We start from the raw sequence: 56701 nt of genomic DNA, 5'->3' as shown, positions 1-56701 counted from the left end.
GGGCTGTCGGACGAGCTGACCGCCGACGAGGTACGCGTGCGGCGGATCGCCGTGGACTACGCCTCGCCGGCGTCCGAGGACACGCCCGAAGGGCGTCCGCGGCCGTCAGCCCGCGGTGACGCTGCCCCGCAGCGCCCCGTCCGGCCCCGCCACCAGCACCGGCGTCCCGGGGCCGCCCAGGTCCCGCACCGCCGCCCGGTCCTCCTCCGAGGCCGCGTCCGCTTCGGTCACGACCGCCGCCGCCTCCAGAGACTTCGCGCCGCTCGCGACGGCCATCGCGACCGCGGTACGCAGCGCGCTGAGCTTGAGGGAGTCCAGCTCGACGGTCCCGGCCACGTACGTACGCCCCGTCTCGTCCCGTACGGCCGCCCCCTCCGGCACTCCGTTGCGGGCACGCGCGCTCCGCGCCAGCGTGATGATCTTGCGGTCCTCGGCGTCGAGCTCGGCGCTCGGAGTGGTCTCAGTCATGCCCAGAGCATAGGGAGCGGACCCCGGTCATCCCGCGACCGGGTACATCGACCCGCGCCGCCCCTCCGGCGAGGCCAGCCACTCCAGTTTCGCCGCCGTGTCCGCCTCCGGGAGCGGTGTGTGCAGCACGATCGCCAGGTCGGGGCGGGCCGGGACCCGCAGCTGGGTCGCCTCCATGACCAGCGTGCCGACGACGGGGTGCTCCATCTCCTTGCGGACCTGGCCGCCGGGCGCGATGTCGCGCCGCTGCCACAGTTCGGCGAACTCCGGGGAGAGCTCCTTCACCTCCTCGACGACCGCGCGGAACCCCTCGTCGTCGGGGCGGTCCGAGCAGGCCGCCCGGTACTGGGCGACGACATGGGCCGCGTTCTGCTGCCAGCTCTTCGCCCTCGCGCGGTAGAGGGGGTCGGTGAAGAAGGCGACCAGGCAGTTCTGGGTGATCCCGGGCCGCATGCCGAGCACCGCCCCGGCCGCGTCGTTGTACATGACCGCGTTCCAGTACGCGTCCATGATGTGCGCGGGGTACGGCAGCCACGTGTCGATCAGCCGGTGCAGCCCCTCGCACATGTCGGCGTAGCGCGGATCGACCTCCGGCGCGGGCGGGTTGAGCCCGGCCAGGACGTACAGATGACGGCGCTCCACACTGCTCAGCCGCAGCACCCGCCCCACCGAGTCGAGCACCTGCGGCGAGACGGTGATGTCCCTGCCCTGCTCCAGCCACTGGTACCAGGAGACGCCGACGCCCGCGAGCACCGCGACCTCCTCACGGCGCAGTCCGGGCGTGCGCCGCCGCGCTCCGCCGCCCGGAAGTCCCGCCTCCGCGGGGCTGATCCGGGCGCGCCTGCTCATGAGGAACTCGCGCAGTTCGCCGAGGCGGTGGGTTTTGAGATCGGCCGGTGCGCTCACGTACTCCCCCTGCTCCGCTGCCTGGTGGTGGCACCAACAGGATAAGTTCCCGCTCCCCACGGCCATTCCGGCCACCGCAGGGTGTGGACCATGGCAATCGACACCTCCACCCCCGCCCCGGCCACCACCGGTGCGACGGCGCCTCCCCGGCTCTCCGGACGCGCCAAGCTGATCCTCTTCGTGCTGTGCGCCGCCCAGTTCATGGTGGCCCTCGACTTCTCCGTGCTCAACGTGGCGCTGCCCGTCCTCGGCGAGGACCTCGGCATGAGCCGGTCCGCGCTCCAGTGGGCGGTCACCGCCTTCGCCCTGCCCTCCGGCGGGTTCCTGCTGCTCTTCGGCCGGATCGCCGACCTGTTCGGGCGCCGGAAGCTGTTCCTGACCGGTCTGGCCGTCTTCGGCGCCGCCTCGTTGCTCGCGACCTTCGCCTGGGACCCGGCGTCCTTCCTCGCCGGGCGGGCGCTCCAGGGGCTCGGCGCGGCCGCGATCGTGCCGACCGGCATGTCGCTGCTGACCACGACCTTCCCCGAGGGCCCGCAGCGCGACCGGGCGCTGGGCATCAGCGGCACGCTGCTCTCGCTCGGCTTCACCGTCGGCATGGTGCTCGGCGGCGTCATGACCGACACCCTGGGCTGGCGCTCCACGATGGGCCTGCTGGCCGCGGCCGCCGTGCTCGTGCTCGTACTCGCGCCCGGTCTGCTGCCGGAGTCCCGCCACCCCGAGCGCCCGCGTCTCGACGTCCCCGGCGCCGTCACCGTCACCGGCGGTCTGCTCGCCCTGATCTACGCCCTGTCGACGGCGGCCGAGCGCGGCTTCGGCGGCGCCGACGTCCTCGTCGCGCTGGCCGCGGGCGTCGCCCTGCTCGCCGCCTTCGTGTACGTCGAGTCCCGCGCCGCGGCGCCGCTGGTCTCGCTGCCGATGCTGCGGCGCCGGACCGTCGCCTGGGGCAACCTGGGCGGCCTGGTCACCTTCTCGATGATGAGCACGGTCGTCTTCGTGCTGACCCTCTACCTCCAGGAAGTACTGGAGCTCTCCGCCTTCCTGACCGGTCTGGTCTTCGGCGTCCAGGGCGTGCTGTCCGCCGTCGCCGGTACGTTCGCCCCCCGGCTCATCGGCCGGATCGGGGCCCGCCGCACCCTGGTCGGCTCGCTGCTCGGCCAGGGCCTGCTCACCGGCGCGCTGCTGGGCGTCGGCGCCGGGTCCGGCGCGCTGCTGGCGACCGCCGCCGTCTCGCTGGCCTCCATGTGCCACCTGGGCGCGATCATCTCGTACGGGCTGATCGTGACGTCCGGGGTGCCGGACGAGGAGCAGGGCCTGGCGACCGGTCTGGTCACCACGACCCAGCAGGTCGGCCTCACGGTCGGCATTCCGCTGCTCGGGGTGCTGGCCACGACGCAGGGCGCGCTCTTCGGCGGTGTCCGCACCGTGCTCGCCGTGGACGCGGCGGTCGTGCTGGTGGCGGCGGTGGCGGTGGGCGCGGGGCTGCGGAGGCGGAAGTAGGGGCTCAGGCCCGGTCGAGCCGCAGGCGCTCCGCCTTCGGGAGGCCGGCCACCACCAGGTCGTACGAGTCCTCGATCAGCTCCCGGACCATGCGGTCCGGGAGCTTCCCGTCGACGGTGACCGTGTTCCAGTGGCGCTTGTTCATGTGCCACCCGGGGACGATCTCCTCGTGCTCCTCGCGGAGCCTCGGGGCGATCTCCGGGTCGCACTTGAGGTTGACCGTGAGCGGTTCGGCGTCCAGCGCGCCGAGCGCGAAGAGCTTCCCGAGGACCTTGAAGACGGAGATCTCGGGGCCGAAGGGGAATTCCTCGGCCGCCCCGTTGAAGTCCAGACAGAACGCCCTGAGCTCCTGCGGCGTCATGCCGCCTCCTTCTTCTCCTCCGGCTCCACCAGCACCGTGACGATCTTGTTGCGGCGGCCGGCCGGGGACTCGGCGGTCAGGCGCAGCGCGCGCCCGTCGGGCAGGTCCACCGTCACGGACGCGCCCGCGATCGGCACCCGGCCGAGCGCCTTGGCGAGCAGCCCGCCGACCGTCTCCACGTCCTCGTCGTCGAACTCGTCGAAGCCGAAGAGCTCGCCGAGGTCGCCGATGTCGAGCCGGGCGGTCACCCGGTAGCAGCCGTCGTCCAGCTCCTCGACGGGCGGCAGTTCGCGGTCGTACTCGTCGGTGATCTCGCCGACGATCTCCTCGAGGATGTCCTCGATGGTGACGATGCCGGCCGTGCCGCCGTACTCGTCGATGACGACGGCGACGTGGTTGCGCTCCTGCTGCATCTCGCGCAGCAGGTCGCCCGCGTTCTTCGTGTCGGGGACGAAGACGGCGGGGCGCATCGCGGTGGAGACCAGCTCGGACTCGGAGTCGCGGTTGATGTGGGTCTTCCTGACCAGGTCCTTGAGGTAGACGATGCCGACGATGTCGTCCTCGTTCTCGCCGGTCACCGGTATGCGGGAGAAACCGGAGCGCAGGGCGAGGGTGAGGGCCTGGCGGATCGTCTTGAAGCGCTCGATGGAGACCAGGTCGGTCCTGGGGACCATGACCTCGCGCACGAGCGTGTCGCCGAGCTCGAAGACGGAGTGCACCATGCGGCGCTCGTCGTCCTCGATCAGGGACTCCTGCTCGGCCAGGTCGACCATCGCACGCAGCTCGGCCTCGCTGGCGAAGGGGCCCTTGCGGAAGCCCTTGCCGGGGGTGAGCGCGTTGCCGATGAGGATCAGCAGCTGCGGGACCGGCCCCATGATCCGGGCCAGCGGGAGCAGGACGTACGCGGAGGCGGTCGCCGTGTTCATGGGGTGCTGGCGGCCGATGGTGCGCGGGGAGACGCCCACGGCGACGTACGAGACGAGGACCATCACCACGATGGCGACGGTCAGCGCCTCCCAGGTCTCGTCGAACTCCCGCAGGCAGGCGTACGTGACGAGGACCCCGGCGGCCATCTCGCAGGCCACCCGCATCAGCAGGGCCACGTTCAGGTAGCGGGTCGGGTCGGAGGCGACCTGCGCCAGCCGGGCGCCGCCGCGCCGGCCCGACCGTACGGCCTCGGCGGCCCGGAAGGTGGAGACACGGGCGATGCCGGCCTCGGCGCAGGCCGCCAGCCAGGCGACCACGACGAGGAGGACCGCGCCCGTGATCAGCTGCGCGGTCATGAAACGGTCGGCGCGGGGGACGGACCGGTCAGGCCCTTCTCCGACCGCCAGCCGTCCACGATCGCCGCCTGGAGGCCGAACATCTCGGCCTTCTCGTCCGGCTCCTCGTGGTCGTAGCCGAGCAGGTGCAGCACGCCGTGGACGGTGAGGAGCTGGAGCTCCTCGTCCATGGAGTGCTGCGTCTCGGCGTCCTCGCCCTGCTTCTTGGCGACCTCGGGACAGAGCACGATGTCACCGAGGAGCCCCTGCGGGGGCTCCTCGTCGTCCTTGGACGGCGGACGCAGTTCGTCCATCGGGAAGGACATGACATCGGTCGGGCCCGGCAGGTCCATCCACTGGATGTGGAGCTGCTCCATGGCGGCCGTGTCCACGACGATCACCGAGAGCTCGGAGAGCGGGTGGATCCGCATCCGGGCGAGTGCGTAGCGGGCGATGTCGAGGATCGCCTGCTCGTCGACCTCGGTTCCGGACTCGTTGTTGACGTCGATCGACATGGTGCTGGTTCTACCCCTGCTCGTCCGTCACAGCCCTTTTTGGCTGTCGTCGTACTTCTCGTACGCGTCGACGATACGGCCGACCAGCTTGTGCCGGACCACGTCCTGCGACGTGAGGCGGGAGAAGTGCACGTCGTCGAGGCCCTCCAGGATGCCCTGCACCTGACGCAGACCGCTCTTGGTCCCGCCGGGCAGGTCGACCTGGGTGACGTCGCCCGTGATGACGATCTTCGAATCGAAGCCGAGCCTCGTCAGGAACATCTTCATCTGCTCGGCGCTGGTGTTCTGCGCCTCGTCGAGGATGATGAACGCGTCGTTGAGGGTCCGGCCCCGCATGTACGCCAGCGGGGCGACCTCGATCGTGCCCGCCGCCATCAGGCGCGGGATCGAGTCGGGGTCGATCATGTCGTGCAGGGCGTCGTAGAGCGGGCGCAGGTAGGGGTCGATCTTCTCGTAGAGCGTGCCGGGCAGGAAGCCGAGCCGCTCGCCCGCCTCGACGGCGGGCCTGGTCAGGATGATCCGGTTGACCTGCTTGGACTGCAGGGCCTGGACCGCCTTGGCCATGGCGAGGTAGGTCTTGCCCGTACCGGCGGGGCCGATGCCGAAGACGATCGTGTGCTTGTCGATGGCGTCGACGTACCGCTTCTGGTTGAGCGTCTTGGGGCGGATGGTGCGGCCGCGGCTGGAGAGGATGTTCTGGGTGAGCACCTCGGCCGGGGTCTCGGTGACCGCCCCCCCGACGCCGTCCGCCGCTCTGAGCATGGCGATCGATCGTTCCACTGAGTCCTCCGTCATCGGCTGTCCGGTGCGGAGCACCAGCATCATCTCGGCCAGCAGGCGCTGGACCAGCGCGACCTCCGTCGCGTCACCGGTCGTGCTGACCTCGTTCCCCCTGACGTGGATGTCCACGCCGGGGAACGCTTTCTCGATCACGCGCAACAGGGAATCGCTGGAACCCAGAACCATCACCATGGGGTGCCTGTCCGGGACGGTGAACTGGGCGCGGGCCTGTGGCTGTGTGGGTGTCTGAGTCATGGGCCGGCACTATGGCCTGCGCATACCTCCTGTTGCAGGGTTCTCGCCGATCGACAACCTCTGGAACATCAAGCGTACGTCGGTGCACCGACAAGGCCGAGAGCTTTTCGGCGTGGCAGCTCACGCCGTCCTGCGGAAGCCGATCGTCGGGACCGCCCTGCGCAGGGGCCACACGCGGGCCGCCGCGGCCGGCAGCAGCTCGTCCAGGAAGGCGTAGCGGCGCAGCGCCTGGGGGTTCTGCCCGTCGAGCGCCTGCACCCGCTCCCACCAGCCCGCGACCTCCGACCAGCCGGGCGCCGACAGCGACCCGCCGAACTCCTGCACCGACAGGGCGGCGGTCAGTCCGGCGAAGGCCAGGCGGTCGGCGAGCGGCCAGCCCGCGAGCGTACCGGTGACGAATCCGGCGACGAAGACGTCACCGGCTCCGGTCGGGTCGAGTGCCTCGACGTCGATGGCGGGGACCTCGGCGGTCTCCCCGGTCGAGCCGTCCACGGCGTACGCGCCCTCCGCGCCCAGCGTGACCACCGCGACCGGCACCTTGTCGGCCAGGGCGCGGGCGGCGGCGCGCGGGCAGTCGGTGCGGGTGTAGCGCATCGCCTCCTCGGCGTTGGGCAGGAACGCCTCGCAGTGCTCCAGGTCGGTGAGGCCCGCCAGGTCCCAGCGGCCCGTCTCGTCCCAGCCCACGTCGGCGAAGATCTTGGCGCCGCGGCGGGCGGCCGAGGCGATCCACTCCTCGGTGCGGCCGGGGGCGAGGGCGGCGACGGCGGCCCGCGCACGGGGCGGGCAGTCGGGGAAGGGGCCGGGTTCGGCGGGCGGCGGGGCCTCGTGGCCGTGGGACACCATGGTCCGCTCGCCCTCGTACGCCATGGAGACGGTGACCGGTGAGTGCCAGCCGGGCACGGTCCGGGACATGTCCAGGTCGATGCCCTCGCCGTCGGCGAGCGCGTCCCAGCAGTACTCCCCGTAGTGGTCGTCGCCGAAGGCGGCGGCCAGCGACGTGTGCAGGCCGAGCCGGGCCAGCGCGGTGGCCATGTTGGCGACGCCGCCGGGGCTGGATCCCATGCCGCGCGCCCAGGACTCGGTGCCGCGCACGGGGGCGCTGTCGAGGCCGGTGAAGATGATGTCGAGGAAGACCGTGCCGGTGAGGAACACGTCGCAGCGGGGGCCGTCGGGGGCACGGAGTCCGTCCAGCGGATCGAGGTGCGTGGACCCGTCCTGCTGCCCGGTGCGGTCGGTCGTCGCTGCGTGCTTTCTCACCGTGCTCACCCTGTGCTCCCGTGGTGTGGTGCGGATTCAGGCCAGTGTGCCCGATACGCGCCCACGGGGGCTCGCGGTCGTGCGACAGCGCTTCCCCACGCCCCCGGAGCGGTACGGACGCCGCCCGTTCCCCGTGGCCTCTCGGTCCCGCGCGAGGCGGCCTGCCGGGCGCGGTTCGACTTCCCGTCCCCGCTCGGAAAGTATGGGGCCGCTGATCAACTCTCTGCCGGCTGCGGACCGTGTCGTTTGTCCGTATCGCCCGGCTCTTGGAACACCCCGGAGGTATCTCGCCGTGAGCTTTGGCGACCCCAACAACCCCTACGCACAGCAGCCGCCGCAGGGCCAGCCCGCCGGCTACGGCTACCCGCAGCAGGGCCAGCCCGCCGGCGGCTACGGCCACCCGCAGCAGGCCCCGCAGGGCGTACCGCCGCAGGGCATGCCGCCGCAGGGCATGCCTCCGCAGTACGGGTACCCGCAGCAGTCTCCCTACGGGGCCTACCCGCCGGCCGGCATGCCGGGCATGCCCGGGGCCGGCATGCCTCCGCTGGCCAACTGGGGACAGCGGGTCGGCGCCTACCTGCTCGACATGCTGATCATCGTCGGTCCGATGTACGCGCTGGGCTTCATCGACCTCGCCGGCAGCCAGGACCCGTCCAGCCCGGGCGTCTTCGGCCTCATCGGCATGCTGTACGCCTTCGCGATGGGCTTCTTCCAGCTCTACAAGGAGGGCAAGACCGGCCAGACCATCGGCAAGAAGGCCCTCGGGATCAGCCTCCGCCGGGAGAGGGACGGCGTCCCCCTCGGCTTCGGCATGGCCTTCGTCCGCAAGCTGGCCCACTTCCTGGACAGCATCGCGTGCTACCTGGGCTGGCTGTGGCCGCTGTGGGACGACAAGAAGCAGACCTTCGCCGACAAGGTGTGCAGCACCGTCGTCATCCAGGTGGGCAGGGGCTGAGCGCACCGCGCCCGCCGCTCCCGCGCCGCTCCACGTCCGGAGGGCGTGACCCCCGCCGAGGCGGGGGTCACGCCCTCCGGGCATCCGGCCCCGCGGGCCCCGCCCCCTACGGGAAGACGTACGCGTCGACCTCGGCGAGGTACGCCGCCCTGCGCTCCTCGTCGTGGTCGAGGAAGGCCGCCAGGAAGGAGTTGCGGGCGATCTCGCGCAACTGCTCCCGGCCGAGACCGAGCGCCTCGTGCACCGCGTGGAAGGTGTCGCCGACGTAGCCCCCGAAGTAGGCGGGGTCGTCGGAGTTCACGGTGACCAGCAGCCCGGCCGCCATCATCTCCTTCAGCGGGTGCTCCTCCAGGATGTCGACGGCCCGCAGCCGTACGTTCGACAGCGGGCACAGCGTCAGCGGCACCCGGTCCCGCACCAGCCGCTCGACGAGCTCCGGGTCCTCCATGGAGCGCAGTCCGTGGTCGACGCGCTCGACACCGAGGACGTCCAGGGCCTCCCAGATGTACGCCGGCGGGCCCTCCTCCCCCGCGTGCGCGACCTTGCGCAGCCCCAGCGCGGCGGCTGCCTCGTACACCTCACGGAACTTCGACGGCGGGTTGCCGGCCTCCGCCGAGTCCAGGCCGACGGCCGTGATCCGGTGCAGGTACGGCTTGGCGGCGTCCAGGGTCTCCAGCGCCGACTCGGCGGACTGGTCGCGCAGGAAGCACATGATCAGCTGTGTGGAGATCCCGTGCCGTTCCTCGCTCCTGTCCAGGGCGCGGGCCAGGCCCTCGACGACCGTGCCGATCTCCACCCCGCGCGCGGTGTGCGCCTGCGGGTCGAAGAAGATCTCCGCGTGCCGTACGCCCTGCCCGGCCGCCCGCGCCAGGTAGGCGTCGGCGAGCCGGTCGAAGTCGTCCTCGGTGCGCAGGACGGCCATGAGCGCGTAGTACAGGTCGAGGAAGGACTGGAGGTCGTCGAAGAGGTAGGCGCGGCGGAGCTCCTCGGTGGTGGCGTAGGGCAGTTCCACGCCGTTGCGCGCGGCGAGTTCGAAGGCCAGCTCGGGTTCGAGGGTGCCTTCGATGTGGAGGTGGAGTTCGGCCTTGGGGAGGTGCATGGGGGGTCTTCTCGTTCAGGGGTTCACGGGTGGCGCTTGGGGAGGGGGACCCGCAGCAGGTCGGCGGCGACGGTCAGTTCGCCGTCGAAACCGGCCGCGCGGGCCTGGCGTTCGAAGACTTCGGGGTCGCTGTAGCGCTGCGAGAAGTGGGTGAGGACGAGGTGGCGCACGCCGGCGTCGCGCGCCGCCCGGGCCGCCTGGCCCACCGTCAGGTGGCCGTGTTCGACGGCCATGTGCTCGTCCTCGTCGAGGAAGGTCGACTCGATGACGAGCATGTCGCAGCCCTCGGCGAGGGCGTACACCCCGTCGCAGAGCCGGGTGTCCATGACGAACGCGAAACGCTGCCCGCGCCGCACCTCGCTGACCTGGTCGAGCGTGACACCGCCGAGCTCCCCCTCGCGCTGGATGCGGCCGACGTCGGGGCCCTTGATGCCGTGCTCGGCGAGCAGCGCGGGCAGCATGCGGCGTCCGTCGGGCTCGGTGAGCCGGTAGCCGTACGACTCCACGGGGTGCGAGAGCCTGCACGCGTCGAGGACGTACGACGGACCGGTGGCCACCGCGCCGTCGGCGGCGACCGGCGCCTCGGTCAGCCGTACCGTCTCGCGGTAGGCCGTGGCGTACCGCAGGCGGTCGAAGAAGCGCTGCCCGCTCGCCGGGTAGTGCGCGGTGACGGGGTGCGGGACGCGGTCGAGGTTGATGCGCTGGATCACCCCGGCGAGGCCGAGCGAGTGGTCGCCGTGGAAGTGGGTGACACAGATCCGGTTGATGTCGTGCGCGGCCACGCCGGCCCGCAGCATCTGGCGCTGGGTGCCCTCGCCGGGATCGAAGAGGATGCCCTCGCCGTCCCAGCGCAGGAGGTAGCCGTTGTGGTTGCGGTGCCGGGTGGGGACCTGGCTGGCGGTGCCGAGGACCACGAGTTCTCGTACGGACACAGGAACTGCCTTATCCGGGGGGCCAGTTGAGGCCGCGTCCGCCGAGGACATGGGCGTGCGCGTGGAAGACGGTCTGGCCCGCGCCCGAGCCGGTGTTGAAGACGACGCGGTAGCCGGTCCGGTCGACCTTCTCCTCCTCGGCGACCCTGCCGGCCTCGGCCAGCACGTCCGCGAGGACCTGCGGCTCGGCGGCGGCCAGCGAGGCGGCGTCCGGGTGGTGCGCCTTGGGGATGACCAGGACGTGCGTCGGGGCCTGGGGGTTGATGTCGCGGAACGCGACGGTCGTGTCCGTCTCACGGACGACCGTCGCGGGCACCTCACCTGTGGCGATCTTGCAGAACAGGCAGTCCGCCTGCGGTTGTCCCGTCATGGTCCCGGCCTCCTCGGATACGGCTGGATCAGCATGTACCGGTGTGCTGATGTAGTGATCGAGTATGGCCGCATGCTATCCGCCCGCGCCGCGGCCCCGGGCCGGGAAATGCCCCGTCAGGACCAGCGGCCGGTGCGCCCCAGCAGCAGCGCGGCGGCCGCCGTGCCGGCCGTCGACGTACGCAGCACACTGCGCCCCAGCCGGTACGGCTCGGCCCCGGCCCCGGCGAAGACCGCCAACTCCTCCGGGGACACGCCCCCTTCGGGCCCCACGACGAGCACGATGGAACCCGCGCCGGGGAGGTCCGCGGTGGCCAGCGCCCCGCTGCCCACCGACGGGTCCTCGTGCAGTACGGCCGCGAAGTCCGCCGCGGCCACGAGCGCGGCGGCCTGCCGGGTCGTCAGCGCGTCCGCGACCTCGGGGAAGCGCAGCCTGCGCGACTGCTTGCCCGCCTCGCGCGCGGTGGCCCGCCACTTGGCGAGGGACTTGGCGCCCCGGTCGCCGCGCCACTGCGTGATGCAGCGCGAGGCCTGCCACGGCACGATCGCGTCGACGCCGGTCTCCGTCATGGTCTCGACGGCCACCTCGCCGCGGTCGCCCTTGGGCAGTGCCTGTACGACGGTGATGTGCGGGGACGGCTCCGGCTCCGCCGTCACGTCCGTCACCTCGACGACGAGCCGGTCCTTGCCCTCGGCGGCCACCACCACGGCCGCCGCTCCCGTGCCGCGCCCGTCCGTCAGTACGACGTCCTCGCCCGCGTGCAGCCGCCGCACCGAGACGGCGTGCCGCCCCTCGGGACCTTCCAGTACGTACGGCCCCTTCGCCGGTACGGCGTCGACGACGAACACCGGCGCCGTCATGCCGCACCGCCCGCGCCGCGCAGGGCCAGCGCCGCGCGGGCCGCGTCGGTCTCGGCCGCGAGGACCTCGACCAGCCGCCCGGCGGGCATCTCGCGCGCCATCCGGTGCCCCTGCCCCGCCCACAGCGCCATGCCCTGGGGGTCGCCCGCCTTGGCCGCGGCCTTGCGCAGGCCGGAGGTGATGTGGTGCACCTGGGGGTAGGCGGCGGGGGCGTACGGGCCGTGCTCACGCATGAAGCGGTTCACCAGGCCGCGGGCTGGACGTCCCGAGAAGGCCCGGGTGAGTTCCGTGCGGACGAACAGCGGGTTGGTCATGGCCTGCTTGTGCAGGACGTTGGCACCGGACTCGGGGCAGACCAGGAACGCCGTGCCGAGCTGCGCCGCGTCCGCGCCCAGCGCGAGGACCGCGGCGATCTGCGCGCCGCGCATCAGGCCGCCCGCCGCGACGATCGGCAGCTGCACGGTCTCGCGCACCTGCGTGATGAGGGAGAGCAGGCCGATGCCCGCGCCGTCGTTCTGGGGGTCGTCGCGGTGCGTCCCCTGGTGGCCGCCGGCCTCGATGCCCTGGACGCACACGGCGTCGGCGCCGCTCCACTGCGCGGCCTGGGCCTCTTCGGGCGTCGTGACGGTCACGACGGTGAGGGTGCCGGCCTTCGCGAAGGAGTCGAGGACGGGGCGGGCGGGGCAGCCGAAGGTGAAGGAGACGACGGGGACGGGGTCGTCGAGGAGGATGGCGAGCTTGGCTTCGTAGCCGTCGTCGGTGCAGTTGTCGGATTCGCCGAGGGGGGTTTCGTACCAGTCGGCCTCACCGGCGAGCTGGTGACGGTAGACCTCCACGGAGGCCGGGTCCGCGTGGCTCGGCTGCGGCATGAAGAGATTGACGCCGAAGGGCCGGCCGGTCAGGCCCCGCAGCTGCTTGATCTCCTCGTACATGCCGTCCGCGGTCTTGTACCCGGCGGCGAGGAACCCGAGACCGCCGGCGTCACAGACGGCGGCGGCGAGCTGAGGACTGGAGGCGCCGCCCGCCATGGGGGCCTGCACGATCGGATAACGGAAAAGATCGGTCAGTGCGGAGGACATGAACGCATAGTTTCATGTCCTCCGCACTGCGCCGAATCGAGGCTTCCGCCCCTTGGCGGGCGCGCGCCTACCGCCCGTTGAAGGCATCCTTCAGGCGCGAGAACAGACCCTGCTGCCCCGGCTGACCGCACCCCCGGGGGCCAACCCCCGGACCCCCGGCCGCGCGCCTACCGCCCGTTGAACGCGTCCTTCAGGCGCGAGAACAGACCCTGCTGCCCCGGCTGGAACTGGCCCGTCGGGCGCTCCTCGCCGCGCAGCTTCGCGAGTTGGCGCAGCAGGTCCTCCTGCTGCGGGTCCATCTTCGTGGGGGTCAGCACCTCCACGTGCACGATCAGGTCGCCGCGGCCGCCGCCCCGCAGGTGCGTGACACCGCGCCCGTGCAGCGGGATCGACTGGCCGGACTGCGTGCCCGGACGGACGTCGATCTCCTCCGTCCCGTCGAGCGTCTCCAGCGGGCACTTCGTGCCCAGCGCCGCCGCCGTCATCGGGATGGTGACCGTGCAGTGCAGGTCGTCGCCGCGCCGCTGGAACACCGCGTGCGGCAGCTCGTGGATCTCGACGTACAGGTCGCCGGCGGGGCCGCCGCCGGGGCCGACCTCGCCCTCGCCCGCGAGCTGGATCCGCGTGCCGTTGTCGACACCGGCCGGGATCTTGACCGTCAGCGTCCGGCGCGAGCGCACGCGCCCGTCACCGGCGCACTCCGGGCACGGGGTCGGCACGACCGTGCCGAAGCCCTGGCACTGCGGGCAGGGGCGCGAGGTCATGACCTGGCCCAGGAAGGACCGGGTGACCTGCGAGACCTCACCGCGGCCGCGGCACATGTCGCAGGTCTGGGCGGAGGTGCCGGGAGCGGCGCCCTCGCCCGAGCACGTCGTACACACGACGGCCGTGTCGACCTGGATGTCCTTGGTCGTGCCGAAGGCCGCCTCGTTGAGGTCGATCTCCAGCCGGATCATCGCGTCCTGGCCGCGCCGCGTGCGCGACCTCGGGCCGCGCTGCGACGCCGTTCCGAAGAACGCGTCCATGATGTCCGAGAAGTTCCCGAAGCCGCCCTGGCCGAAGCCGCCGGCTCCGCCGCCCGCCTGCGAGAGCGGGTCGCCGCCGAGGTCGTAGACCTGCTTCTTCTGCGGGTCCGACAACACCTCGTACGCGGCGTTGATCTCCTTGAAGCGTTCCTGCGTCTTGGGATCGGGATTCACGTCCGGGTGGAGCTCGCGCGCCAGCCGCCGGAATGCCTTCTTGATCTCGTCCTGGGATGCGTCGCGGCGTACGCCGAGTACGGCGTAGTAGTCGGTGGCCACTTACGACTCCGCCAGGATCTGTCCGACGTAACGTGCCACTGCGCGTACCGCTCCCATCGTTCCGGGGTAGTCCATGCGGGTCGGTCCGACCACGCCGAGTTTGGCGACTGCTTCGTCGCCCGAACCGTAGCCGACCGCGACGACGGACGTGGAGCTGAGCCCCTCATGGGCGTTCTCGTGCCCGATTCGTACGGTCATGCCCGAGTCCGTTGCCTCACCCAGCAGCTTGAGGAGCACGACCTGCTCCTCCAGCGCCTCCAGCACCGGCCGGATGGTGAGGGGGAAATCATGTCCGAAGCGGGTGAGATTGGCGGTACCGCCGATCATCAGCCGCTCCTCGGTCTCCTCGACCAGAGTCTCCAGGAGGGTGGACAGAACCGTCGAAACGGTTCCCCGGTCCTCCTTGTCGAAGGATTCGGGGAGGTCCTGCACCAGCTGCGGTACGTCCGCGAAGCGGCGTCCCACGACCCGGCTGTTGAGCCGGGCCCGCAGGTCCGCCAGGGACGTCTCGCCGAAGGGCGCGGGGCAGTCGATCATGCGCTGCTCGACCCGTCCGGTGTCCGTGATGAGCACGAGCATCAGACGGGCGGGGGCCAGCGAGAGGAGTTCCACGTGCCGCACCGTCGAGCGGGTCAGCGACGGGTACTGCACGACGGCGACCTGCCGGGTCAGCTGCGCGAGCAGCCGGACCGTACGGGCCACCACGTCGTCGAGGTCGACCGCTCCGTCCATGAAGTTCTGGATGGCGCGGCGCTCGGGCGACGACAGGGGCTTGACGCCCGCGAGCTTGTCGACGAACAGGCGGTAGCCCTTGTCCGTCGGGATGCGCCCGGCACTCGTGTGGGGCTGGGCGATGAAGCCCTCGTCCTCCAGGACGGCCATGTCGTTGCGGACCGTGGCCGGGGAGACGCCGAGCTTGTGCCGCTCGGTGAGCGCCTTGGAGCCGACGGGTTCCTCGGTGCCCACGTAGTCCTGGACGATGGCGCGCAGCACCTCGAGTCTGCGTTCGCTGAGCATCGCGCACACCTCCAGCTGTCGATCGTTGGCGTCTGCCTGGCACTCGCTGCGGGGGAGTGCCAGCAATCCCCCGGGCCAGTGTACGGCGGCGACGTACATACCTAGCAAGGGCGGCCGGTCACCTTACCCCGCGACGGCCCTGTTCAGCGGGCGGGAGCCCCGGGGGTGGGACTAGCGTCGCGGTATGGACGTCAGTTGGGAAGAGGCAGGCTGGGAACGGCTCGCACCGGGGGTGGGACGGCGGCGCATGCCGGTCTGGGACGCGACGGTGGGCCTGGTGGCCGGGAACGACGAGGGCTGCGGCTCCGCACTGCTGATCGACACGGGGGCGACACTGCGCGAGGGCGCGGAGCTCCGCGCCCAGGCACAGCGGCTTCTGGGCCCCGGCCGGAGAGTGACGCATATCGCTCTCACCCACCCCCACTTCGACCACGTCCTGGGCACGGCGGCGTTCGCGGGAGCCGAGGTGTACGGAGCGGTCGGCGTCGACGACCTGCTGCGGCGTGAGCGGGATGCGGTGCGGGACGACGCCGTGCGGCACGGGGTCGACCGGGGCGCGGCGGCGGAGGCGGCGGACGTCCTGGTCGCGCCGCACCACATGGTCTGCGGTGAGTGGACGCTGGACCTGGGCGGCGGCCGCCAGGTGCTGCTGGCGAACGTCGGCCCCGGACACAGCGGTCACGATCTGGCGGTACTGGTGCCGGGCAGTCCCGAGGTCGTCTTCTGCGGCGACCTGGTGGAGGAGTCGGGCACTCCCCAGGCCGGCCCGGACGCCCACCCGTCCCACTGGCCGGCGGCCCTGGACCGGCTGCTCGCGCTGGGCGGCGAGAGGGCGGCGTACGTGCCGGGGCACGGGGCGGTGGTGGACGCGGCGTACGTCCGCGCGCAACGCGACGCGCTGGCGGCCCGTTTCGCCGTGTGACGAAGCGCACCGGACCGGCGCACCGGGCTATCGTCGGCCGAATGCGCAGCCGACAGTACGGGCCTGATCTCACCCCGCCGTGGAAGAAGACCGCCCCCGTCCCCGAAGTCCCCGCCGAGGCCGATCTTGTCGTGGAGGAGGTCACCACCGGTTTCTGCGGTGCGGTGGTCCGGTGCGAGAAGACGGCGCAAGGACCGGTCGTGACCCTGGAGGACCGCTTCGGGAAGCACCGGGTGTTCCCGATGCAGCCGCGTGGCTTCCTCCTGGAGGGCCGCGTCGTCACCCTGGTGCGCCCGGCCTCCGCCGCCCCGGTCCGGCCCGCCCGTACGGCGTCGGGTTCGGTGGCCGTGCCGGGGGCGCGGGCGCGGGTGGCGCGGGCCGGGCGGATCTACGTCGAGGGGCGCCACGACGCGGAGCTGGTCGAGCGGGTCTGGGGCGACGACCTGCGCATCGAGGGCGTGGTCGTCGAGTACCTGGAGGGCGTCGACGACCTCCCGGCGATCGTCGCGGACTTCGCGCCCGCCCCGGACGCGCGGCTCGGTGTCCTGGTCGACCACCTGGTGCCGGGCTCGAAGGAGTCCCGTATCGCGGCGCAGGTCACGGACGCGAACGTCCTGGTCGTCGGCCACCCGTACATCGACGTGTGGGAGGCGGTGAAGCCGTCCGCGGTGGGCATCGGGGCCTGGCCGGTGGTCCCGCGGGGCCAGGACTGGAAGACGGGCGTGTGCCGGGCGCTGGGCTGGCCGGAGAACACGGGGGCGGCCTGGCAGCGGATCCTGGCGTCGGTCCATTCGTACAGGGACCTGGAGCCGGCGCTGCTGGGGCGGGTGGAGGAGCTGATCGACTTCGTTACGGCGCCGCCCGGCGCGTGACGGGGCATGACCGGGCCGTGACGGGGGTGCGGGCCGCCGCTGCGCGGGCTTTTCCCTGCCCGTCCCTCCCCGCTGTGACCTTGTGCGGCTCCGCCGCGTGAGGGGATTCGGTCTGAGCCCGTCCGGCGGTTGAGGACACGCCCGTGGGCCCGGGGGCCCGGACCCTGCGCGGGCTGGGGACCCGGGGGCTCGCCCCCGGGTCCGGGAAGGCGCGGGTGGGGGGACGGCGCCGCCGGCACCCCCGCGCCCGCACCCCGGGATCAGTCCACCAGGTCCCGGACCACCGCGTCCGCCAGCAGCCGCCCCCGCAGCGTCAGGACCGCCCGCCCCTCGCCGAACGGCCCGCCCGCCAGCAGCCCGTCCGCCAGCGCCCGCTCCGCCGCCGCCAGCCCCGCCGGGGCCAGCAGGGACAGCGGGCAGCCGTCCGCGAGCCGCAGTTCCAGCAGGATGCGCTCCACGCGCCGGTCCTCCGCCGGGAGCACCTCGCGCCCGGCTCCGGGCGAGCGCCCGTCCCCCAGGGCCTGCGCGTACGCGCCCGGGTGCTTGACGTTCCACCACCGCACCCCGCCCACGTGGCTGTGGGCGCCCGGACCCGCGCCCCACCAGTCCGCCCCGCGCCAGTACAGCTCGTTGTGCAGGCACCGCGCCGCGTCCGAAGTGGCCCAGTTCGAGACCTCGTACCATTCGAAGCCCGCCGCCGACAGCGCGGACTCCGTCATCAGGTACCGGTCGGCGTGTACGTCGTCGTCCGTCATCGGCACCTCGCCCCGCCGGATCCGCCGCGCCAGCTGCGTCCCCTCCTCCACGATCAGGGCGTACGCGCTGACGTGGTCGGGACCGGCCCCGACCGCCGCGTCCAGCGACGCCTGCCAGTCCGCGTCGGACTCCCCCGGTGTGCCGTAGATCAGGTCGAGGTTCACGTGCTCGAAGCCCGCCGCCCGCGCCTCCGCGACGCACGCCTCCGGCCGCCCGGGCGTGTGCGTACGGTCCAGGATCTTCAGCACGTGCTGCTTCGCGCTCTGCATCCCGAACGAGATCCGGTTGAAGCCGCCCTCCCGCAGTTCCTCCAGATACGCCGGATTCACCGACTCCGGATTCGCCTCGGTGGTGATCTCCGCGTCGTCCGCGAGCCCGAACTCGTCCCGGATCGCTCCCAGCATCCGTACGAGGTCCCCGGCCGCCAGCAGCGTCGGCGTCCCCCCGCCCACGAAGACGGTCCGTACCGGCCGGGGGTCGTCGCCGAGGACCTTGCGGGCCAGGCGCACCTCCTCCACCAGGGTGTCCGCGTAGTTGTCGCGCGAGGCCAGCGCACCGCCCGAGCCGCGCAGCTCGGTCGCCGTGTAGGTGTTGAAGTCGCAGTAGCCGCAGCGCGTCGCGCAGTACGGAACGTGCAGGTAGAAGCCGAGCGGCCGCTCGGCCGCGCCGGCCAGGGCGTGCGGCGGCAGCGCCCCGTCTTCGGGCATGGGCTCACCGTCGGGCAGTACAGAAGGCATGCCCCCATTGTCACAGCTCCGGTCACATCGCCTGAAGGACGAGCAGCGCCAGGTCGTCGTCGGGGGGCGTCGGCGAGAAGTCGTGCACCTCGCGCATGATCCTTTCTGCGACCCCCTGCGCGCTCAGCCCCACGCACCGCCCCAGCGCCGCCGCCAGCCCGTCCGCGTCGTCGAACATGCGCCGCCCGGAGCGCCGCTCGGTCACGCCGTCCGTGACGCAGAGCAGGGTGTCGCCCGCTTCCAGGACGAAGGTCTCGCTCTCGTACGTGACGCCGTCGACGACCCCGAGCAGCATCTGGGAGGCGGCGGCGGGCCGTACGCTCCCGTCGGGCCGCAGGAGGAGCGGCAGCGGATGTCCCGCGCAGGCGAGCGTGCAGCGCGCCCCGCCGCCGTCCTCGGCCGCGAACGGCACCAGCTCGCCGTACAGGAGCGAGAGGAAGCGCGGCTGCGGCGCTTCCCACAGCCCGGCCGCCGCCCCGGCACCGGCCGCTCCCGTGATCCCGGCCCCGGCTGCCACGGGTGCCCCGGCGGCGGCGGCCGCCGCCGCCAGTCTGGCCGTGGCTTCCGCCGTCTCGACCGCGTCGTCCAGCAGCAGCCCGTTGAGCCGGCCGAGGACCTCACCGACCGCCCGGCCCTCGCGCGCGAGCAGCCGCAGCCAGGGCCTGACGAGACCGGTGACGACCGCCGCCTCGGGCCCGTTGCCCTGGACGTCGCCGAGCGAGAAGGACCAGCTGCCGCTCGCGCCGGGGAAGACGTCGTAGAAGTCGCCGCCCGCGACGCCCTGCCCGCGCGGTTCGTACACGAGGGCCTTCGCGACGCCCGGGATGTCGGCCATCTGCCCCGGCAGCAGGGCCCGCTGCAGGACGCGGCTGATGGTGGCCTGCCGGGTGTACTGGCGGGCGGCGGCGACGGCGAGGGCGACCCGGCGTACGAAGTCCTCGATGAGGCCGGTCACCTCGTCCGGCATCCGGGTCACCCCCGCCCGCCCCAGCACCAGCGTCCCGAGCCCGCGTCCGCCCGCGATCAGCCGGTACGCGACCGCGGCGCCGTCGCTGCCGTCCGTACCGCCCGGGGCGGGCCACGGCGCGGGCACCGGTCCGCCGCGCGCGGAGCCGGGCGCCTGGGGCGGCTCCTTCTCGACGCACCTGCGCAGTTCCTCGATGCTGCTCTCGCGCTGGTGCCAGACGCGGGCGAGCCGCGGCGCGGCGCCCTCCTCCTCCAGCCACACCGCGCACCAGTCCGCGAGCCTCGGCACGAGGAGCTGTGCGGCGAGCGCCGCGATCATGTCCTCGTCGAACTGGCCCGTCAGGAGGTCGGACGCCTCGGCGAGGAAGGAGAGCGCGCCCCGGTTGATCCAGTCGCTGTCGTACTCGCGCGCCGTCCGCCGCGGCACGGGCGCCAGGATCTCGGCGACGCGCAGCCCGCGCTGCAGTGCCTGGCCGGCGCTGTCCGCCGGTCCGGCCGGCGGGGCCGGGTGCACGCCCTCGACCGCGATCCGGGCCCAGACGGTCTTGAGGCCGGTGCGGTAGGTGACGCCCCAGCACACGGAGAGGGCGGCGACGAGGTGCAGGCCGCGCCCGAACTCCTGGCCGCCCGGCCCGGACGGGCCGGGCCCTCCCGCGGGATCGTTGTGCACGACGCGGGCGGGGTGGTGGTCGGAGACCTCGACGACCAGCGCGGCGGGATCGTCGTCCGTCGCCTCCTCCAGGTGGCACACCAGCTCGACGTTGGTGCCCGCGTGGACGACCGCGTTGGTCACCAGTTCGTTGACGAGGACCACCGCGTCGTCGGCGACCCGGTCGGTGAAGCCGTCGGCGGCCGGCAGCCCGAGTCCGGTCCACTCGGCGAGCGCGGCCCGGACGAACCGCCGCGCGGCGGCCGGCGCGAGCGGGTTCCCGGGCAGGCTCGTCCAGGCGACCGAGCGCGCGTCGGGCAGGCTGCCCGGAAGGTACGTCGAGCGGTAGGTGGTCTCCCGCTGTCTCGGAATGGACCCCACAGTGCGGCTCCCCGTCGGTTCTGTGATGGCGCCGCCGGCGCCATGGAACAGAGTGACAGACCGGCGCCGCCCATAAGCACGGTGTCACCGAAGTGGCCTACGAAAGGGCGCGCGGGCGGTGCCGTGACCGGCTCCGTCCGCGCGCCCCGCTGCCGTACCGCTGCCGGTTACGCCTCGCGCGACCCCGCGTACATCTCTTCGATCAGGTCCTTGTACTCACGCTCCACGACCGGCCTCTTGAGCTTGAGACTCGGCGTCAGCTCGCCGTGCTCGATGTCCAGGTCGCGCGGCAGCAGACGGAACTTCTTGATCGTCTGCCAGCGCTGCAGCCCTTCGTTGAGCCGCTTCACATAGCCCTCGATCAGTTCCTCGGTCTTCTCGGAGGCGACGACTTCGGCGTACGACCTGCCCCCCATGCCGTTCTCCCCGGCCCAGCCGAGGATCGTCGGCTCGTCGAGCGCGATCAGCGCGGTGCAGAAGTTCCGGTCCGCGCCGTGCACCAGGATGTTGGAGACGAACGGGCACACCGCCTTGAACCGGCCCTCGACCTCGGCGGGCGCGATGTACTTGCCGCCCGACGTCTTGATCAGGTCCTTCTTGCGGTCCGTGATGCGCAGGTAGCCGTCGACGGACAGTTCGCCGATGTCCCCGGTGTGCAGCCAGCCGTCGGGCTCCAGCACCTCTGCGGTCTTCTCGGGCAGCTGGTGGTAGCCCTGCATGATGCCGGGGCCGCGCAGCAGGATCTCGCCGTCGTCCGCGATGCGCACCTCGGTGCCGGGGAGCGGCTTGCCGACGGTGCCGGTGCGGTACGCCTCGCCGGGGTTGACGAAGGAGGCGGCGCTGGACTCGGTGAGTCCGTAGCCCTCCAGGATGTGGATGCCGGCGCCGGAGAAGAAGAAGCCGATGTCGGGCGCGAGCGCGGCCGAGCCGGAGACGCAGGCGCGCAGCCGGCCGCCGAACGCCTCGCGGATCTTGGCGTACACGAGCTTGTCGGCGACCTTGTGCTTGGCGGACAGCCCGAAGGGCGCGGAGGCGGTGCCCGTGCGGCGGAAGTTGTCCTGCGTGACCTTGGCGTACTCGCGGGCGACCTCGGCGGCCCACTGGAAGATCTTGTACTTCGCGCCGCCGCCGGCCCGCGCCTTGGCCGCGACGCCGTTGTAGACCTTCTCGAAGATGCGGGGCACGGCGGCCATGTACGTCGGCTGGACCACCGGCAGGTTCTCGATGATCTTGTCGACCCGACCGTCGACGGCGGTGACGTGCCCAGCCTCGATCTGCCCGGAGGTCAGCACCTTGCCGAAGACGTGGGCGAGCGGCAGCCAGAGGTACTGCACGTCGGTCGCGCTGATCAGACCGGTGGCCACCGTGGCCTTCGCCATGTACGACCAGCAGTCGTGCGGCAGCCGTACGCCCTTGGGGCGGCCCGTGGTGCCCGAGGTGTAGATCAGCGTCGCGAGCTGGTCGGCGGTGATGGCGTCGACCCGCTCGGTGACGGCCTGCGGGTGCTTCTCCAGGTGGGCCACCCCGCGCGCCTCCAGGTCGGCGAGCGTGAGCACCCAGCCCTGGGGGTCGTCCTCGGCCGGCTCGGCGTCCCTGGCGTCGATGACGACGACGTGGGCGAGGTTCGGCAGGTCGGCCCGGCGCTCCCGTGCCTTGGCGAGCTGCGACGCGTCCTCCGCGATGAGCACCCGGCTCTCGGAGTCGGCCAGGATGTAGGCGGACTCCTCGGCGTTGGTGGACGGGTAGACCGTGGTCGTCGCGGCGCCGGCGCACATCACGCCGAGGTCGGCGAGGATCCACTCGACCCGGGTGTTGGAGGCGAGCGCGACCCGTTCCTCCGGCTGTACGCCGAGGTCGATCAGACCTGCGGCGATGGCGTACACGCGCTCGGCCGCCCGCCCCCAGCTCAGCGACTTCCAGGAGTCGGCCCCCTGGCCCGGCGCGGCCGGTACGGGGTAGCGGTATGCCTCGGCATCGGGCGTGGCTGTTACGCGCTCAACGAAGAGGGCCGCCACCGACGGCGGCCGGTTCTCGATCAAGGTCTGTGTGTCGCTCACGACGTCCTCCGGGCCTGCGGCATGCTGCACGACTGGCTGGTATTTAACTGGCGAGTAACCTTCGAGTGGTGATCAGAGTAAAGCGCACGGGCCCGGTGCGTAAGAGGATGCGGCGCGCGGCTTCATAACGGAACGGACCGCCGGTCCACCGTCCTCCCGCCCTGCGCGAAAGCGCCCGTCCGCGGTGCGGACGGGCGCTTTCGCATGCTGTCGGCGTGGCTGCTTCTTCTGCCGCTTCCGCCGTTTCCGCGGCTACTTCTTCTTGCCGCCGCCGGAGTCGTCGCTGGACAGCACCGCGATGAAGGCCTCCTGGGGGACCTCCACGCTGCCGACCATCTTCATCCGCTTCTTGCCTTCCTTCTGCTTCTCCAGCAGCTTCCGCTTACGGGAGATGTCACCGCCGTAGCACTTGGCGAGGACGTCCTTGCGGATGGCGCGGATGGTCTCGCGGGCGATGACGCGCGAGCCGATGGCGGCCTGGATGGGGATCTCGAAGGCCTGGCGCGGGATGAGCTCGCGCAGTTTGGCGACGAGCCGCACGCCGTACGCGTACGCCGCGTCCTTGTGCGTGACGGCGGAGAAGGCGTCGACCCGGTCGCCGTGCAGCAGGATGTCGACCTTGACGAGGGACGCGGCCTGCTCACCGGTGGGCTCGTAGTCGAGGGAGGCGTAACCGCGCGTCTTGGACTTCAGCTGGTCGAAGAAGTCGAAGACGATCTCCGCGAGCGGGAGGGTGTAGCGGATCTCGACGCGGTCCTCGGAGAGGTAGTCCATGCCCAGCAGCGTGCCGCGGCGGGTCTGGCAGAGCTCCATGATCGCGCCGATGAACTCGCTCGGGGCGAGGATCGTGGCGCGTACGACCGGCTCGTACACGTCCGAGATCTTGCCCTCGGGGAACTCGCTCGGGTTGGTGACCGTGTGCTCCTTGCCGTCCTCCATGACGACGCGGTAGACCACGTTGGGCGCGGTGGCGATCAGGTCGAGCCCGAACTCGCGCTCCAGGCGCTCGCGGATCACGTCGAGGTGCAGGAGGCCGAGGAAGCCGACGCGGAAGCCGAAGCCGAGCGCCGCGGAGGTCTCCGGCTCGTACACCAGGGCGGCGTCGTTGAGCTGGAGCTTGTCGAGGGCCTCGCGGAGGTCGGGGTACTCCGAGCCGTCCAGCGGGTACAGGCCCGAGAAGACCATCGGCTTCGGGTCCTTGTAGCCGCCGAGGGCCTCGGTGGCGCCCTTGTTCATCGAGGTGATCGTGTCACCGACCTTGGACTGACGGACGTCCTTCACGCCGGTGATGATGTAGCCCACCTCGCCGACGCCGATGCCGTCGGACGGCGTCATCTCCGGGGAGGAGACGCCGATCTCCAGCAGCTCGTGGGTCGCGTTGGTCGACATCATGCGGATGCGCTCGCGCTTGTTGAGCTGGCCGTCGACCACACGTACGTACGTGACGACGCCGCGGTACGAGTCGTACACCGAGTCGAAGATCATCGCGCGGGCGGGCGCGTCGGCGACGCCGACCGGGGCCGGCACGTCGCGCACGACCCGGTCGAGGAGCGCGTCCACGCCGAGGCCGGTCTTCGCGGAGACCTTCAGCACGTCCTCGGGCTGGCAGCCGATGAGGTTCGCCAGTTCCTCGGAGAACTTCTCCGGCTGGGCGGCCGGCAGGTCGATCTTGTTGAGCACCGGGACGATGGTGAGGTTGTTCTCCATCGCCAGGTAGAGGTTGGCGAGGGTCTGCGCCTCGATGCCCTGGGCGGCGTCGACGAGCAGCACCGTGCCCTCGCACGCGGCGAGCGAGCGCGAGACCTCGTACGTGAAGTCCACGTGGCCCGGAGTGTCGATCATGTTCAGGATGTGGGTCCTGGCCACGTCCGGACCCTCGGTGGGCGCCCAGGGCAGCCGGACCGCCTGGGACTTGATCGTGATGCCGCGCTCGCGCTCGATGTCCATCCGGTCGAGATACTGAGCACGCATCTGCCGCTGGTCGACGACACCGGTCAGCTGGAGCATCCGGTCGGCGAGCGTGGACTTGCCGTGGTCGATGTGCGCGATGATGCAGAAGTTGCGGATCAGCGCCGGGTCGGTACGGCTCGGCTCGGGCACGTTGGTAGGAGTCGCGGGCACGCAGGGTCTCGTCTCGGGGCGATGTTGGATCGATACGTAGCTTCCATGGTCCCACGGACGGCGGGCGGGCCTCGGTTTGGGCCGCCCGGCGGGCCGCTGGTACGCTGAGCAGCTGTGTCTCGCAGCCTTCTGAGCGGCGGGACGCTCATCGAAGATCCAACGAACCTGTAGAGGCTCTTTCGTGGCGAACATCAAGTCCCAGATCAAGCGGAACAAGACGAACGAGAAGGCGCGCCTGCGCAACAAGGCCGTCAAGTCTGCGCTCAAGACGTCGATCCGCAAGGCCCGTGAGGCTGTCACCGCCGGTGACCTCGAGAAGGCCACCGTGGCCGTCCGCGAGGCCTCCCGCAAGCTCGACAAGGCAGTCTCCAAGGGAGTCATCCACAAGAACGCCGCCGCCAACAAGAAGTCGGCGCTGGCGCACAAGGTTGCCTCCCTGCAGGGCTGAGCATTCGCTTGTACGACCCGCACGATCGCCGGTAGGGACTCAGCGGGCCCTCTCTTCCGCTCCTGATCCGGCAACCTCGCGCCGCACGCGGCCTGCGTTCGCCACGCGGGTGCGGCGCATCAAAGCTTTGACAGGCTTCAGGGCTTCACACGAAGGCCCCGGCCGCCCGTCCTCCTCACGAGGACGGCGGCCGGGGCCTTCGTGCTGCTGAGCCGCTGTTGCGCCGCCTATCTGTGGCGGGCGGCGCGGGCGACGGTGACGACCGCCTTCTCCAGCGCGTACTCCGGATCGTCGCCACCGCCCTTGACGCCGGCGTCGGCCTCGGCGACGGCCCGCAGCGCGAGGGCCACGCCGTCCGGCGTCCAGCCGCGCATCTGCTGCCGTACCCGGTCGATCTTCCACGGGGGCATGCCGAGCTCGCGGGCGAGGTCGGCGGGGCGGCCGCCCCGGGCGGAGGACAGCTTGCCGATGGCCCGTACGCCCTGGGCGAGGGCGCTGGTGATCAGGACGGGGGCGACGCCGGTGGACAGGGACCAGCGCAGGGCCTCCAGGGCCTCGGCCGCCCGGCCCTCCACGGCGCGGTCGGCGACCGTGAAACTGGAGGCCTCGGCGCGGCCCGTGTAGTACCGCCCGACGACGGCCTCGTCGATCGTCCCCTCGACGTCGGCGACGAGCTGCGCCACGGCGCTGGCCAGCTCGCGCAGGTCGCTGCCGATGGAGTCGACCAGGGCCTGGCCCGCCTCGGGGGTCGCGGAGCGGCCCAGCGTGCGGAATTCGGACCGTACGAACGACAGGCGCTCGGCGGCCTTGGTGGTCTTGGGGCAGGCGACCTCGCGGGCCCCTGCCTTGCGGGCGGCGTCGAGCAGCCCCTTGCCCTTGGCTCCGCCCGCGTGGAGCAGTACGAGCGTGATCTCCTCGGCGGGGGCTTCGAGGTAGGACTTCACGTCCTTGACCGTGTCGGCGGAGAGGTCCTGCGCGCCGCGCACGACGACGACCTTGCGCTCGGCGAAGAGCGAGGGGCTCGTCAGCTCGGCGAGGGTGCCGGGCTGGAGCTGGTCGGGCGTGAGGTCGCGTACATCGGTGTCGGCGTCGGCGGCGCGGGCGGCCGCCACCACCTGCTGCACGGCGCGGTCGAGCAGCAGGTCCTCCTGCCCCACGGCGAGGGTGACGGGGGCGAGCGGGTCGTCGGTCGAATTCTTCCTGGTGGCCATCGTGGTCCAGCATCCCATGACCCACTGACAGCCCTGTCCGTATTGGAGAATGGGCAGGTGAGCGATGTGAGACACGTACTGGTGCTGCCCGACCGCGATGCCGCGGAGGAGGTGGCCGTGGAGGTCTGCGAGCGCTTCGGAGCCGTTGAGGAACCGCAGCTCGTACGGGACGCGCTGGCCGGCGAGGACGATGCCGAGGACGCGCAGTGGCTGGTCGTGGTGGAGGACCCGGACGGCAGGCTCGACGTCGGGGAGCTGCACGCGCTGGCCGGCGAGTACGAAGGGTGGCTGGAGCGCCCCTAGCCCCGCTCCCTGTCCCCTGGCTCCCTGTCCCTCTGCTCCCTGTCCTCCGCTCTTTGCTCCGTCCTCCGTTCCCTGCTCTCTCCCGGGCTCCTCGGCGCGGTTGCCGTCAGAGGCCCGGGGCGCCGTTGCCCGTTCCGGCCGGCCGGGGGGCGCGGTCGAGGGTGATGCCGAAGTGGTCGCGGTAGGCGGCGAGGGTCTCGGCTCCGGTGGCCAGGGGCAGCTCGGTGCGCTCGCCGTCCACGGTCGTCACGAGCCGGACGCCGTCCTTGCCGCCGCTGATGGTGACCCGGCCCCGGCCGTCGGCGGTGAGGCGGGAGCAGACGAGGGAGCGCACGAAGGGGGACGCGGGTGAGGTGCGGTGCCACCAGGCGCCGGCCTCGAAGTCGGCCAGGACGCGCGGGCGCTGGTCGAGGCGGTACTGCGGCTTGCCGTCCCGCAGTACGTCGAGATCGCCCTCGGGCGCCTCGGTGATCCGGAACGTACCGCCGGGGTCCCGCTGGTCGCCGCGCCCGTCGAGTGCCAGGGGGTGGTGGCTGTGGTCGCCGAAGCCGACGTCGGCGAGCCAGGGCCCGGTGGCGTCGTCGGTCTCGACGCGCAGGGCGAGATGGTCGTACGGGATGCCGAGGACACCGTCCGCGCCGAAGACGCGGGCCTGGAGCAGGGTCACGCGGAAGCCGAGGGCACGCAGCAACTCGGTGAAGGCACCGTTCAGCTCGTAACAGAAACCGCCGCGGCGGGCCGTCACGACCTTGGCGAGCAGCGGCTCGGCCCGGAGCACGATGTCCTCGCGGAGGTGGATGGACAGGTTCTCGAAGGGGACGGTCCGCAGGTGCCGGACGTGAAGATCGCGCAGGGCCCCGGCGTCGGGGCGCGCGGGGCGGGCGGCTCCGATGCGGCGGAGGTAGGCGTCGGTGTCCGGGGGGCTGGTGTCCGTACCCGTGTCTGTACCCGTGTCCGTGTCAGGTGTGGCGTCCATGACTGAAGTCTCGCCCGGGACGTTCCCGTATGTCATGGGCCGCTGGTCCTGGGTCCGTCGGCCGAGGCGGGCGGGAGCGGGCCGTCGATACCGTACGGGGATGACGACCACGGAGCCGGCGCGCAGCCGGGAACAGCGCAAGCAGGACGTACTGGACCGGCTGTCGCAGGACGACGACATGTGGGTGGCCACGGCGTCGGCCGACGGTGAGCCCTGCCTCGTCCCCCTGTCCTTCGTCTGGGATCGCGGCACGCTGCTGATGTGCACCCGCCGGACGAACCCCACGGCACGCAACCTGACCCCCGCCGGAGAGGTGCGGGTCACCCTCGGGCACACCAGGGACGTGGTCCACATCGAAGGCACCGCCGAACCGGTGGAGGGGACGGAGCTGGCGCCGGAGTCGGCCGACGCCTTCGCCGCGAAGCTGAGCGGCTGGGACCCGCGCAACCGGAAGACCTGGCTCTACTTCCGCATCACGCCCCGTGCGGTGAAGGCATGGCGCGAGGAGAACGAGCTGGCCGAGCGTGTACTGATGCGCGAGGGCCGCTGGCTCGTCTGACACGTGTCCGGCGAGGGAGGGCGCCCGGAAAGAGGGGCGGGCGGGGCGGAAAAGGCCCGCGGACGCACCGGGCACGACATGGACCCCTATATGGCGTCCGGGCCCGTCGGCACCGCGCGCAGGCCGGGGCCCGAGCCGGTCACCGCGATCGACCCGTCGGTGTCCGTGCGCAGCACCGCGGCGCCGCCGGTGCGGAGCGCGGTGAGCGTACGGGGTGAAGGGTGGCCGTACGGGTTGTCGCGGCCGCAGGAGACCAGGGCGAGCCGGGGACGGACACGGGCGAGCAGGGCGGGGTCCTGGTAGGACGAGCCGTGGTGGGCGACTTTCAGGACGTCCACCGGCGGAAGTTCCGGATGGGCCCTCAGCAGACCTTGCTGGGCAGGGGGTTCGAGGTCGCCCAGGAGGAGCAGGGTGAGGTCGCCGGAGCGGGCGAGGAGTGTGACGCTGGCGTCGTTCGGCTCTTCCGGGACAAGGGCCGGGAAGGGCTGCGGCCACAGCGTCCGCCAGGACAGCGGTCCGACCCGGCGCCGCTCCCCCGGGCCGGTGAGGAGGAGCGGCACCCCTGCGGCGGCGGCCGTCCTGCGGACGAATGCGCTCTGTTCCCAGGGCTCCTGGAGGGTCGTCGTCCGGATCTCGCCCACCGACCGGCCGCGCAGCACACCCGGCAGTCCCGCCACGTGGTCCGCGTGGAAGTGGGTGAGCAGGACGAGCGGGACACGGGTGACGCCGAGTGCGCGCAGGCAGCGGTCGACGCGCTGCGGGTCCGGTCCCGCGTCCACGACCACGGCCGCCCCTTCGCCCGCCGCCAGGACGGAGGCGTCTCCCTGCCCGATGTCGCACATCGCGAACTTCCAGCCCGGCGGCGGCCAGCCGGTGACGATCCTGGTGAGTGGCACGGGCCGCAGGATCGCGAGCACCAGGAGCAGCGCGAGGCCCGCGCTCAGCCACGGGTGGCGCGGGATCCGGCGGGCGGCGAACACGGCGACGACGGTCACGGCCGCCAGCAGCAGCCCGCCGCGCCAGCCGTCCGGCCAGTCGGCCTCCGCGCCGGGAAGCGCGGCCCCGGTGCGGGCGACGGAGGCGATCCACCCGGCCGGCCAGGCGGCGCACCGGGCCAGCAGCTCGGCGGCGGGCATCGCCACCGGGGCCACCGCCAGGGCCGCGAATCCAAGCACCGTCGCGGGGGCCACCGCGAACTCGGCGAGCAGATTGCAGGGGATCGCCACCAGGCTCACCCTGGCCGCCATCATCGCGACGACGGGCGCGCACACCGCCTGGGCCGCCGCGGCCGCGGCCAGCACCTCCGCGAGCCTGGGCGGCATGCCGTGCCGTTGCAGCGCGGCGCTCCAGCGCGGGCCGATGGTGAGGAGGGCGCCCGTGGCCAGTACGGAGAGCAGGAACCCGTAGCTGCGGGCCAGCCACGGGTCGTACAGCACGAGCAGCAGGACGGCGGCGGCGAGGGCGGGGATCAGCTGCCTGCGGCGCCCCGTGCCGATCGCGAGCAGTGTGATGAGCCCGCAGGCCGCGGCCCGCAGCACGCTCGGCTCGGGCCTGCACACCACGACGAAGGCGAGCGTGAGCACCCCGCCGAGCAGCGCGGTCGCCCGCAGGGAGATGCCGAGACGCGGGGCGAGCCCTCCCCGTTCGGCGCGCAGGGCCTTGCCGGGCGGGCCGATCAGCAGGATCAGAACGATCGTGAGGTTGCTTCCGGACACGGCGAGAAGATGCGTGAGGTCGGTGGCCTCGAAGGCCTCGTGCAGCTCGGGCCGCACCCTGGAGGTGTCGCCGACGACCAGACCCGGCAGGAGCGCCCGCGCGTCCGGGGCGAGGTCCTCGGTCGCCTCGCGCAGTCCGGCCCTGAGTCCACCGGCGGTGCGCTGTACGGCGGTCGGCGGGCGTACGGTCTCCGGGAACCTGCCGTCCGGTACGCGCAGCACCGCGGCGATGCGGTCCCCGCCGCCCGTCGGGGGCGCGAGCCGCGCCGTGAGCCGCAGCCCGGTGGACGGCAGCAGCCGCTGCCACCGGGACGCCGGGCCCCGGGCCGGTGCGACCACCAGGACCGGCGTACGCACGGTCGCCGCCGCCCGGTCCGGTCCTGCGGCGCGGGTGACGCGGGTGATGTCGGCGTCGAGTACGACCGACCTCGGCATCGTGTGGTCGCCGCGCACCCGGGGCCGGGTCGTACGCGCGTCCGAGGTGACCGTCAGTTCCACCGTGACCTGCGCGTACTGGTGCGCCAGGGCCGGCACGGGGCCCCGGTGGAGGTCGGCCGCGTGCAACCCGCCCGAGGCGGCCCCCGCCGCCGCGCACAGCAGGACGGCAGCGACGGCCGTGACGCTCAGCCCGCGCCGCATCCCGGCGCCGCGCTCCTCCCGCGCCGCCCGGACCACCAGCAGTCCGGCCGCCACGACCACGCACCCCACCGCGAATCCGGCTGCCCAGCGTCCCGAGACCCCCACCGCCACGGCGGCCGCCACCCACGCGGCCAGCGCGGGCGGCACCAGCCGCAGATCCGCAGGCCCTTCCTGCCAGGGGTCGGACGCGCCCAGCCGGTGCCCGGACGCGGCGTGAACCGCCGGGCGGGTCATGGCCGTACGAGCGGCCGGAGGTCCGCGAACCGGCGGTCGCCGATCCCCTTCACCTCGCGAAGCTCGTCGACGGAGCGGAACCCGCCGTGCTCGGTCCGGTAGTCGATGATGTGCTGCGCCAGCACCGGCCCCACTCCGGGCAGCGTCTCCAACTGCTCGGCGGTGGCGGAGCCGAGGCCGATCGGAGCCGCTGCCTGACCGGACACCGGAGCGCCACCGCCGGCCGCCGGCCCGGCGGCCCCGGCCGGCGCGGGCACTCCCACCACCACCTGCTCGCCGTCCATGAGCAGGCGCGCGCGGTTGAGCCCCGCGGTGTCCGCGCCCGCCTTGACCCCGCCTGCGGCCCGCAGCGCGTCGGCGACCCGCGATCCGGCCGGCAGCCGGTGGATGCCCGGCCGCCGTACTTTGCCGCTGACGTCGATGACGATGCGCCCCTCGCCCGGCCCCGGCCCGTCGGCGGCCACCGTCGGGGGCGGCCCCGGCGACGGTGACGGTTCCGGCCGCGCTGCGGCCGCTCCTTCGCCCACGATCTCCGGGGGCTGTACGGGCTGTGGCCGCCCGGCCCAGAAGTGCTGGGCGGCGAAGACAGCTGCCACGACAAGAACAACGGCCAGCGCGGCCAGCGTCCTGGGTTCGAGTCCGCACCGCGACTGCACCCAGACGGGCAGCCGCTCCCGCACAGCCGACCGGACCCGCCCCACGCCCCCGCCACCGGCGGCCTCGCCGTCCGGCGCTGAAGCCTCATCGCCCGCCCCGGTGGCGGGCGCGGACGGGTGCGTGGGCAAGGACGGGTTCGTGGGCTGATGTGTGGGCGGATGAGTGGGTGCGGACGGGCGCGGGGCCGGGACACCCGTCGCCACCGGGCCTCCGCCCTGCCGGACGAGCGGTTCCGGCCCGGGCGGTCCGAGGCCGTGGCGCACGGGCCGCACGGGCCGCACGGGTCGCGGTACGGGCGCCAGGAGCACCTCCGCGCGGCGGCGCAGCGCCGTGGACCGGACGGATTCAGGTACCCGGCGGCGCAAGCGGCGCCCGCCGCGGCCGTGCCCGTGGCGCGCCCGGATGTCGGACGAGCGGGCGTCGGACGACCGGGGGTCGGAGGCCGGAGCGCGACCCGGTCCACTGGTTGCGGAGTGTGATCGGAGAGCCATGCCACGAGACAGTAGGCACATCCGTCCGACGCCGCCGATCATGGACGATTCCCGTGGAGAACTCGCCGGTTGTGGATATCCCGGCCACTCCGCAGGACCACGGATCACGGCTCACGGCTCACGGCTCACGGGCCACAGTCTCACAAGCTCACAAGGCCGCAGCCCACGGGACCACGGCCTCACGGAACCGCGGAGGGAAGGTCAGTGGGGCGAGACCACGACCCCCAGCAGCCCGGGCCCCGTATGCGCGCCGATCACCGCTCCCACCTCGCTGACGTGCAGCTCCACCAGCCCGGGGAGCCGGTCACGCAGCCGCCCCGCCAGCCGTTCGGCCCGCTCGGGGGCCGCCAGGTGGTGCACCGCGACGTCCACACGGCGCGCCTGTGCCCGCTCGGCCACGATCTCCTCCAGCCGGGCGATCGCCTTGGACGCCGTACGCACCTTCTCCAGCATCTCGATACGGCCGCCGTCCAGTTCCAGCAGCGGCTTCACGGCGAGAGCCGACCCCAGCAGCGCCTGCGCCGCGCCGATGCGGCCGCCGCGGCGCAGGTAGTCCAGCGTGTCCACGTAGAAGTACGCCGACGTGCCCGCCGCACGCTTCTCCGCCGCGGCCACCGCCTCGTCCACCGTGCCGCCGGCGTCGGCGGCCTCCGCCGCCGACAGGGCGCAGAAGCCCAGAGCCATCGCGACCATCCCGGTGTCCACCACCCGCACCGGCACCGGGGCGCCCTGCGCGGCGAGCACGGCCGCGTCGTACGTGCCGGAGAACTCGGAGGACAGGTGCAGCGACACGATCCCGGTCGCGCCGGCCTCCGCAGCCGCGCGGTAGGCCGCGGCGAAGACCTCGGGGCTCGGCCTCGACGTCGTCACGGACCGGCGTTTCTGGAGCGCCAGGGCCAGCGAGCGGGCCGAGATCTCGGTGCCCTCCTCATAGGCCCGGTCGCCGATGACGACGGTCAGCGGCACCGCGGTGATGCCGTGCCGCTCCATCGTCTGCTGCGGCAGGTAGGCCGTTGAATCGGTGACGATCGCGACATGGCGGGACATGAGCGGGAGGTTACCCGGCGGGGGCGCCCGGCGGCAGTCCGGCCCCGCTCAATGATCCGTTCCGGTCCGTTCAGGTCCGTTCAGGAGGGTCGGGCCGTCTCAGACGGTGCCCTCGGGACGGGCCGTCTTCTGCCACGGGTAGGTGGTCTGCCGCTGAGGGTCACGCGCCGTGATCGCCTCCGGCCCGGCGGCGGACCGGCCCGCCGCGCCCTCCCCGCCGGTCGCCCCGTCAGCCGTCCGAGCGGTCCCGCCCGCCGCGTCCGCTGCGGGGGACGTGTCCGCGTCCGGGGACGTGGCCCAGTGCCGCAGCGCCCCCGACTCCACCTCGATCTGCGCGCTCAGCGACGCGAGGTCGTCGTCCGCGAACCGCTGCGCCCGGTCCCGCGCCGCCCACCGCAGCGAGTCCGCCGCGTGTGTCACCCGTTCCGTACGCTCACGCAGGTCCGGCAGCCGCTCCGCGACCCGCGCCTTGTCCGGCTCGCGCTCCAGCCGCTTCAGGTCGTCGTCCAGTTCGCGCCCGTGCCCGCTCAGCCGTTCGAACAGGCCGATCGACTCCGACAGCGAGGCGTCCTCCGTGACGCCCGCCTGCAGCGCCTCCTGGGTGGCCCTCATCGACGTACGCAGCGAGAGCCTCAGCTGGGCCAGCTCCCCGGCAACGCCCACCTGCCCGAAGCTCTTCGCCCGCAGGGTGGTGTCCTCGACGCTGCGCCGCGCCTGCGTGATCGTGCGGTCCACGCCGCGCTTGGCCGCACCGACCGCCTTCACGCCCACGTACACCCCCGCCGCCACGAACGCCACAAAGAGCAACGCCAGGATCATGATGACGGTGCCGGCTTCCATGAGCGCCCCTCCGTTGTCGGTCCACTCGGCCACTCGGCTTGTGTGGTCTCTCCACCGTAAACGGAGCGGGCAGGCTGAGGGTTCCGCCGGAACCCCCAACCTGCCCGTAGGGGAAAGCACCTACCGCCGCACCCCGCGTTACGCGGGAACGATGTTGACCAGCTTCGGCGCCCGCACGATCACCTTGCGGATACCGGCTCCGCCCAGCGCCGCGACCACCGCCGGGTCCGCCAGCGCCAGCTTCTCCAGCTCCTCGTCACCGATCGCCGGCGAGATCTCCAGCCGCGCCTTGACCTTGCCCTTGACCTGCACCACGCACGTCACGGTCTCGTCCACGACGTACGCCGGATCGGCGACCGGGAAGTCCTGGTACACCACGGAATCCGTGTGTCCCAGCTTGCGCCACAGCTCCTCGGCGACGTGCGGGGCCAGCGGCGCGATCAGCAGCACCAGCCGCTCGGCGACCGACCGCGACACCGGCCCGCCCGTCTTCGTCAGGTGGTTGTTCAGCTCGGTGACCTTGGCGATGGCGGTGTTGAAGCGCATCCCCGCCATGTCCTTGCCGACGCCGTCGATCGCCTTGTGCAGGGCGCGCAGCGTGTCCTCGTCGGGCTCGGCGTCGACGACCGTGGCCTCGCCCGTCGTCTCGTCGACGACGTTGCGCCACAGCCTCTGCAGCAGCCGGTACTGGCCGACCACCGCGCGCGTGTCCCACGGCCGCGACACGTCCAGCGGGCCCATCGCCATCTCGTACAGCCGCAGCGTGTCCGCGCCGTACTCGGCGGCGATCTTCTCCGGGGTGACGGCGTTCTTCAGGGACTTGCCCATCTTGCCCAGGACGCGGCTGACCTTCTCGCCCTGGTACCAGAACGCGCCGTCGCGCTCCTCGACCTCGGCCGCCGGCACCGCGATGCCGCGCGAGTCCCGGTAGACGAAGGCCTGGATCATGCCCTGGTTGTAGAGCTTGTGGAACGGCTCGGACGAGGAGACGTGCCCCAGGTCGAACAGCACCTTGGACCAGAACCGCGCGTACAGCAGGTGCAGTACGGCGTGCTCGGCGCCGCCGACGTACAGGTCGACACCGCCGTGCGGCTGCCCCTCGCGCGGTCCCATCCAGTACCGCTCGATCTCGGGATCGACCAGCTTCTCGCTGTTGTGCGGGTCCAGGTAGCGCAGCTCGTACCAGCAGGAACCGGCCCAGTTGGGCATGGTGTTGGTCTCGCGCCGGTACTTCTTCGGGCCGTCGCCCAGGTCCAGGGTGACGTTCACCCAGTCCTCGTTGCGCGACAGCGGCGTCTCCGGCTCGGTGTCCGCGTCGTCCGGGTCGAAGGTGCGCGGCGAGTAGTCCTCGACCTCCGGCAGCTCCAGCGGCAGCATCGACTCGGGCAGCGGGTGGGCGATGCCGTCCTCGTCGTAGACGATCGGGAAGGGCTCGCCCCAGTAGCGCTGACGGCTGAACAGCCAGTCGCGCAGACGGTAGTTGACGGTGCCCTCGCCGATGCCCCGGGCGGCCAGCCACTCGGTGATCTTCGCCTTGGCGTCGACGACGCCCAGCCCGTCCAGCGAGATGTCCCCGCTCGACGAGTTCACGATCTTCGCGTCGTACGAGGAGAACGCGTCGTCCCACTGGGCCGGGTCCGTGCCCCGGCCGTCCGACGGCTCGACGACGCAGCGCATCGGCAGCTCGAAGGCGCGCGCGAACGCGAAGTCGCGGGAGTCGTGCGCCGGTACGGCCATGATCGCGCCGGTGCCGTAGCCCATCAGCACGTAGTCGGCGATGAAGACGGGCACCTGCTCGCCGCTGACCGGGTTGACGGCGTACGCGCCGGTGAAGACGCCGGTCTTGTCCTTGGCCTCGGCCTGCCGCTCGACGTCGGACTTCGAGGCGGCCTGCGCGCGGTACGCCGCGACGGCCTCGGCCGGGGTGGCGTGGCCGCCGGTCCACACGTCGTGCGTGCCCTCGGGCCAGGAGGCCGGAACGATCTTCTCGACCAGCTCGTGCTCGGGCGCCAGCACCATGTAGGTCGCGCCGAACAGCGTGTCCTGGCGGGTGGTGAAGACGGTGATCGCGTGGTCGTCGACCGGGAAGTCGACGCGCGCGCCCTCGCTCCGTCCGATCCAGTTGCGCTGCTGCAGCTTGATCGCCTCGGGCCAGTCCAGGCCGTCCAGGTCGTCCAGCAGGCGGTCCGAGTAGGCGGTGATGCGCATGTTCCACTGGCGCAGCTTGGCCTTGAAGACGGGGAAGTTCCCGCGCTCGGAGCGGCCGTCGGCGGTGACTTCCTCGTTGGCCAGTACGGTGCCCAGGCCCGGGGCCCAGTTCACGGGCGCCTCGGAGGCGTACGCCAGGCGGTACTCGCTCAGGACGTCGGCGCGTTCGGCGGCGCTCAGCTCACCCCAGGGGCGCGCGTCCGGCGTCGCGCGCTCCCCGCTCTCGAACTGCGCCACCAACTCGGCGACGGGCCGCGCCCGGCCGGCCTCCGCGTCGTACCAGGAGTTGAAGATCTGCAGGAAGATCCACTGGGTCCACTTGTAGTAGTCCGGGTCGATCGTCGCGATGGACCGGCGCTTGTCGTGGCCCAGGCCCAGCCGGCGCAGCTGCTGCTTCATGTTGTCCATGGCGGCCTCGGTCGACACCCGGGGGTGCGTGCCGGTGGCGACCGCGTGCTGCTCGGCGGGCAGGCCGAAGGCGTCGAAGCCCAGCGTGTGCAGGACGTTGTGGCCGGTCATGCGCTGGTGGCGGGCGAAGACGTCGGTCGCGATGTAGCCGAGCGGGTGGCCGACGTGCAGACCCGCACCCGAGGGGTACGGGAACATGTCCATGATGAACTTCTTCGGCTTGGCGGCCAGCGCCGCGTCGCCTGCCAGGTCGCCGCTGGGATTCGGCGCCTCGTACGTGCCCTCCGCGTCCCAGAAATCCTGCCAGCGTGCCTCGATGTCAGCGGCCATCGCGGCCGTATAGCGGTGCGGTGCTGCCACCTCGGCAGCAGAATTCGTCTCGCTCATGATCCTCAAAGCTCCATCAATCGTCTCTGCCAGCGGCTGCGACATTCAGGCTGTGACATTCACGGACATGCACGCTGGGACATCCGGGAATGAAAAATCCCCTCGCACAGGAGGGGACGCCGCGCCGATTCCGACCGGATCTTCCATCCGTCGGGACTGATCAGCGCGGCTCGCTAAGCAGAAGGCGTACGGCACGCATGGCGTCAGGGTACCGCAGGGCCCGGGACGGCCGCATCGAGCATCCACCCGGCGGACCGGGCGCCCCTCGCCACCGGGGTTACTCCGCGTATCGCCCTTATCCGGGGCAACGTCCGAGCAAGTTTTCCCACAGCCCGCGCGCTAAACCTCCAAACGCCGTACTGCCCAGTATGGAGCGACCTAGCATGCGGCAACGGGACCACTTTGCCGAAGCATTCGGAGTCGCCCCCATGAACCCTCATCCGCACTCTCATCCGCACTCCCATCCGGGTTCTCGCCCGGCCCCTCGCCCGGACCCCCGTCCGGCCTCTCGTCGAAAGACCCGCTCCTCCCCCGCTCTCCCCGCACTGAGCCGCCCCGCCCAAGGGGGTCTGACCGCCGCCGCGCTGATTCTCATACCCCTGCTCGCCACGGCCGGCAGCGACAGTCTGCGGGCCGCGCTCGACTTCACCACCGGCGTCCTCTCACTGGTCTCCCTGACCGCCGCCGTCGCCTGGGGCCTGCTGGCCACCGACCGGCTGCTGCTCCGGCCGCGCCACCGCCTTCTCGCCCAGGCCGTCCACCGGGCCACCGCGGTCGCCTCCCTCGGTTTCCTGCTGCTGCACGTTTCGGTCAAGGTCTCGCTGGGGCACGTGGCGCTCCTCGGAGCCCTGGTCCCCTTCGGCCTCGGAGTCAGCGGTACGGCCGGCCTCATCGGGTTCGGCTCCCTCGCCGGGTTCCTCATGGTCGTCGCGGCTTCGACCGGAGCGCTGCGCAGCGCGTTCGCCACCCCGGGACGCATCGCCGGCCGCTGGCGGGCGCTGCACATGCTCTCCTACCCGGCCTGGGGATCGGCCCTGGTGCACGGCCTGTTCGCGGGCCGGCCCGCCGCCGGCTGGGTCGTCACGATGTACACCCTGTCCCTTGCGGCGGTCGCGACGGTCCTCTCGTTGCGCCTGCTCCCGCCCCCGCTCAAGCGGGCCGCCGCCGAACGGATCGTGGCCCTGGCCACGTCCGGGTCCCTGGCCGGGGCGCCCGGTCCGGCGCCCCGTGACGCCACGCTCTCCCCGCTGCCGGGCGGCGGTTTCGCACCGCCGCAGCCGCAGCCGCAGCACCAGCGGCCGGCGGCCCCCGCCCCACCGCTGTACGAGGCCGGGCGCTCCCCCGACGGGCTCCGTGCGGCGCCGGACACCGGCATATCGGCGGCGTACCGCGCCGTATCCGCCGCGGCCGCCTCCGCCGATTCGGCCCCCACCGAACAGATCCCCCTGGCGCAGCGCCTTCCCCCGACCGAGGAGATCCCCCTCCAGACGGCGCCGCCCCCGCCCCGCTGGCCGACCCCGTCGCCCCCTCCCCCCGCACAGGCCGCCCGCCCGCCGTACGACCCGGACCGCGCGGCGTACGGTCCGGGAGCCGCCCCCGCCCCCGGCCTCTCCGGGAACGTCCCCGAACGCCCCGCGCACGCCCCCTGGGCGCCCGCCGGACCGCTCTCCCACCCCCGCCCCCACGACGGCACCGAACCCGCGCCGGGTCCGCTCTACCGGCCCGCCGCCGGAGAACCCTGGCACGCACCCGCAGGAGACCGACGTTGAACGTCCCCCTTCCCGACGTCCCCGAGGTACGCGTGGTCGGCCTTCCCCAGCTGACGGCCGGCTTCGACCTGGTCGAGCGCCTCGACCTCGGTATGCACCTGAAAGTGCACGGCCCGCTGGAGCCGATGGCCGGAGAACGCCTGGCCGAACTCGCCGACCACATCTCGCTGCGCGGCCGCGGCGGCGCCGGCTTCCCCTTCGGCAGGAAACTGCGGGCGGTCGCGCAGGCCTCCATCCGGCGCGGCGTGCGGCCCGTGGTCGTCATCAACGGCAGCGAGGGCGAGCCCGCCTGCCGCAAGGACACCGTCCTGCTCAACCGCGCCCCGCACCTCGCGCTCGACGGCGCCCTGCTCGCGGCCGAGGCGCTCGGCGCCCGCACCCTGGTCGTCGGCGTCACCCGCAACTCGACCGAGGCCTCCGTCCGCGCCGCCTTCGCCGAACGCGGCCTGTCCGACCGGCGCGGTCAGCAGTTGCGCGCGCGGATCGTACGCACCCCCGAGCGCATGGTCTCCGGCGAAGCGTCCTCCCTCATCCGCGCCGCGAACGGCGGCCCGGCCCTGCCGCCCGGCCGCCGCGAGCGCGCCTCCGAGGCAGGGGTGGGGGGCGCTCCCACCCTGCTGTCCAACACGGAGACCTTCGCGCAGCTCGCCGTCGCCGCCCGCACCGGTGCCCGCCGCTACGGCCACACCGGCCTGATGGACGAGCCGGGCACGGTCATGCTCACCCTTTCCGGCGCGGTCTCGCGCCCCATGGTGGTCGAGGTGCCCACCGGAGTGCCGCTGCGTTACGTCCTCCAGATGGCCGGCGCCCCGCCGCTGCCCCAGGGCGTGCTGACGGGTGGTTACCACGGCAACTGGATCGACGCGGTCGCCGCGCACGACGCCGTGATCTCCCGCGAGTCCCTCGCCTCCCTCGGCGGCGCGCTCGGCGCGGGCGCGATCCTCCCGATCGGCCCGGAGACCTGCCCGCTGGGCGAGTCGCTGCGCGTCGCGAACTGGCTGGCGGCGGAGACGGCGGGCCAGTGCGGCCCCTGCCGGCTGGGCCTGCCCGCCGCCGCCGGCGGCCTCTCCGACGTACTCAACGGCGGCGGTCAGGCCGCGCTGGAGGCCCTGCGCGAAGTGACGCGGGCCGTGAAGGGCCGGGGCGCGTGCAAGCACCCCGACGGTTCGGTGCGCTTCTTCGTCTCCACCCTCAACGCCTTCACCGACGACCTGGCGGCGCACGTCCTGGGCGGCGGCTGCGGCCGGGAGACGCTGGGCGTGCTGCCGCTGCCGGGCCCCGGTCACGAGGAGGAGGGCATCCCGAGCGGCGAGAAGTTCGCGGTGGACTGGACGCTGTGCAAGGGCCACGGGCTGTGCGCCGACATCGTCCCGGAACTGATCCGGCTCGGCCCCGACGGCTATCCGACCCTCGCGGACGCGTCGGTTCCGGTGCACCTCCAGGGGGCCGCCCAGCGCGCCGTGCGCCGCTGCCCCGCGCTGGCGCTGCGCATCGAGCGGGAGGCCCCCGAACGGCCGGAGCGGCCCGCGCTGCCGGGTGGCGGCAGAAAGGCCCTGGGCAACGGCCGGGGCTGAGCCGGCCGGCCCACTGGAAAGAGAAGATCCCGCCCGGTCGATTCGACCGGACGGGATCTTCTTTCTGTGGAGCTAAGGAGAATTGAACTCCTGACCTCCTGCATGCCATGCAGGCGCTCTACCAACTGAGCTATAGCCCCGTGCGTTCTGCCGCTTCCCGGGCTTCCCCGGCGGCTCCGCCAACATTACCGGTCCCCCGGCGCTCCACCAAATCCTTTACCCACGCGCCCGTTCTGCCCAGATGTGCCCGGTGCTGCGCTCACGCTGTGGCGAAGGAGTAGAAACGCTTGAGCGTGCAGTGCTCGTCGAGCAGCCGGCCGTAGATCGGCTCACCCTCGAGTTCGCGGTACGTCTCGATGGGGTCGCCTTTTATGATCAGCGCCCGGGCGCATTCCTCGCACCAGTACTGGTAGTCGGCGTTGACCGGTTCCATGTCCCTGACGATGGGCGTGCCACTGCCGCACCAGTCGCATTTCCGCCTGTGTGCGCCCATCACTCAGTTCCAGCTGTGGCGGCAGGCCGTGCACACGTACGCGATACCTCCGTTGTCGCTGCCGGGCAGAGCACTGACCGCATCGAGGATGCTCACGGGCATCGCGCTCTCCCTCCCCGTCAGACCGTCGTCCCCCTCCGGCCGTCCGATTCTGCCATGGCTCCGCAAGGGGGTCAGTGACGTGGGCACAGGAGGACCGCCGCAGCACCGAAAGATCGACGCGGCAGCCGACGCAAGGGCGCATACCCACAGTGCATCGGCGTATGCGCGCGCCCCGGCTCATTCAGCCGGTTCAGGAAGAGGGTGCCGAATGGCGCCGAGCCTGGCGTCGGTGTCGCTGCCCGCCGACGGGACGCCGCAGCGTCGCCCACGCCCACCGACGGCGGGCACAACAAGAAATCCCGGCCCCTCCTGAAGGAGGAACCGGGATCCTGTCGCGATTGTGGAGCTAAGGAGAATTGAACTCCTGACCTCCTGCATGCCATGCAGGCGCTCTACCAACTGAGCTATAGCCCCGCTGTTCTCCGCGCTGTGCGCTGCGAACAAGAAGAACTTTAGCCTGCGACCTGCCGGAAAGCGAAATCCGTCAGTCGTCGTCGCCGAGCACCGGTTCCGGGAGCGTCCCGGCGTTGTGCTCCGTCAGCCGCCAGCCGCGGGCGCCCTCGCCCAGCACCGACCAGCAGCAGTTGGAGAGCCCGCCGAGGCCCTCCCAGTGGTACGACTCCAGGCCCAGGAGCCGTCCGATGGTGGTACGGATGGTGCCGCCGTGGCTGACCACGACGAGCGTGCCGTTGTCGGGCAGCTTGTCGGCGTGCGCGAGTACGACGGGAGCCGCCCGGTCGGCGACCTCGGTCTCCAGCTCGCCGCCACCGCGCCGCACCGGCTCGCCGCGCTTCCACGCCGCGTACTGCTCGCCGAACCGCCCGATGATCTCTTCGTGCGTCAGGCCCTGCCAGGCACCCGCGTACGTCTCGCGCAGTCCCTCGTCGTACGTCACGTCGAGGCCGGTCAGGGCCGACAGCTCACCGGCCGTGGCCGCCGCCCGCTTGAGGTCGGACGCGATCATCGCGTCCGGCTTCAGGGAGGCGAGCAGCCTCGCGGCCCGGCGCGCCTGGGCGACGCCGGTCTCGGTCAGCTCGATGTCCGTGCTGCCCTGGAAGCGGCGCTCCAGGTTCCAGGAGGTCTGGCCGTGTCGCCACAGGATGATCCTGCGGCCCCGGCTCCGCTTGCCGGTGTCGCTGGCGTTCAGCTCAGGTCTCCGTCCACTTCGCCGGCCGCATGCAGCTTCGCGTGCTCTTCGGCCAGGCCGCGGGTCTTGACGGCGTCCTCGGGCAGGGCGATCTCGGGGCAGTCCTTCCAGAGGCGCTCCAGCGCGTAGAAGACGCGCTCCTCGCTGTGCTGGACGTGGACGACGATGTCGACGTAGTCGAGAAGCACCCAGCGGGCCTCGCGGTCGCCCTCGCGACGCACGGGCTTGGCGCCGAGTTCCTTGTTCAGCCGCTCCTCGATCTCGTCGACGATCGACTTGACCTGGCGGTCGTTGGGCGCCGAGGCGACCAGGAAGGCGTCAGTGATGGAGAGCACATCGCTGACGTCGTACGCGATGATGTCGTGCGCGAGCCGGTCTGCGGCCGCCTGAGCGGCGGCGTTGATGAGCTCGATGGAACGGTCAGTGGCGGTCACAAGCAGGCTTTCGTCGGCGGTCAGAGATACCCCCAGGGTCTCACGGACCGCCGACAGCGCCGACGGGATTACTCCACCTTGAAATCCTGGCCCAGTACGACCGTCACGTCGGCGTTCGCGGCCGCCTTGCCCTTGCGCACCGCGCCCGCCGGCAGACCCAGCGTCTTCGCCACCTCTTCCGCCGTCGCCCTCTTCGCCGCGTCGCCGTAGCTGACCTGCGACGACGTGACCACGGAGGCGGCCTTGCCGGCGTCCACGAACGCGTATCCGCCGTTGACCAGATCAATCCTCGCGGTCTCGGTGGCGCCGGTGGTCCCCTGGGCGTTCCTGACGCCGACCCGCACGGCCGCGCCCTGCTCCGGGCTGCTGACCGAGCCGCCGAGAATGTCCTTCACCACACTCTCGGCGTCGGAGTCACTCAGCGTGCCGTCGGGCTGGACCGGCAGCTGCGCCGTCCGGTGGTCGCCGGCCTTGGCGTGTCCGGCGAGCTTGGCGAGCGAGGCGCCCAGGTCCTTCTCCGGCAACGAGGGGTCGAGGATCTGCGCCAGCGAGCGCACGGTGGTGGTCGCGGCCTGCGGGTCGTCCGAGATCTTCTTCAGTACGCCCTGCATGACCTGTCCGAAGCGCCGGAGCTGCTCGGCCTCGGCCTCACCGGGCGCGCGGTAGGTGGCGTACGCGACGGCCATGCGGCCGCTCAGCGTCTGCCCCTTGCCCTGCCGCACCACGGGTGACGCGCCCTTCTTGGAGTCGGGCACATCGGTGTCGGTGTCGACCTCCACGTTGCCGACCAGCTCGACGAGGTTCTCCAGGTACGGGGTGTCGAGCCGCCAGGAGCCGCCGATCCTCGTCCCCAGTACGGAACCGAGCGCCTCGCGCGTGCCCGCCGAACCGTCGTCGTCGACGGACTTGCCGAGCGTGGTCGTGGTGCCGTCGTCGCCCGCCACGGCGAGCGAGTTGGGGAGCAGGACGGTGGTGCCCTGTTTCGTGGTGACGTTGTCCACGAGCAGCGCGGTGGAGGTGGCGCCCTCCCTGGTGTGCAGGTGCACCACGATCACGTCGCGCTTCTGCGGGCCGCCCGCCGCGGCGGGCGGCGTGTCCTGCTTGCCGGAGAGGCCGGGCAGCATTCCCGCGTACCAGAGGTAGCCGACGCCGCCCGCGACCACCAGGGCCACCGCGGCAACCAGGGCGACGACGCGGTTGCGGCCGCGGCGCCTGGCCTCCTCGCGGCGCTCGGTGCGGCTCTCGGTGAACTTCAGCCAGTCGATGACGTCTTCGGAGTTCTCGTCCGGCTCCTCGACGAAGGAGAACTGCTCGGTCGCGTACTCGGGCGTGGGGCGGCGCTGCTGGGGCACGGAAGCGACCTGGGGCTCCGGCTCCGGCTCCGGGTCCGGCACATGAGCGGGCTCAGCAACGGGCGCGGGACCGGGGGCGGGTGCGGCCTGCTGCGGGATCCACTGCTGCTGAGCGGTGTCGACGTACCCGTACTGCTGCTGCTGTTCCTGCTGCTGGGCGTACGGGTCGTACGGCGGCTGCTGCGCGTACGGGTCGTAGCCGTAACCCTGCTGCTGTGGCGCGTCGTACTGCTGCGCGTCGTACTGCTGCGCCTGCTGGTACACCGGCTGCCCGTACGCGTCGTAGCCGATGATCTCCGGCTGCTGGGCATACGGGTCGTACGGGTCGTACGGGTGCTGTCGGTCGTTCACCGGTGGCCCTCTCCCTGCTTGTCTGTGCTCCCCGTACGGCCGGGCCGACCGCTCAGCGGTGGTACAGCTCGCGCTTGTCGATGTAGCGGACCACACCGTCCGGAACGAGATACCAGACAGGCTCACCCGCCGCGACCCTCGCCCGGCAGTCGGTCGACGAGATCGCCAGGGCCGGCACCTCCACCAGGGAGACACCCCCCTTGGGCAGACCGTCGTCCGTCAGGTCGTGACCGGGCCGGGTCACACCGATGAAGTGGGAGAGCGAGAACAGCTCCTCCGCGTCCCGCCAGGTGAGGATCTGGGCGAGCGCGTCGGCGCCGGTGATGAAGAAGAGGTCCGAGTCGCTGTTCAGCTCACGCAGGTCCCGCAGCGTGTCGATGGTGTAGGTCGGGCCGCCACGGTCGATGTCGATCCGGCTCACCGAGAACTGCGGGTTGGACGCGGTCGCGATGACCGTCATCAAATAGCGGTCCTCGGCCGGGGAGACCTGCTTGTGGCTCTTCTGCCACGGCTGCCCGGTCGGCACGAACACCACCTCGTCGAGGTGGAACTGGGCGGCCACCTCGCTGGCGGCCACCAGGTGCCCATGGTGAATCGGATCGAACGTCCCGCCCATCACGCCGAGTCGGCGCTTGCCCGGACCGCTCGGCACTTGCTGCTCTCCCATGCGTGCAGAGCCTACTGGCCCCCTGCCGCGGCCCCGACTCAGCGGTCCCGGTTGAAGCGCGTGGTGATCCACAGCAGGAGCATGAGCGCGAGGAACGCGCCGACGCCGGTGACGTAGGGGCTGAGGGACGCGTGGTTCCCGCCGTGCTCGCCGCCCTCACCGGAGGCGAGGGTCACGAGGGAGGCGGCGGTGCTGTGGAGGCTCATCTTCGGCAGGACCTATCGGGAGTCGGGAGTCGGAGGGGAGACTTCACGAACATCGTATGCGGGCGGCCCGGGCACGCTCACGCCGACTCAGTCGTTCACGCGATGACCGGCTCCGGGAACCGGCCGAGCGCGGCGCACGTGAGCACATACGCTGGGGCCGTCCGGGGGACGGGAAACACTCGTAGACAGGGGGCCATCCATGACCGACGGCAATCACGAGAACGTACCGAGCCGCAATCGCCGGCGCTTCCCGGACATCTCGTCCAGGGCGTACGAACACCCGGCGGACCGCTCGGCCCTGGTGGCCCTGCGCAAGCTCACCGGCTTCGACACCGTGTTCAAGGCACTCAGCGGACTGCTTCCCGAGCGCAGCCTGCGGCTGCTCTTCCTCTCCGACTCGGTGCGGGTGAGCGAGGCCCAGTTCGCGCATCTGCACACGATGCTGCTGGACGCCTGTTACATCCTGGACCTCAAGAAGGTCCCTCCGATGTACGTCACGCAGGACCCGAAGCCCAATGCCATGTGCATCGGTCTCGACGAGCCGATCATCGTGGTCACCACGGGCCTGGTCGAGCTGCTCGACGAGGAGGAGATGCGGGCGGTCGTCGGCCACGAGGTGGGCCACGCGCTGTCCGGGCACTCCGTCTACCGGACGATCCTGCTGTTCCTCACGAACCTGGCGCTCAAGGTCGCCTGGATCCCGCTCGGCAACATCGCGATCATGGCGATCGTGACGGCGCTGCGCGAGTGGTTCCGCAAGTCGGAGCTCTCCGCCGACCGGGCCGGCCTGCTGGTCGGCCAGGACCTCCAGGCGTCGATGCGCGGCCTGATGAAGATCGCCGGCGGCAACCACCTGCACGAGATGAACGTGGACGCGTTCCTGGAGCAGGCCGAGGAGTACGAAGCGGGAGGCGACCTGCGGGACTCCGTGCTGAAGATCCTCAACGTCCTGCCGCGCTCGCACCCGTTCACCACGGTGCGGGCCGCCGAGCTGAAGAAGTGGGCCGAGAGCCGCGACCACCAGCGGATCATGGACGGCCACTACCCGAAGCGCGACGAGGACGGCGACACGTCCGTCACGGACTCCTTCCGCGAGTCCGCCTCCCACTACGCCGACACGGTGCGCACCAGCAAGGACCCGCTGATGAAGCTCGTGGGCGACATCGCGGGCGGTGCGGGGGACCTGGGCGGCAAGCTGCGGGACAAGTTCAACGGCGGGGGCAAGGCGAGCCCGTCCGACGGCTGAGCACCGGCATACGGGGGGCCGGGACCGGGGCCCGGGGGCCGGTCCCGAGTCCACTTCCGGGTGCGGGTCCGGGCGGCGCCCCGGATCAGCCGTCGTCCCGGGTGCTGGGCATGGCGCTCGGCGCGAGTGTCCCGCACAGCGCCGTCGTGGCCCGGCCCGTCGTGTACGGATCGGTCCCGGCGGGCCCCCGGTCGTCCGCCGCCCGCTGCCCGGCCAGCACGGGCCGCAGGCGGTCCGCCGCGTCGGCCGAGCATGCCTGGGGCCCGGCCTGGACGTACGAGAAGAGCAGCTCGGCCCGGTGCATCCGCAGGTCGTCGCGGTCGAAGCGGAAGTGCAGTTCGCGGCGGACGGTGAACAGCGACGCGCCGTCCGCCCGCGGCAGCCCGGCAGAGTCCCCCGCCGGCCGCAGCGCGTACACGAAGGTGTGGTCGGAGGTCACTTCGAGACGGCCGGACTCCGTCTCCTCGACGCGCAGTACGCCCCGGACGCGCACCTGCGGGGCCGCGAGCGCCACCTTCACCGGATCGAAGCGCACCAGCCAGCCCGTGGCCGCGTGCCTGCCGTCACCGGCGGGGGCGTCGAAGCTGCGGTCGAACTGCGTCAGCTGGCCGGGGTCGAGCAGCACGCGCACCGGACGGACGGTGGAGCCCTTCAGCACGTCCGGGGCGAGGGACGACGCGACGAGGTAGTCCTTCGCGACGGTCAGGGCGGACAGCACCTGGCCCTCCGAGAAGTGTGCGGTGCGCCGTGCGGCCGGCAGGGCGATGCCCTCCGCGCCCGTCCGGAACCGCGCGGCCGGACTGTGTTCGAAGAGCTCGGCGGGCGCTCCGCCCGGCACCGTGCTCTCCGGGGCCAGCGGCACCACCGACATCCGCAGCGGTCCGGCGTGCGGGGCGGGCGACGGCTGGTAGGGGTGGCGTACGCCCAGGTAGACCGCCATGGCGAAGGCGAGCGCGACCACCAGGACGAGCGCCAGCGCCTGCTTGGCCCCCGTGCCCCTGCGGCCGCCACCGCTGCCGCCGTCGCGGGATGCCGCCCGGGCGGGCCGGCTGCGCACGGCCTCCGCGTGGTCGTTCATCCGCTCCTGCGCGGAGAATTCCTGGAGGCGGGCAGCCCGCACGAACGATTCGTCGAAGACGACGGACCGGTACTCGTCGTCGCTGCCACCGGGGAGGCCCTCGGGCGGACCTTCCGGCGGCTCTCCGCGCCCTGCCATACCTTCAGAGTAGGTCGGCGGAGGCGGAGGTAAACGCCCTGGTACGTGCCAAGTTGTGACCGGCTCCCACCCGGGCGGCGCCCGGGCCCGGCCCGCTCGGCCGGCGGCTCCTTCGCGGCCGTTCCCGCCGGTCAGGGCGTGGTGCGCGGAACCGCGGGCGCGGCCGGCGCGGAGTACTCGGCGGAGGCCGAGGGACCGCCGGGCCGGGAGTTGTCGCTCGTCGCGGGCAGCGGCACCTGGTCGTGCCGCCCCGCCGACGCGCCCCGGTAGACCGCGGTGAAGGCGAGCGCCACCATCCCGATGCCCATCAGGAGGGCCAGCATCCACGCCACGGGCCGGTGCCAGCGCGCGTTGCCGCGGTACGGGCGCAGGGCGCCGCCGTGCCGACCGTACGGGCCCGTGCCGTCGCCGTACTCGTCCTCGTCGTCCAGCGGGCCGTACACGCCGTCGTGGCCGTACTCGCGGGCGCCGTACCCGGGTCCGTACCCGTCGTCGTGGAGATCCTCGTAGAGGTCGTCGTCCGGGGGGACCTTGCCGGCCCGCGCCCTGGCCGCCTCGGCCTCGGCGTGCGCCTGGGCGGCCGCCAGCAGCCGCTCGACGGCGGTCGGCTCATGGACCTCGGCGGCCCGTACGAAGTCCTCGTCGAATACCACGGAGGCGAAGTCCTCGTCCGCGCCCCCGCGGTCGTCGTTGGGCTCCCAGCCGTCCTCGAACGGCTTGCCCCCCACGTCGTCCGGCACCCGTTCAGCGTAGACCGGGACGGTCGTTTTGGGCAGAGAACGTGCGAACGAGGAGTTCGCTAACGCGTGTGACCGTCGCCCGTCACGATGTACTTCGTCGAGGTCAGCTCGGGCAGGCCCATCGGACCGCGGGCGTGCAGCTTCTGCGTGGAAATGCCGATCTCGGCGCCGAAACCGAACTGACCGCCGTCCGTGAAGCGGGTGGACGCGTTCACCGCGACCGTCGTCGAGTCCACCAGCTGCGTGAAGCGGCGGGCCGCGGCCTGCGACGTCGTGACGATCGCCTCGGTGTGCCCGGAGGTCCAGCGGCGGATGTGGGTGACGGCCCCGTCCAGCGAGTCGACGACGGCGGCGGCGATGTCGTACGAGAGGTACTCGGTCTCCCAGTCCTCCTCCGTGGCGGCCACGACGGCCGCCTTGGACCCCTCGGCGTACGGGAGCACCCGCTCGTCGCCGTGGACCGTGACGCCCGCCCCGGCGAGCGCGTCCAGGGCGCGCGGCAGGAAGGCGTCGGCGATGTCCTGGTGGACGAGGAGCGTCTCGGCCGCATTGCAGACGCTGGGCCGCTGCGCCTTGGAGTTGACCAGGATCTCGACGGCCATGTCGATGTCGGCCTCGGCGTCCACGTAGACGTGGCAGTTGCCGGTGCCCGTCTCGATGACGGGGACGGTGGACTCCTCGACGACCGTACGGATCAGGGACGCGCCGCCGCGCGGGATCAGGACGTCGACCAGGCCGCGGGCGCGCATCAGCTCGCGCACCGAGTCGCGGGACTCCCCCGGCACGAGCTGCACGGCGTCGGCGGGCAGGCCGGCCCCGGCGATCGCGTCGCGCACAACGCCGACGAGCGCGGTGTTGGAGGCGTACGCCGACGAGGATCCGCGCAGCAGCACCGCGTTGCCGGACTTGAGGCAGAGCGCGGCGGCGTCCACGGTCACGTTCGGCCGGGCCTCGTAGATGATCCCGACGACGCCGAGCGGCACGCGCACCTGCCGCAGGTCGATGCCGTTGGGCAGGGTGGAGCCGCGTACGACCTCGCCGACCGGGTCGGGCAGCGCGGCCACGTCCCGGACGTCGGAGGCGATGGCGGCGACCCGCTCCGGGGTCAGCGTCAGCCGGTCGATCACCGTGTCGCTCGTCCCGGCGGCGCGGGCCTTGGCGGTGTCCTGGGCGTTGGCCTCGACGATCTCGTCCGTACGGGCCTCCAGCGCGTCGGCGACGGCCAGCAGCGCGGCGTCCTTGGCGGAGCGCGGAAGTGGCGCGATCGCGTCGGCGGCGACGCGGGCCCGGCGTGCGGTCGACGCGACCGGGGACCCGGCGGCGGTCGTGTCGGAGTCGGCGAGAGGAGAGTGCGAGGTCATACCCGCAGACTAATGCGCGCTCCGCCGGCATCCACCGGGTATCCCGTTCCGCGAGACGGCGCACGCCGGGACCCGGCCGCCCCGGCGATGCGGCGGCCGGTCAGTACGGGTGCACCCCGACCGGGGCCGCGGGCGGCGGGCCGTACCCCTCGGCGATCCGCTGGTGGTAGGTGTCCCGGTCGATGACCTCCAGGCCCACGATCTCCCACGGCGGCAGCTTCGACGTGGACCGGTGCTCGCCCCACAGGCGCAGCGCGACGGCCGCGGCGTCGTGCAGGTCCCGTGCCTCTTCCCAGTAGCGGATCTCCGCGTGGTCGTTGGCGTACCTGCTGGTCAGCAGGAAGGGATGGTCGTGGGCGAGCTGTTCGAGACCTCGTCTGACCTCCTGCAGCGGCGTCTCGGCCCCCGAGACGCTGAGGGTGATGTGCCAGAGCCTCGACGCTTCCCGGCTGCCGTGGGCCTCCCGGCCGGTGCCCGGCGCCTGGTCCGGCTCCGGGCCTCCGTCGAAGTCCGCTCCCGCCCCGACACTGGTCAGGGTTCGCCCGACCGTGCCTCGGGGCAGCGCCCCCGGACGTACTCGTCTCACCGGCGGCCTCCTCTGATGTGTCGCTGTGCCGTGTCCCCCTGGATCCCCGCAACAAAGTTGACCAGTCCTGGGCCCGGCGCGGGGCGGTTTTCGCGAAGGTCTCTGCCCCGGGGCGGGTCTTTCAGCCGTTTCAGGGGTGGAGAACGACCAGATCGTCCCTGTGTACGACTTCACGCTCGTACGCGGGCCCGAGCTCCTTCGCCAGGTCGTGGGTGGAGCGTCCGAGCAGCTGCGGGATCTCCTTGGCGTCGTAGTTGACGAGCCCCCGGGCGACGGCCACGCCCGCCGTGTCCCGCAGCTCCACGGGGTCGCCCGCGCTGAACTCCCCCTCGACCCCGGCGATCCCGGCGGGCAGCAGCGAGGTACGCCGCTCCACCACGGCCCGTACCGCCCCGTCGTCGAGCGTGAGCGCGCCCTGCGGCGTCGAGGCGTGCGCGAGCCACAGCAGCCGGTCGGCGCTGCGGCGGCCGGTGCGGTGGAAGTACGTGCCCGTGTCGCGGCCCGCGAGGGCGTCGGCGGCGTGGCTGGCGGAGGTGAGGACGACGGGGATGCCGGCGGCCGCGGCGATACGGGCCGCCTCGACCTTGGTCACCATGCCGCCGGTGCCGACGCCCGCCTTGCCCGCGCTGCCGATGGAGACGTGCGCGATGTCGCCGGGGCCGTGCACCTCGTCGATGCGCGAGGCGCCGGGGGTGCTGGGGTCGCCGTCGTACAGCCCGTCCACGTCCGAGAGGAGCACCAGCAGGTCGGCCCGGACGAGATGGGCGACGAGGGCGGCGAGCCGGTCGTTGTCACCGAAGCGGATCTCGTCCGTGGCGACGGTGTCGTTCTCGTTGACGACCGGGACCGCGCCCATGGTGATGAGCTGGTCCAGTGTCCGGTAGGCGTTGCGGTAGTGGGCGCGGCGGCTGGTGTCGTCGGAGGTCAGCAGCACCTGGCCGACGCGTACGCCGTACCGCGCGAAGGAGGCCGTGTAGCGGGCCACGAGCAGCCCCTGGCCGACGCTGGCGGCGGCCTGCTGCCTGGCCAGGTCCTTGGGGCGGCGGGCGAGCCCCAGCGGCGCCAGCCCGGCGGCGATGGCGCCGCTCGACACCAGCACGATCTCCTTCTCACCGCCGCTGCGCGCCTTGGCGAGTACGTCGACGAGCGCGTCGACGCGGTCGGCGTCGAGGCCCCCCGACGCGGTGGTCAGCGATGAGGAACCGACCTTGACGACGATCCTGCGGGCCTCCGCGACGCCCTGCCTTGCCCCTGACACGTACAGACCCCACTCTTGCTCGCCCGGTTCTCCCCGCAATGTACGTGAGCCGCTCCGGGCGGCGCCTGCGCATTCCGCCCGCTGGACCGCCGGCCGGTCGCCGTGCGGACGGCGTTCGCGCCGCCCTGGCTTCCGGCCGGACACCGCCTCCGGTCCGTCTCCCCCCGGTTCCGGGAGGGGCGGGAAACGGACCAGGGGCCTGGTGAGCCTCCGTCAGGAGCGGGCCGGACGGCGGCCCGCCATCGCCCCGCGGGCCATCCTGCGCAGCTTGCGCACCACGCGCCGGGCGAAGGACGGCTTGGGTACGGCGCGCTGGGGCGCGGTCCCCCTGGGCGCGGTGACACGTACCCCGTCGACCCACTCCGAGACCGTGACCGCGAACATCTCGGCGGGTACGCCCGCCGCCTCGTCCTCGAAGTGCGGATACGCGAGGTAGGGCTTGGCCGCCGCGCCCTTGCGGATCACCTCGGGCACCTTCTTCTCCTGGAGGAACGTGAGGTGGTCCTCCAGGAGATCGGCCCGCCCCTCGGCGACGTAGTACATCCGCAGCCGCTCGGGCACCTTCAGCCGGCGGGCCACGCCCGGCGTCCAGTACTTCTCCATGAGCGGCCGCGCGAGGTCCAGCTTGTCCTGGCGCGTGCCGGCCGTGGCCTTCAGCCAGCGGTGGTCGAACTGCGGCAGCAGCGTGATCACGAACGGCCGGATCATCAGCTCGTCGCGCTGGTCACCGGGCGGGTAGAGCTCGGCGATCAGGTCCATCAGGGCCTTCGCCGAGTCGAAGCGCATCGCGTAACTGCCGCTCTGCGTGATGTGCTTGCCGTCGTCGCGGCGCACGATGTAGAGGCAGACGTAGTCGGCGATGACCGAGACCCCGGCACTGCGCACATATGCCTCAAGGGTGAAGCGCGCGTCCTCACCGGTGTACAGCTGCTGGTCGAAGCGCATCTTGTGCTTCTCCAGCAGTTCGCGCCGGAAGAGCTTCTCCGCGCTGAGCGTCATCTTGATGTTGGACGAGAAGACGTCCGTACGTTCCAGGGTGCGTCCGAACATGGACTTGGGCGCGCCGCGTCCGATGCCCTCGATCTTGCCCAGCACGACGTCCGTGCCGTTGCGGTCGGCCATCGCGACCATCCGCTCCAGGGCTTCCGCGCCGAGGTAGTCGTCGGCGTCGAGGAAGAAGACATAGCGGCCGCGGGCCATGTCGAGGCCGACGTTGCGGGGTTTGCTGGGACCACCGGAATTCTCCTGGTGGACCACGCGCGTCCTGACCTTGCTCCTGGCTGCGAAATCGTCGAGATATTCTCCGGTCCCGTCGGTCGAGCCGTCGTTGACGGCCACGATCTCCAAGCGGTCCGCACCCAGCGTCTGGGCTTCCACCGATTCCAGGCAGGGGATCAAGTAGGGCATCGCCTCGTAGGCGCCGATGATCACGGTTACATCGGGAATTTCAGCTGAGGCCATACCCGTCTCATTCTCGTTCATCGACATCCAAGACCGTCGTTACAGGGGTAAGGGTTGTTCACCATCGTTACTTTTCCACGTGACGCCTGCCACAACACGCACGAACGGCCCGGCAGAACGTCTCGAAAGACGCTCCGCCGGGCCGAATTCAGATCTTCGTGCGAGTGCCGTCCGGGTGTCGGGGGTCAGCCCGCCACCGTCGTGTCGAGCCCCGTGGCCTCCGGCGCGGAGTCGCTCGGGTCCGCCGCGGTGACGGCGACCTCGACGCCGGTGCGCTGGGCCACCCCCAGGTTGCGGGCCTCGGACTTGGCCGCGAGCGCCCGTACGGCGTCGTTGAACTGCACGATGGACGCCGGTTCGTCGGGGCCCAGCAGGTACTCCTTCAGCTCGCGCCGGTCCTCTGCCAGCGTGTCGGCGCTCTCGCCGCCCGTGATGGCGGCGAGCAACTCGCCGAGCTGCTGCGCGTCGTTGGAGAGGATCACGGCGGCGCGCACGGCGGTGTTCTGCTTCTTGAACTCCTCGGCGCCCAGCTCCGCGGAGTCGGTCACCGCGTACGGCTTGCCGCTCGCGATGAAGTCCGAGACGACGCTGGAGATGTCGGAGACCATGCCGTCCGACTCGTTGAAGCAGTCGTACAGGCGCGGCTCGGCGCCGGTGACGACCCGGTGCTCCCACCACCCGAACGAGCGCCAGTACGCGGCGTTCCACTCGTCCCTGAGGGTCGCCAGCTCGGCCTCGCGCGCCAGGTCGGGCAGGGCGTCGCGCGAGGTCTCCGCCTCGTCCTTGCCGGCCTTGGCCTTGCCGTTGCCGTTGCCGCCGGCTCCGAGTTCGCCCAGGCGTGCCTCGATACGGGCCAGTTCGGCCCGCGCCGCGCTCTGCTCGGCCCGGAGCGCGGAACTCTCCTCCGCCCAGCGCGGGTCGGTGGCGCGCTCGGCCGCGGCCTTCTCCACCATGGCGGTGATGCGTTCGTGGACGGCCTTGGCCTGGGGACTGCGGGTCCCGGTGAAGGGGTGCGGCTTGTAGAGCACCCGGACCGGCTCCGGGGCCTCCAGCAGGCGCCTGACGATGTTCTCGCCGGCGAGCAGGAGCGAGGTGTTGCCCGGGTTGTCGTCCCAGCCCTCCCAGGTGGGGGCGTACAGGACGGTCGGGACCGGGTTCTTCGGCGTACCGCTCCAGGTCTGGATCGGGGCGAGCTGCGGGCGGCCCACCTCGACGATGTCCTCGTCGCGGACGCCGACGTCGGCGAGCGCGTAGCGGTCGCGGCCGGCCCGGCCCGCGCTCCACACCTCGTCGTACACCTTGCTGTACGGGTTGATGCTCGCGACCTTGTCGCTGTCGCCGTGCCCGATGAAGACGTGCTTCATGGTGGGGACGCGCAGCATGTGGATGTTCTTGCCGACGTTGGCGGCGTAGAGCGCGACGCGGACCGTGGAGAGGTCCATGTTCATCAGGTGCGTGGCGCTCGGGACGCAGACGACCGGCACCGACGTCGGGCCGAGCTGCGGCACGATGTGGCGCTCGCGCAGGATGATCAGCGGCCTGCCGTCGAGCTGCTTCATGGTGTCGAGCCACATGTTGACCTGGTACGCCGACTCCCGGGAACCGGAGAAGTACAGGACCGTGGTCGGGCGGTAGTCGCGCAGCCAGCCGTCGATGCCCTCCAGGACCGTGTTCACCGGCGGGACACGGCGGCCGCGCCGGGTGAACGGCAGCAGCGCCGCGACGTAGGCGATCGCCAGGACCAGGGTGATCGCGAGACCGGCGTAGCCGAAGACGCTCCGTCCGCTCTCGACCGCGGCCAGCACGCCCACCACGGCGAAGACGTCGAGGTGGAGCATCTTCTCGGCGGACCGGTTCAGCAGCCGCCTCGGCGGGGCCGCCGGGATGCGCAGCATGGAGAGGTCGATGTTGCGGGTCACCACCGGCATCCTGCGGCGCAGGCGGATCAGGGTGACGAGCGCGCCGTGCGGGGCCTGGAGGGCGTAGAACAGCAGCAGGCCGGCGATCGTCACGTAGAAGATCGTCTGCTCGGCCAGCTCCATGCGGGCCAGCAGGAGGATCAGCAGCAACTGGCGCACCAGGAAGCGGATCGAAAGACCGGCCCGGACCTTGCCCAGACGGTTGATCAAGTAGCTGCCGCGCTGGTGCAGATGCTGGTCCGCGAGGTACGTCGCGGCCACGGCGGCCGCGAAGAACCAGAGGTTGGGAATCAGTGCGGCCAGCATTATGCACGGATATCCCAGCCCCAGGACGGCGGCGGCGGCCAGTTCGGATCCACTGCCCACGCGGGCCAGGCGGATGGCGGTCGAAATCACGAAGAACCTGCTCCAGAGGGGTGCCGGTCATTTACAGTGTAAGAGGAATATAAAATTCCGCTCCACGAATTCGGGCCTCTGCGCATCGCTTTATTGGCGACTACAGAGGCCCGAATCACAGATTGTCAAGCAGTATTACACATCTTCCTGGCGATTCAGGACGGCGGCCAGTGCCTGCTCGAATCCCGACGCCTCGGACGCGCCACGCGTCGGGTCCACCTGCCGTACGTCGATGACGTGTCCGGTGAGCTCCGAGAGCAGTACGTCCAGCGACGTACGCGCCACGGCCTCGGAGGACAGCAGCGAGCCCGCGGGCTCCTCACCGAACGCCTTGGTGCGCATCGGCGTCGCCGTGCGCTCCGGGTTGACGCAGTTGACGCGCACGCCGTCGGCGGCCCACTCGTCGGCGAGGGCCTGGGTGAGGTTCACCATGGCGGCCTTCGTGGAGGAGTAGAGGCTGTACTCGGCGCGGCCGCGGGTGTAGCTGCTGGAGGTGTAGAGCAGCAGCTGGCCCTTGGTCTCGGCGAGGTACTTGTGCGCGGCGCGGGCGATCTGCACGGGGGCCAGGTAGTTGACGTTCAGCGCTTCCTGGATGGTCGCGCTGTCCGTCTCGGCGAGCTTGCCGATGCGGAGCACGCCCGCCGTGTTGATCACGTAGTCGACGCGGCCGGTCTCCGCGTACGCCTTCGACAGGGCGTCGTCGACGTGCTCGGGGTTCTCGACGTGCGTGCCGGTGGTGGAGCGGCCCAGGGCGTACACCTTGGCGCCGTAACTCTCGGCGAGGGCCGCGATGTCCGCACCGATGCCGTACGAACCGCCGAAGACCACGAGCGTCTTGCCGGCGAGGAGCTCGCGGTAGGCGGCCTCGTCGGCCTGCTGCGGGGCGGCGGTGGAGGCGAGCTGGAACAGCTTGTCGGCGATGAAGACGTCGACCGGCTGCGTCACCTTCATGTTGTACTCGTCGCCCGCGACGACGTAGATCGGCACGTCCGGCAGGTACTTCAGGACGACCGAACAGTCGTCGGTGGCCTGGAAGTTCGGGTCGCCGGCGGCGACTTCGTACGCCTTGCGGATCGTCGACAGCTTGAATGCCTGCGGCGTCTGGCCGCGGCGCAGCCGGGACCGGTCCGGGACCTCGGTGATGAACTCGCCGTCGCCGCCGTGCGTGCGCGTCACGATGATCGTGTCCGCGGACGGGATGGCGACGTCGACCGCCTCGTAGCGCTCCAGCGCGTCGACACAGTCCTGGATCACACGCTGTGACAGGAGGGGGCGCACGGCGTCGTGGAAGAGGACGTTGCGGTCCTCCCCCTCGGCGAGGCCCTCGCCTAGCGCGGAGATGGCGCGCTCGGTGGTCTCGTTGCGCGTCGAACCGCCCTCGATGACCTGGGTGACCTTGGTGAGGCCGGCCTTCGCGACGATCTTCTCGACGTCCGGCACATAGCCCGGTGCCATGAGAACGATGATGTCGTCGATGCCCTCCGCCTGCTCGAAGATCGACAGCGTGTGCTCGATGACCGCCTTGCCGGCGATCTTCAGCAACTGCTTGGGAATCGACAGGCCCACGCGCTGACCGGTACCACCGGCGAGCACGACTGCTGTGGTTCGGGGCTTGGCTATGGGCTGCACAGACACAGACGACCTACCTCGCGAGGACTGGGAGACACACGATGGTTGCACTCTCCGTGACCGTCTCGCAAGGTGGACGCCCCCCTGCCGACACCTGTACGAAACCTTTACCGGCCCCCAACCACCGCACAGGCGCGAGCATTTGAGCCTGTGCGGCGACCGGGGGCCGGCGCGGGAGGTGTCCGGGGGTCCACTCCCGGGGGTGAGCGATGCCACAGGGGCGGCCGGCGGGCGGAGCCCGCAACAGGGAATCGCTGGAACCCAGAACCATCACCATGGGGTGCCTGTCCGGGACG

At 72.0% G+C, this 56701-nt stretch carries 49 protein-coding genes and 2 tRNA genes; 10 read left to right on the top strand and 41 right to left on the bottom strand.

Annotated features, from left to right (window positions below):
• Positions 1-105: 105 nt before the first annotated feature.
• On the bottom strand, positions 106-468 hold the full coding sequence (locus ACWD0Y_RS19935; protein WP_450261647.1) for a cytidine deaminase: 363 nt from the start codon (positions 466-468) through the stop codon (positions 106-108).
• A gap of 27 nt (positions 469-495) precedes the next feature.
• Positions 496-1317: a helix-turn-helix transcriptional regulator gene (locus ACWD0Y_RS19930; protein ID WP_450261650.1), complete on the bottom strand. Its 822-nt coding sequence runs from the start codon at positions 1315-1317 to the stop codon at positions 496-498.
• A gap of 147 nt (positions 1318-1464) precedes the next feature.
• Between ACWD0Y_RS19930 and ACWD0Y_RS19925 the strand changes: the two genes are divergently transcribed.
• Positions 1465-2871, top strand: a complete 1407-nt coding sequence (locus tag ACWD0Y_RS19925; protein WP_450261646.1) for an MFS transporter — start codon at positions 1465-1467, stop codon at positions 2869-2871.
• Positions 2872-2875: 4 nt separating this feature from the next.
• On the opposite strand, the gene ACWD0Y_RS19920 is transcribed toward ACWD0Y_RS19925, so the two are convergent.
• From ACWD0Y_RS19920 to ACWD0Y_RS19900, 5 genes are all read right to left on the bottom strand, one after another.
• Complete coding sequence (locus tag ACWD0Y_RS19920; RefSeq protein ID WP_450261645.1) at positions 2876-3232, bottom strand: MmcQ/YjbR family DNA-binding protein; 357 nt, start codon at positions 3230-3232, stop codon at positions 2876-2878.
• Positions 3229-4515: a hemolysin family protein gene (locus ACWD0Y_RS19915; RefSeq protein WP_093800914.1), complete on the bottom strand. Its 1287-nt coding sequence runs from the start codon at positions 4513-4515 to the stop codon at positions 3229-3231. Before ACWD0Y_RS19915 ends, ACWD0Y_RS19920 begins: the two co-directional genes overlap by 4 nt.
• Complete coding sequence (gene ybeY, locus ACWD0Y_RS19910) at positions 4512-5009, bottom strand: rRNA maturation RNase YbeY (RefSeq protein WP_093800913.1); 498 nt, start codon at positions 5007-5009, stop codon at positions 4512-4514. The genes ACWD0Y_RS19915 and ybeY overlap by 4 nt, the downstream gene beginning before the upstream one ends.
• Before the next feature lie 27 nt (positions 5010-5036).
• Positions 5037-6044 carry a PhoH family protein gene (locus ACWD0Y_RS19905; protein ID WP_450261644.1) on the bottom strand — a complete coding sequence of 336 codons (1008 nt, stop codon included), beginning with the start codon at positions 6042-6044 and terminating at the stop codon, positions 5037-5039.
• Positions 6045-6164: 120 nt separating this feature from the next.
• Positions 6165-7301, bottom strand: a complete 1137-nt coding sequence (locus tag ACWD0Y_RS19900; RefSeq protein ID WP_450261643.1) for a carbohydrate kinase family protein — start codon at positions 7299-7301, stop codon at positions 6165-6167.
• Between the two features lie 292 nt (positions 7302-7593).
• Here ACWD0Y_RS19900 and ACWD0Y_RS19895 point away from each other — a divergent pair, with 292 nt between their 5' ends.
• Entirely contained in the window at positions 7594-8256 is a 663-nt protein-coding gene (locus ACWD0Y_RS19895) for an RDD family protein (RefSeq protein ID WP_450261642.1), read from the top strand.
• Between the two features lie 106 nt (positions 8257-8362).
• Here ACWD0Y_RS19895 and ACWD0Y_RS19890 read toward each other — a convergent pair whose 3' ends face one another.
• From ACWD0Y_RS19890 to hrcA, 7 genes are all read right to left on the bottom strand, one after another.
• Positions 8363-9355, bottom strand: a complete 993-nt coding sequence (locus tag ACWD0Y_RS19890; RefSeq protein ID WP_450261641.1) for an adenosine deaminase — start codon at positions 9353-9355, stop codon at positions 8363-8365.
• Between the two features lie 23 nt (positions 9356-9378).
• Positions 9379-10287, bottom strand: a complete 909-nt coding sequence (locus ACWD0Y_RS19885; protein ID WP_450261640.1) for a ribonuclease Z — start codon at positions 10285-10287, stop codon at positions 9379-9381.
• Between the two features lie 10 nt (positions 10288-10297).
• The gene (locus ACWD0Y_RS19880) at positions 10298-10657 is read right to left on the bottom strand and encodes a histidine triad nucleotide-binding protein (protein ID WP_450261639.1); all 360 of its coding nucleotides are present in this window, start codon (positions 10655-10657) and stop codon (positions 10298-10300) included.
• Between the two features lie 116 nt (positions 10658-10773).
• Complete coding sequence (locus tag ACWD0Y_RS19875) at positions 10774-11517, bottom strand: 16S rRNA (uracil(1498)-N(3))-methyltransferase (RefSeq protein ID WP_450261638.1); 744 nt, start codon at positions 11515-11517, stop codon at positions 10774-10776.
• On the bottom strand, positions 11514-12596 hold the full coding sequence (locus ACWD0Y_RS19870; protein ID WP_450261637.1) for a nitronate monooxygenase: 1083 nt from the start codon (positions 12594-12596) through the stop codon (positions 11514-11516). The genes ACWD0Y_RS19875 and ACWD0Y_RS19870 overlap by 4 nt, the downstream gene beginning before the upstream one ends.
• A gap of 167 nt (positions 12597-12763) precedes the next feature.
• Complete coding sequence (dnaJ, locus tag ACWD0Y_RS19865; protein ID WP_093800905.1) at positions 12764-13897, bottom strand: molecular chaperone DnaJ; 1134 nt, start codon at positions 13895-13897, stop codon at positions 12764-12766.
• Entirely contained in the window at positions 13898-14914 is a 1017-nt protein-coding gene (hrcA, locus tag ACWD0Y_RS19860; protein WP_344497773.1) for a heat-inducible transcriptional repressor HrcA, read from the bottom strand. It lies immediately after the preceding gene.
• 184 nt (positions 14915-15098) lie between these two features.
• Between hrcA and ACWD0Y_RS19855 the strand changes: the two genes are divergently transcribed.
• Together ACWD0Y_RS19855 and ACWD0Y_RS19850 are read left to right on the top strand one after the other, a co-directional pair.
• Entirely contained in the window at positions 15099-15836 is a 738-nt protein-coding gene (locus ACWD0Y_RS19855; RefSeq protein ID WP_450261636.1) for an MBL fold metallo-hydrolase, read from the top strand.
• 41 nt (positions 15837-15877) lie between these two features.
• Complete coding sequence (locus ACWD0Y_RS19850) at positions 15878-16708, top strand: DUF3097 domain-containing protein (protein ID WP_450261635.1); 831 nt, start codon at positions 15878-15880, stop codon at positions 16706-16708.
• Positions 16709-16968: 260 nt separating this feature from the next.
• On the opposite strand, the gene hemW is transcribed toward ACWD0Y_RS19850, so the two are convergent.
• The 4 genes from hemW to lepA all read right to left on the bottom strand — a co-directional run bounded on the left by hemW (position 16969) and on the right by lepA (position 24375).
• A complete protein-coding gene (hemW, locus tag ACWD0Y_RS19845) occupies positions 16969-18201 on the bottom strand; it encodes a radical SAM family heme chaperone HemW (protein ID WP_450261634.1) in 1233 nt (410 codons plus the stop codon).
• 22 nt (positions 18202-18223) lie between these two features.
• Positions 18224-20197 (bottom strand): SpoIIE family protein phosphatase, encoded by a 1974-nt coding sequence (locus tag ACWD0Y_RS19840; RefSeq protein ID WP_450261633.1) that lies wholly within the window; start codon positions 20195-20197, stop codon positions 18224-18226.
• A 167-nt stretch (positions 20198-20364) separates the two neighbouring features.
• Positions 20365-22254 (bottom strand): AMP-dependent synthetase/ligase, encoded by a 1890-nt coding sequence (locus ACWD0Y_RS19835; protein ID WP_450261632.1) that lies wholly within the window; start codon positions 22252-22254, stop codon positions 20365-20367.
• Between the two features lie 252 nt (positions 22255-22506).
• Positions 22507-24375, bottom strand: coding sequence for a translation elongation factor 4 (gene lepA, locus ACWD0Y_RS19830; protein WP_450261631.1), 1869 nt, complete (start codon positions 24373-24375; stop codon positions 22507-22509).
• Between the two features lie 181 nt (positions 24376-24556).
• Between lepA and rpsT the strand changes: the two genes are divergently transcribed.
• On the top strand, positions 24557-24823 hold the full coding sequence (rpsT, locus tag ACWD0Y_RS19825; RefSeq protein ID WP_093800898.1) for a 30S ribosomal protein S20: 267 nt from the start codon (positions 24557-24559) through the stop codon (positions 24821-24823).
• 227 nt (positions 24824-25050) lie between these two features.
• Here rpsT and holA read toward each other — a convergent pair whose 3' ends face one another.
• On the bottom strand, positions 25051-26034 hold the full coding sequence (gene holA / locus ACWD0Y_RS19820) for a DNA polymerase III subunit delta (RefSeq protein WP_450261629.1): 984 nt from the start codon (positions 26032-26034) through the stop codon (positions 25051-25053).
• Positions 26035-26091: 57 nt separating this feature from the next.
• Between holA and ACWD0Y_RS19815 the strand changes: the two genes are divergently transcribed.
• On the top strand, positions 26092-26337 hold the full coding sequence (locus ACWD0Y_RS19815) for a hypothetical protein (protein WP_450261628.1): 246 nt from the start codon (positions 26092-26094) through the stop codon (positions 26335-26337).
• A 106-nt stretch (positions 26338-26443) separates the two neighbouring features.
• Here the strand turns inward: ACWD0Y_RS19815 and ACWD0Y_RS19810 are convergent, their stop codons facing one another.
• Positions 26444-27313 carry an arylamine N-acetyltransferase family protein gene (locus ACWD0Y_RS19810; protein ID WP_450261627.1) on the bottom strand — a complete coding sequence of 290 codons (870 nt, stop codon included), beginning with the start codon at positions 27311-27313 and terminating at the stop codon, positions 26444-26446.
• Positions 27314-27413: 100 nt separating this feature from the next.
• Between ACWD0Y_RS19810 and ACWD0Y_RS19805 the strand changes: the two genes are divergently transcribed.
• Entirely contained in the window at positions 27414-27872 is a 459-nt protein-coding gene (locus ACWD0Y_RS19805; RefSeq protein ID WP_450261626.1) for a pyridoxamine 5'-phosphate oxidase family protein, read from the top strand.
• 86 nt (positions 27873-27958) lie between these two features.
• On the opposite strand, the gene ACWD0Y_RS19800 is transcribed toward ACWD0Y_RS19805, so the two are convergent.
• From ACWD0Y_RS19800 to leuS, 5 genes are all read right to left on the bottom strand, one after another.
• Positions 27959-30460 (bottom strand): ComEC/Rec2 family competence protein, encoded by a 2502-nt coding sequence (locus tag ACWD0Y_RS19800; RefSeq protein WP_450261625.1) that lies wholly within the window; start codon positions 30458-30460, stop codon positions 27959-27961.
• Entirely contained in the window at positions 30457-31245 is a 789-nt protein-coding gene (locus ACWD0Y_RS19795; RefSeq protein WP_450261624.1) for a helix-hairpin-helix domain-containing protein, read from the bottom strand. The genes ACWD0Y_RS19800 and ACWD0Y_RS19795 overlap by 4 nt, the downstream gene beginning before the upstream one ends.
• Before the next feature lie 564 nt (positions 31246-31809).
• Positions 31810-32655 (bottom strand): DegV family protein, encoded by an 846-nt coding sequence (locus tag ACWD0Y_RS19790; protein ID WP_450261623.1) that lies wholly within the window; start codon positions 32653-32655, stop codon positions 31810-31812.
• Between the two features lie 99 nt (positions 32656-32754).
• Positions 32755-33495 carry a hypothetical protein gene (locus ACWD0Y_RS19785; RefSeq protein ID WP_450261622.1) on the bottom strand — a complete coding sequence of 247 codons (741 nt, stop codon included), beginning with the start codon at positions 33493-33495 and terminating at the stop codon, positions 32755-32757.
• A 138-nt stretch (positions 33496-33633) separates the two neighbouring features.
• Entirely contained in the window at positions 33634-36498 is a 2865-nt protein-coding gene (leuS, locus tag ACWD0Y_RS19780; RefSeq protein WP_450261621.1) for a leucine--tRNA ligase, read from the bottom strand.
• Positions 36499-37043: 545 nt separating this feature from the next.
• Here leuS and ACWD0Y_RS19775 point away from each other — a divergent pair.
• Complete coding sequence (locus ACWD0Y_RS19775; RefSeq protein ID WP_450261649.1) at positions 37044-38267, top strand: hypothetical protein; 1224 nt, start codon at positions 37044-37046, stop codon at positions 38265-38267.
• Positions 38264-39841 carry an NADH-ubiquinone oxidoreductase-F iron-sulfur binding region domain-containing protein gene (locus tag ACWD0Y_RS19770; protein WP_450261620.1) on the top strand — a complete coding sequence of 526 codons (1578 nt, stop codon included), beginning with the start codon at positions 38264-38266 and terminating at the stop codon, positions 39839-39841. Before ACWD0Y_RS19775 ends, ACWD0Y_RS19770 begins: the two co-directional genes overlap by 4 nt.
• Before the next feature lie 67 nt (positions 39842-39908).
• Here the strand turns inward: ACWD0Y_RS19770 and ACWD0Y_RS19765 are convergent.
• The 8 genes from ACWD0Y_RS19765 to ACWD0Y_RS19730 all read right to left on the bottom strand — a co-directional run bounded on the left by ACWD0Y_RS19765 (position 39909) and on the right by ACWD0Y_RS19730 (position 44593).
• Positions 39909-39981: transfer RNA gene (locus ACWD0Y_RS19765), tRNA-Ala, on the bottom strand.
• A 119-nt stretch (positions 39982-40100) separates the two neighbouring features.
• Positions 40101-40334 carry a hypothetical protein gene (locus tag ACWD0Y_RS19760; RefSeq protein WP_028813478.1) on the bottom strand — a complete coding sequence of 78 codons (234 nt, stop codon included), beginning with the start codon at positions 40332-40334 and terminating at the stop codon, positions 40101-40103.
• A gap of 443 nt (positions 40335-40777) precedes the next feature.
• Positions 40778-40850 (bottom strand) — tRNA-Ala (locus ACWD0Y_RS19755).
• 70 nt (positions 40851-40920) lie between these two features.
• On the bottom strand, positions 40921-41583 hold the full coding sequence (locus ACWD0Y_RS19750) for a histidine phosphatase family protein (RefSeq protein ID WP_450261648.1): 663 nt from the start codon (positions 41581-41583) through the stop codon (positions 40921-40923).
• A complete protein-coding gene (gene rsfS / locus ACWD0Y_RS19745; RefSeq protein ID WP_450261619.1) occupies positions 41580-42017 on the bottom strand; it encodes a ribosome silencing factor in 438 nt (145 codons plus the stop codon). Before rsfS ends, ACWD0Y_RS19750 begins: the two co-directional genes overlap by 4 nt.
• Positions 42018-42085: 68 nt before the next feature.
• Positions 42086-43720, bottom strand: a complete 1635-nt coding sequence (locus ACWD0Y_RS19740; protein WP_450261618.1) for an LCP family protein — start codon at positions 43718-43720, stop codon at positions 42086-42088.
• A 52-nt stretch (positions 43721-43772) separates the two neighbouring features.
• Positions 43773-44387, bottom strand: a complete 615-nt coding sequence (nadD, locus tag ACWD0Y_RS19735) for a nicotinate-nucleotide adenylyltransferase (protein WP_450261617.1) — start codon at positions 44385-44387, stop codon at positions 43773-43775.
• 38 nt (positions 44388-44425) lie between these two features.
• A complete protein-coding gene (locus ACWD0Y_RS19730; RefSeq protein ID WP_093800885.1) occupies positions 44426-44593 on the bottom strand; it encodes a hypothetical protein in 168 nt (55 codons plus the stop codon).
• 199 nt (positions 44594-44792) lie between these two features.
• On the opposite strand from ACWD0Y_RS19730, the gene ACWD0Y_RS19725 reads away from it, so the two are divergent.
• Complete coding sequence (locus ACWD0Y_RS19725; protein ID WP_450261616.1) at positions 44793-45839, top strand: M48 family metallopeptidase; 1047 nt, start codon at positions 44793-44795, stop codon at positions 45837-45839.
• Between the two features lie 85 nt (positions 45840-45924).
• Here ACWD0Y_RS19725 and ACWD0Y_RS19720 read toward each other — a convergent pair whose 3' ends face one another.
• The 8 genes from ACWD0Y_RS19720 to ACWD0Y_RS19685 form a co-directional block, all read right to left on the bottom strand.
• Positions 45925-47055 (bottom strand): SCO2583 family membrane protein, encoded by a 1131-nt coding sequence (locus tag ACWD0Y_RS19720; RefSeq protein WP_450261615.1) that lies wholly within the window; start codon positions 47053-47055, stop codon positions 45925-45927.
• A gap of 131 nt (positions 47056-47186) precedes the next feature.
• Positions 47187-47795, bottom strand: a complete 609-nt coding sequence (locus ACWD0Y_RS19715) for an SCO2584 family spore wall biosynthesis protein (protein ID WP_450261614.1) — start codon at positions 47793-47795, stop codon at positions 47187-47189.
• A gap of 59 nt (positions 47796-47854) precedes the next feature.
• Complete coding sequence (locus ACWD0Y_RS19710; RefSeq protein ID WP_450261613.1) at positions 47855-49156, bottom strand: glutamate-5-semialdehyde dehydrogenase; 1302 nt, start codon at positions 49154-49156, stop codon at positions 47855-47857.
• 100 nt (positions 49157-49256) lie between these two features.
• A complete protein-coding gene (locus tag ACWD0Y_RS19705; protein WP_450261612.1) occupies positions 49257-49742 on the bottom strand; it encodes a hypothetical protein in 486 nt (161 codons plus the stop codon).
• A 130-nt stretch (positions 49743-49872) separates the two neighbouring features.
• Positions 49873-51000, bottom strand: coding sequence for a glutamate 5-kinase (gene proB, locus ACWD0Y_RS19700; RefSeq protein WP_450261611.1), 1128 nt, complete (start codon positions 50998-51000; stop codon positions 49873-49875).
• A gap of 213 nt (positions 51001-51213) precedes the next feature.
• Positions 51214-52461, bottom strand: coding sequence for a glycosyltransferase family 2 protein (locus tag ACWD0Y_RS19695; protein ID WP_450261610.1), 1248 nt, complete (start codon positions 52459-52461; stop codon positions 51214-51216).
• A 185-nt stretch (positions 52462-52646) separates the two neighbouring features.
• On the bottom strand, positions 52647-54776 hold the full coding sequence (locus ACWD0Y_RS19690; RefSeq protein ID WP_450261609.1) for a hypothetical protein: 2130 nt from the start codon (positions 54774-54776) through the stop codon (positions 52647-52649).
• Positions 54777-54911: 135 nt separating this feature from the next.
• Positions 54912-56411 carry a D-ribitol-5-phosphate cytidylyltransferase gene (locus ACWD0Y_RS19685; protein WP_450261608.1) on the bottom strand — a complete coding sequence of 500 codons (1500 nt, stop codon included), beginning with the start codon at positions 56409-56411 and terminating at the stop codon, positions 54912-54914.
• Between the last annotated feature and the right edge of the window lie 290 nt (positions 56412-56701).

It is taken from the genome of Streptomyces altiplanensis, assembly GCF_053591575.1.
Note: the sequence above shows the minus strand (reverse complement) of the source record. Positions and strands in the feature narration are given on the sequence as shown.

Coding starts and splice junctions, on each gene's coding strand:
- ACWD0Y_RS19935 (WP_450261647.1), bottom strand. CDS start 468: ATGACTGAGACCACTCCGAGCGCCGAGCTCGACGCCGAGGACCGCAAG.
- ACWD0Y_RS19930 (WP_450261650.1), bottom strand. CDS start 1,317: ATGAGCAGGCGCGCCCGGATCAGCCCCGCGGAGGCGGGACTTCCGGGC.
- ACWD0Y_RS19925 (WP_450261646.1), top strand. CDS start 1,465: ATGGCAATCGACACCTCCACCCCCGCCCCGGCCACCACCGGTGCGACG.
- ACWD0Y_RS19920 (WP_450261645.1), bottom strand. CDS start 3,232: ATGACGCCGCAGGAGCTCAGGGCGTTCTGTCTGGACTTCAACGGGGCG.
- ACWD0Y_RS19915 (WP_093800914.1), bottom strand. CDS start 4,515: ATGACCGCGCAGCTGATCACGGGCGCGGTCCTCCTCGTCGTGGTCGCC.
- ybeY (WP_093800913.1), bottom strand. CDS start 5,009: ATGTCGATCGACGTCAACAACGAGTCCGGAACCGAGGTCGACGAGCAG.
- ACWD0Y_RS19905 (WP_450261644.1), bottom strand. CDS start 6,044: ATGACTCAGACACCCACACAGCCACAGGCCCGCGCCCAGTTCACCGTC.
- ACWD0Y_RS19890 (WP_450261641.1), bottom strand. CDS start 9,355: ATGCACCTCCCCAAGGCCGAACTCCACCTCCACATCGAAGGCACCCTC.
- ACWD0Y_RS19880 (WP_450261639.1), bottom strand. CDS start 10,657: ATGACGGGACAACCGCAGGCGGACTGCCTGTTCTGCAAGATCGCCACA.
- ACWD0Y_RS19875 (WP_450261638.1), bottom strand. CDS start 11,517: ATGACGGCGCCGGTGTTCGTCGTCGACGCCGTACCGGCGAAGGGGCCG.
- ACWD0Y_RS19870 (WP_450261637.1), bottom strand. CDS start 12,596: ATGTCCTCCGCACTGACCGATCTTTTCCGTTATCCGATCGTGCAGGCC.
- hrcA (WP_344497773.1), bottom strand. CDS start 14,914: ATGCTCAGCGAACGCAGACTCGAGGTGCTGCGCGCCATCGTCCAGGAC.
- ACWD0Y_RS19855 (WP_450261636.1), top strand. CDS start 15,099: ATGGACGTCAGTTGGGAAGAGGCAGGCTGGGAACGGCTCGCACCGGGG.
- ACWD0Y_RS19850 (WP_450261635.1), top strand. CDS start 15,878: ATGCGCAGCCGACAGTACGGGCCTGATCTCACCCCGCCGTGGAAGAAG.
- hemW (WP_450261634.1), bottom strand. CDS start 18,201: ATGCCTTCTGTACTGCCCGACGGTGAGCCCATGCCCGAAGACGGGGCG.
- holA (WP_450261629.1), bottom strand. CDS start 26,034: ATGGCCACCAGGAAGAATTCGACCGACGACCCGCTCGCCCCCGTCACC.
- ACWD0Y_RS19810 (WP_450261627.1), bottom strand. CDS start 27,313: ATGGACGCCACACCTGACACGGACACGGGTACAGACACGGGTACGGAC.
- ACWD0Y_RS19805 (WP_450261626.1), top strand. CDS start 27,414: ATGACGACCACGGAGCCGGCGCGCAGCCGGGAACAGCGCAAGCAGGAC.
- ACWD0Y_RS19800 (WP_450261625.1), bottom strand. CDS start 30,460: ATGACCCGCCCGGCGGTTCACGCCGCGTCCGGGCACCGGCTGGGCGCG.
- ACWD0Y_RS19790 (WP_450261623.1), bottom strand. CDS start 32,655: ATGTCCCGCCATGTCGCGATCGTCACCGATTCAACGGCCTACCTGCCG.
- ACWD0Y_RS19785 (WP_450261622.1), bottom strand. CDS start 33,495: ATGGAAGCCGGCACCGTCATCATGATCCTGGCGTTGCTCTTTGTGGCG.
- leuS (WP_450261621.1), bottom strand. CDS start 36,498: ATGAGCGAGACGAATTCTGCTGCCGAGGTGGCAGCACCGCACCGCTAT.
- ACWD0Y_RS19760 (WP_028813478.1), bottom strand. CDS start 40,334: ATGGGCGCACACAGGCGGAAATGCGACTGGTGCGGCAGTGGCACGCCC.
- nadD (WP_450261617.1), bottom strand. CDS start 44,387: ATGGGAGAGCAGCAAGTGCCGAGCGGTCCGGGCAAGCGCCGACTCGGC.
- ACWD0Y_RS19730 (WP_093800885.1), bottom strand. CDS start 44,593: ATGAGCCTCCACAGCACCGCCGCCTCCCTCGTGACCCTCGCCTCCGGT.
- ACWD0Y_RS19725 (WP_450261616.1), top strand. CDS start 44,793: ATGACCGACGGCAATCACGAGAACGTACCGAGCCGCAATCGCCGGCGC.
- ACWD0Y_RS19720 (WP_450261615.1), bottom strand. CDS start 47,055: ATGGCAGGGCGCGGAGAGCCGCCGGAAGGTCCGCCCGAGGGCCTCCCC.
- ACWD0Y_RS19710 (WP_450261613.1), bottom strand. CDS start 49,156: ATGACCTCGCACTCTCCTCTCGCCGACTCCGACACGACCGCCGCCGGG.
- ACWD0Y_RS19695 (WP_450261610.1), bottom strand. CDS start 52,461: ATGGCCTCAGCTGAAATTCCCGATGTAACCGTGATCATCGGCGCCTAC.